The organism is Wolbachia endosymbiont (group A) of Udea olivalis, assembly GCF_964028365.1.
In the GTDB taxonomy this organism is placed as follows: domain Bacteria; phylum Pseudomonadota; class Alphaproteobacteria; order Rickettsiales; family Anaplasmataceae; genus Wolbachia; species Wolbachia pipientis.
This window is the reverse complement of record NZ_OZ034773.1, coordinates 1,499,454-1,557,124: the sequence shown is the minus strand read 5'-3', so window position 1 is coordinate 1,557,124 and position 57,671 is coordinate 1,499,454. Positions and strand designations below refer to the sequence as shown.

Here is a 57,671-nt window from a genome sequence, read left to right as displayed (position 1 = left end):
AGGCGGTAAACACAATGATCTGGAAAATGTTGGCTATACAACTCGGCATCACACATTTTTTGAAATGCTCGGAAATTTTAGCTTCGGTGATTACTTTAAGGAAACTGCGATAGAATTTGCGTGGGAATTTATCACTAAAGAGTTATCTCTTGATAAAAACAGACTATCCATAACCGTCTACCATACTGATGATGAGGCGTACGAGATTTGGCGTAAGATAAGTGGCTTTTCAAGTGATAAAATCATAAGAATTACAACGGATGATAACTTTTGGAGTATGGGAAGCACTGGTCCGTGCGGTCCATGTTCTGAAATTTTTTATGACCATGGGAGTCCTAATTTACAAGAGGGCGATAGAATTGTTGAAATCTGGAATCTGGTATTCATGGAGTTTAACAAAGATGAAGAAGGTAATTTACACAAATTGCCAAAAAAATGCATCGATACTGGAATGGGTCTTGAAAGAATAGCGGCTGTTATGCAAAACGTCCATGATAACTATGATATTGATTTATTTTCTGCTTTGATAAATAAATCTCAAGAGTATTGTGGAAGAACAGAAAATAAAATAGCGCATAAGATCGTAGCAGATCATCTTCGCGCGGCTGCATTTCTCATCGCAGAAGGAGTGCTTCCTGGAAATGAGGGCAGGAATTACGTATTACGCAGATTAATTAGGAGAGCCACACGTTATATTCACCTGCTTGGATATAATGATTCCCTACTCCATCGTATTTTTCCAGTGTTGATAGATAGCACGAGTTCGGCTTATATGGGAGCTGAATTAGTCAGAGCTAAAAGCTTAATAGAAACGACGTTAAAATCAGAGGAAGAAAACTTTAAAGACACTTTGATGAAAGGCATTAGTCTATTGGAAAAATTCACTGCAGATTTAAAACCAGGTGACACTCTGCCTGGAGAATTAGCGTTTAAGCTATATGATACTTATGGATTTCCTTTGGATATTACACTTGATATTTTAAAAGAGAAAAAAATAAATTTTGACCAGAAGGGTTTTGATGATGCAATGGGAGAACAAAAAGAGAGAGCACGTGCTAAATGGGCTGGATCTGGTGAAAAATCTGTTGAGCAAGTATGGTTTGATTTGATCGATAAATTTGGCAAAACAAAATTTGTTGGTTATGAGTTCAATGAAGTAAATGATGCGAAAATACTAGCTATAGTTTCCTCTAAAAATGAAGTAATTGATTCTGCAAAGGAGGGAGAAAAGATAACCATTATACTTGATAAAACACCTTTTTATGGCGAGTCAGGTGGACAGGTGGGAGATACTGGCAGTCTGATCAAATCTGATAGAAGTATTATTATAGTCGAGAATACCAATAAGGTTAATGACCTATATTTGCACAGATGCATAGTTAAGTTCGGTTCAATTTGTAAAGGTAACACAGTTGCAGCAAGCATTGACAAGGAAAGAAGGCAAACCTTAAGAAGAAATCATTCAGCTACACACCTTTTGCACTTTGTATTGAGAAAAATCTTGGGTGACCATGTCACTCAAAAAGGTTCCCTAGTTGCACCGGATAAGTTACGATTTGACTTTAGTCATAACACTCAAGTTACTCAGGATCAGCTATTCTTAGTAGAAGATATGGTAAACTCTCTAATCAGAGAAAACCTTTCTACGTCTACAAAAATTCAGAGCATGAATCAGGCAATAGACGAAGGAGCTATGGCGTTATTCGGTGAAAAATATGGCAACCAAGTAAGAGTAGTGAAGATTGGAGATTCAAGAGAACTGTGTGGTGGCACGCACGTTGAACATACTGGAGAAATTGGTTTATTTAAGATAGTAACAGAAAGTTCTGTTGCTTTTGGAGTGAGAAGAATTGAAGCTTTAACTGGTCAGGAAGCAATCAATTATGTACGTGATAATGAAATTAACTTAAAAAAAGTTGCAGAATTCGTAAAAGCACCAGCAAGTGAAATAATAAACCGATTAAATATTTTAAATCAAGAGCGCAAAGAATCTGAAGCTAAAATAAAAAATTTATATAAAAAACTTATAAGCGCAGAGAGCATAAAAAGCACTGAAATAAATGGAATAAATTTTGTAAGTCATGCTTTTACCAATATTCCAGCGAATATAATAAGAGAGTTTGTTTTGCAGCAACAAAAACCAAAAACGATAATAGCTTTCACGGCAACAGAAAAAGATAAAACAGTCTTGATTATTAAAGTAAGTAAAGACTTAGCTAATAAAATTAGTGCAAAAGAACTAGTATCAATAGCAGTTGAAAAAAATTGTGGTGGGAACGCTGAACTTGCACAAACAGGCTGTGATAGCAATAAAATAGATGATGCCATTACAGCCATTTGTAGCAAAATAGCAGCTTCTAAGCACTCTACGTCATACCACCACGAACCGTCATACCGCCGCGGCGCTAACAAGCAGCGGGATACTTAACCATCGTCTACACCGTCATACCGCGATTCATTCGCGGTATCTCTTAGCCGCTAACAAGAGATCCCGCTAACAAGCAGCGGGATGACGAATTACTATGCCGCCGCGAACCGTCATACCGTTGCAAACCGTCATACCGCAATTCATTCGCGGTATCTCTTAGCATAGATCCCGCTAACAGGTAGCGGGATGACGGTTGTCAGGCTAGCTGTCATCCAAGTAGCTCGACTACTTGGATCCAGGAAAAAGAATGGTGTCATGAAAGTAGCTGACACTGATTCCTTTATGATGGTGTCATCCCAGTGCCCAGACACTGGGATCCAGGAAACTTAATTGCAAGTAATGCATTGGATTTGGTGAGTATGGGTTTTGCGTTATAGAATGAAGCACTTTTGGTGAATTTATAAAGAAAGCTGGATCCCAGTGTCAAGCACTGGGATGACAAGGTATAAACCTTATCGTCATGCCGCCGCGAACCTTCATACCGCGATTCATTCGCGGTATCTCAGCCGCTAACAAGTAGCGGGATGACGGTTGTCGTTTAGCCATAAACATTAAGAAATTTACCAAATAAAAAAAAAGGCAAAAGAAGCCCTGGGGTTATTATCCGCTTTAAAATATTGGCGTTTTTTATGTTTTAAACGCTTGACAAGCGAAATTCAGCTGCTTTTAATTGCAACTAACTTACGCTGCAAACGTTTAAGAAATTTACTAAGCAGAAAAAAAGACAAAGAATCCCCGAGTTAGCTAGTCTTTTACTATCTCTGTCGAGTATTGGCATTTTTTGATGTCTTGTAACGCTTTATAAGCGCGTTCAGCTTATTTAGATAAAAATCTAGATGTAGATGAAGTTTTGTAAAGACATACAGTATCTATATACTGCAAAAAATTGAACATAAGACGCCGATACATTAAGTAATCCTTACCTTTTAATCTGCAGATTGGCGAAAGCAAATACAATAGCTTCAGTTTCATGATAAGGGGCTAGCGGAGTTTGTCAAGGAATTCTTATTAAAACTAAAGAGCTCAAATGAAAGGAGGTAAACTCTAAAGTATACATTTAGTAGCGCTTTCTATGAGAGAAATCGTATTACCTATTCCGTAAAGCTTTATGAAAGATCCCATTCTTGGACCGGTTTTTTGGCCAAGTAACGTTTCATATAATAGCTGAAACCAGTCACGTAAGTTGGTGTAATCATATTTTTTTCCAATAGAAAATACCTGAGATTGAATTTCTTCAGCAGTAGCAGTTGTAGATAGAGAATGTAAAGTGTCCTTCAAATCTAGTAACGCTGCTTTTTCTTTTTCATTTGGAGTTTTATATGATTTTGTTGGCTTGATAAAATCGTGATAATACTTTACTGCGAAGTCTGAAAGTCTATCAAGCATTTTATTATTTTCTGGTGTAACGTTTGGTGCATAAGAGGATATAAAACCCCATAGGATCTCTTTGTTTTCAGCATTACAAGCTGCTGCTAGGTTTAAAAGTAGTGAGAAATTTATGCCTGAAGTTTCTATACTGGGAACATTGCCCTGGTGAATGTGCCAAGCAGGATTATTTATATCCTTTTCTTTGTTCTCATGATAACGCTTTACAAATTCTAAATATTCATCAGTTGATTTTGGTATCACATCAAAATATAAACGTTTAGCTTTTTTAGGACTCTGAAAAATGTACAATGCTAAGCTCTCTGTTGGTGCGTAAGTTAGCCACTCTTCAATTGAAATGCCATTTCCTTTTGATTTTGATATTTTCTTTCCTTCTTTATCAAGGAAAAGCTCGTAGCAAAACAGAAGTGGTGGCTTTTCTCCAAGTATTTCACATATTTGACTTGAAAGCACAGCAGATGGAGTTAAATCTTTTCCGTGAGCTTCGTAATTTACTCCAAATGCGGCCCACCTCATTCCCCAATCAGGTTTCCATTGCAGTTTACATTTTCCTTTTGTCACTGGAACTTCTATTTTTTCCCCGTTTGGGTCTTCATATGTGATTGTTCCTTTCTCTGTATTTGTTTCAATTACTGGAACTTGTAAAACTTGAGAAGTTTTTGGGCATATTGGCAAGAATGGACTATAAGTCTGCTGTCTTTCTTCCCGAAATGATGGAAGCATTACGTCCATCACTTTATCATAATTTTTCAGTAAGAGTAAAAGTTTTTCATCGTAAACGCCAGATTTATAACACTCTGTTGCACTCCTGAACTCGTATTCAAATTCAAACATATCAAGAAATTTACACAACAATGAATTCATATGATGACCATAACTCTGATGAGTGCCAAATGGATCAGGTATCATAGTCAATGGTTTATTTAAGTGCTCTCTTAGCATCTCTTGATTTGGCACATTATCTGGTATTTTTCGCAAACCATCCATATCATCTGAAACTGCAATGATTTTGGTTTTTATACCAGGAGCTATTTTTTTTAATGCATTTACAATAACTGTAGTGCGGAAAACCTCTCCAAAGGTTCCTATGTGGGGTAAACCAGAGGGTCCATAACCAGTTTCAAATATTATTTCTTTTTTATTAGGAAACTCTTGCAATATTTTTTCTGCTTCTTGAAATGGCCAACTTGTCATTATCGGGATTAAATAATGTATCTTAACTTAAAGTGCTACTAGTTTCAATGGATTTTTAATATAATGATATAGTATTAGTGTTAGAGCTATTATTAGAAGGTTAAAGATATGTCCACAGGTAGTATACAAACAGATCAATTATTTAAAGGTCTTACAAGACCTGCAATGCTCTTTGGTGTGAGTTATATGTTTGCAATATTAAACGTCCTGATTTGCATGCTAATTTTCATTAATTCAAATGATTTAAGAGTGATTCTCTTAATGTTACCAGGTATACATGGACTTGGTTATATAGCTTCTGCAAAAGAACCGTTGTTTATTGAATTATTTATGGTAAAATTGGGAAAGTGCTCGAAATGTTTAAATCGTTTTTACCATGGAGCCAATTCTTATGATATTGCTTAACGTTGTGTGATGCTGAGGTTTAGGGCTATTCAATCAAAGAATAAATCTACTCTGAACAGGGAAGTTCACGCTGCTGAATTTATTCCTTATTCTTGCTATTGGAATAGCACAACCTTGATGACAAAAGAAAATTGGTTGGTTAAGGTTATAAAATTAAGTGGTTTTGCATTTGAAACTGCCGATGACGAGGATTTAGTCATACAGAACAACATCAGGAATCAGATGCTAAGAAGCATTTCATCTCCGGCATTTAGTTTGTATTTTCATACTATCAGACGTAAGAAAAATATTTTTTCTGATGAATTTGCAAGTCAAGGTTTGCCGAATTTTTTCGCTAATCACGTAAATCTAAAATGGAGAGAAAAACACGCAACAAGGCAATCATTTATTAATGACCTATACATTACGATTATCCGTAGAGCGGACACAAAAGGAGTAGAATTTTTGTCACATCTACTAAAAAAATTCGGACATGTAACTTCAAAACATGCTTGGGAAAGTGATATACGTGCCACGTATGAAGATTTAGAGGAAACGACAAATCGTGTAGTGACAAGCCTTAGAAATTATTCGCCTAAAATTCTTGGAGTAAAAGAAACTCCAGATGGTTTGTTCTGCGAAATAATGGAGTTTCTATCTAGAATCGTAAATTGTGGCTTCGTTACAAATACGCTTTTTCCGCTAAGAACTGAAATATCAAGATACTTACCAGTACATAGGTTATTCTTTGGCCGTAAGATGATACAGGTTGTGACTCATAATGAGAGTAAATATGCTGGAATAATTAGTATCAAAGAATATGGAAATCATACTTCTGCAGGAATGCTTGATTCGTTTTTACAACTTCCTTACGAGTTTATAATTACGCAATCTTTTCAATTTATAAACAGGCAAATGGCGATTGGAAAAATGCAGATACAGCAAAATCGAATGATACAGTCTGCAGATAAAGCTATTTCTCAAATAGCAGAAATTTCTCAAGCGCTTGATGAAGCAATGAGTGGTAAGATTGCGTTTGGTCAACATCACCTGACTATTTTATGTATAGAAAAAAGTCCTAAATCATTGGATAACGCTCTGTCGTTGGTAGAATCAGAGCTTTCTAATTGCGGTGTTTACCCTATACGTGAGAGAGTTAACCTTGAACCAGCATTTTGGGCGCAAATTCCTGGTAATTTCGATTATATAGTGAGAAAAGCTACAATAAGTAGTCTTAATTTGGCTGGATTTGCATCTCAACATAATTATCCTACTGGTAATAAATTCAATAACCACTGGGGAGATGCCGTTACAGTTTTTGACACGACATCTGGTACTCCATTTTTTTTCAACTTTCATATAAGGGATGTTGGACACACTATGATAATTGGCCCAACTGGTGCTGGTAAAACTGTTTTAATGAATTTCCTGTGTGCCCAAGCGATGAAGTTTTCTCCAAGGATATTCTTTTTTGATAAAGATCGCGGTGCAGAGATTTTCTTAAGAGCACTTAGTGGTATCTATACTGTAATAGAACCAAGAACTAAAACAAATTTTAATCCTTTACAACTTGATGATACCTCTGATAATAGAACATTTTTAATGGAGTGGATAAAGTCTTTAATTTCGGTATATAATGATAAATTTACTTCAGAAGATATTGCACGAATTAATGATGCAATTGAAGGAAATTTTAAATTAAGAAAAGAAGACAGATTCTTGAGAAACCTCGTACCGTTTTTAGGGCTTGCAGGTCCTGATACTCTAGCTGGGGCAATATCTATGTGGCATGATAATGGTTCTCATGCTGCAATATTTGACAATAAAGAAGATTTGCTAGATTTTTCACGAGCAAGAGTATTTGGTTTTGAGATGGCTAGCTTGCTCAAAGATCCTGTTGCTCTTGGACCGGTCTTGATTTATTTATTTCATAGGATTAGTATATCTCTTGATGGCACTCCATCTATTATCGTTCTTGATGAGGCATGGGCGTTAATAGATAATCCAGTTTTTGCACCCAAGATAAAAGACTGGTTGAAGGTACTGAGAAAACTAAATGCTTTTGTGATTTTTGCTACTCAGAGTGTTGAGGATGCAAGTAAAAGTACTATTAGCGATACGCTTGTACAACAAACAGCGACACAGATTTTTTTACCAAATCTGAAAGCTACTAGTGTCTATCGGGATGTTTTTATGTTAACTGAACGTGAATATATATTAATTAAGCACACAGATCCGAGTACTAGATTCTTTTTGGTGAAACAAGGAGTCAATGCTGTAGTAGCTAGAATAGACTTAAAAGGCCTGGATGATATAATCAACGTATTATCCGGACGTGCAGAAAGTGTTCTATTGTTACACGATATATTAAATGAAGTTGGGGACAACCCAAAAGTATGGTTGCCTATATTTTATCAGAAGGTAAAAAATGTTTAAGACTAAGCTGTCATTGCTATTAATTGCGATATTTTTACTAAATATAGACTTTTTACTCTCATATCCAGTGCTTGCAGATGGAGTAAGTGGTACTGACAAGACAGAATTTGTTAGCAGATTTAATTCCACTGGCAGTTTTAGTCGTGCCTCTAATCCTGATTGTGGAGCGTTTAAAACAGCTGCAGCACTTGCTGGAATAGCGATTGCTGTTGGCGCAATATTTACTGGCATTGTTTTGATCGTTTCTTCTGCTGGTTTGTTTACCGCTCTTGTTATTGTTGGAATGATAGCTGCAATTGTTGGAGTCTGGAAAGCTATAGGAGGACTTGTTGTTTGTGAACATAGTTTTGTTAAACACCCAGTTGCACGTGACCATGATGGAAAATACAAAAATTTTAAATTAGAAGACACAGGTTATAGTGGCTGCACCAATGAAAATTACCAAACAGAAGAGGAATATTTTTCTTGTTTGCAAAATAAAGCTCGGGAAGACGTGAACAAAAAAGATTATGACGGGAAAAGAGCAGAAAAAGAAGCCTTAAATTCTAACGTTCAGGAGAGTACAGAGAGTTATTACTGGCCAAAAAATGGTGTGCAATACAGTGAATATATAGAAGTATGTCATCGAAACCCTTTAACTTTTGGTAATCTTTTTAATAAGGTAGACTTTAATTCCAGAGGAAAACCTGGATACATAGACTTTGATGTCAGGGAGAAAGACACTGGATACGTAGATGGGTCATGGTCCTCGAAGGTTGATGGTGGTCTGGAATGTAGAGTTCTCAAAGCAGGACAGAGCGAACCCATACATGGAGCTACATTCAAAGCAGTGAGAAAAACGGGCAGATTATGTGTGGAGTTAGCCAGTGTTAGCATGCTTGGTATCGAAATGACTCCTTGGCCGCAAGGGGTTGATATGGGGTGCACGGAATTGCCACCTGACCCACTTGCTCCTATGTGTGAAAAATCTGTGATGATATTCAAAAATAAAGATGGTACAGGAGAGGAAAAAGTTACTATTGGTAATAATGATGACTATAAAACTATTATCAGATCTAAAGAAAAAGGACTCAACGGACAAGGGGGGAAAATTTTTGTAGGTTATGATAATGCTGGCTGTTTTAGCTCGTATGTTTCTGAAGCTTGTTATAACCAGGCAGGGAGTAAATCATTAGCTCCTATTCCCGTAACTTCTATGATAGTGCAATGCATTAAGGAATCATTAGATAATTTAGTTGCAGGTAAAGGTGCACCAAATGGTGAGAGTTTTATATCTGTAGCACAGAAAAGGCTGAAAAACACTGTAACTGCTGTTTTAGTTTTAGCTTTAATACTGTTCTCTATAAAAGCCATGTCTGGTGGAGTTCAGAGGCCTCAAGAAATGTATATGTTGATCATAAAATTCGCTTTAGTGATTTACTTCACAACAGGCAGTACCATGTCTCATTATTATGGAGAATTAACTCGTCTCTCAAATGGTTTGTCAGAGATAGTGCTAAAAGCATCATCTGAAAGTAAAGGCATATGTAATTATAAAGCAGGTACAGATTATGAATATACTCGTGCAGGAAAGAGGGTATCTTACAGTTATCTTGCACCTTGGGATAGGCTTGATTGTAGAATTTTATTTTATTTAGGTGCCCCTTTAGATGGAATTGGTGGCAAAATTGGTACTGGAGGTGTTGCAACGTTAGCAGTCTTGCTTGGTGCTGCTCCTGTCTTATTAGTTGCAGGTTCGGTAATCGGTATTATTTTTGCTGGTGGACAAATTTTAGTAGCTCTTGTCTGTATATTTATGGCCGTTCTGATGATGATGGTTATTTTGTGGCTGTGCTATGTATTTATTTTATCTCTAGTTGCTTTAAGTGTAATCATCATTTTATCACCTTTGTTCATTCCTATGGTTTTATTCCAACACACCAAAGGATATTTTGAAGGCTGGGTGAAAGAGTTGATTACCTATAGCTTATACCCGGTTATCCTTTTTGCGTTTTTGTCCTTTATGTTCATAGCATGTGATAAAATCTATTTTAAAAATTTAAATTTTGAACTGGACGAGTCATATAAAAATGAACAACCGGACAAGTCATATGAAAAGAAACAAGCAGAAATCTCATATAGTAAGAAAAAACAGTGGTTTAAATTGAAAGATGGGGAATGTGATAAAAATGAAACTACTCTTGCATGTATGATGCAAAATTATAGCTTTAAAAAGAGCAGCATACTTGGTCTATTCGACTTTACATACATGGAGTTTGGCAGCTCTCTCATCGGAGAATTATTAAAATTGTGTTTAGTATTATTCCTCTTTTACCACTTTTTAAACATTCTTCCTGGCATGGCTGCTGAACTTGCTGGTAACCATAGAGCAGCACTTGGCTCAGGTCAGACACCTGGACAAATGGTGGGCAAAGCTTTATCTGCTGCCAAAGCTGCTGCTGGGGGTGTTGCTGGAGTTGCTGGTGCTGCTGCTAAGAAGTTGAGTGGTGGAGACAAGAGTAAATCTCGAGGTTCTGGTTCTAGTAGCTCCGAGAGTGTTAACAAAAGCACTGAATGAGTTGGATTTATGCTAAAATTTTTGCTGATAATACCGTTTTTTTTTCTGTCAGGCTGCGGGGAACATCACTGTATTAAGCCAGAAAATTTATCAGGTTTGCGTGAAAAACTAGATATAGTGTCAACAGAGCAGAAATGGGTTGATTCTGGTGTTAATATCTCAGATAGAATAAGAGTAACAGAGATTGATATAGTGCCTAGTAAGGTTAATTTTTGTCCTAAGCAGTATGCAGATTTTGCAATTGGGCCTGGGAGAAATGACGTTGCATTACCATTTGCACTTAAAAAAGGCGATACGATAAGCTTTAGTGTGATTGGAAGTAAAGTGTGTAAAGATAAAGAGAGTGAGACAAAAATCAGGTATTTGAAAATCGACGAAAAGTGTAGCGAGCAAGAAACGGAACATTTTGCACATGTTTTAAATCAAGAGAAATGCCAAGGTGGCAAGGATGGGATATGTCCTAATAAATATATAATAGGCGATGCGCAATGGTTGAGTGGAAGAGAGTACTGGTTTTCGAAGTTAGATCAAGATGAAAGAAAAAAGGAAATTGAAAATATTATTAACTCTATAAAACAAGGAGAGAATATAGATTGCAGCAAGCTTTCAGAGAGCAGTGCAAGTAAGATAGATACGCACATTTTAAATTCACTCTGTAGACGTATATGTAAATTTTCTTCTGGTCGTAGAGGCGAGGATTGCGTGTATATTGAATATAATAATATAGAAATTGAGCTATTCAATGCTTTAAATTCTAGTGGTGAATCTGTTGTTGCTGAAATTATTAGTAACGTATTAAAGGGAAAACAGGTAAAAACTGACATTACATTTCTAAAAGTTGGTATGGATAATGAAACTCTTGAACACATTCCAGGTGGTGGTTTATGTACTAGTTGTGATCATAAGATGGAGAATGACCATCAAATACCAAGTTTAACTTTTAGTCTATGTAGCAGAAATGACAAGAGCTGCTACAATACAAATGACAAAGGCGGGTTCAACATAAGAGTAACGAAGAACCATAGTCTGGAAAATAGCTTGTATATAAGTGTTTCCGATAAATTCCCTGAGCATAAGCCTGGTGAAAATCAAGCGGATATATCTGTAGATATCAGCAAAGTTCATGACATGGAAAACTTGAAAGGAAAATTAAAAGACAAAACAGGCACCATATATTACGGAATAAGAGACCATGGCTGCGATTACAAAAATGAAGGTCAGTTTAGCATTAACCTAACAACTCAAGAGCCACCTACAAAAACTTTTAGTGCAATATATAATTTCTTTGATGAAAAAGTGAAAACTGCATTTTTCGGCTCTAATTATAAAGACCCTAACGCAATTCACTCTGATACTAGTCCTGTAAAGTCTCTTTACGAAAGTTTTATAAAATCAAGCAGAACAAATACCATTAGATCTACTATAATATCACTATTAGTACTATATATAATCTTATATACTCTTTATTACTTTTTTGGATTAACTCATATTTCTATATATGAGTTTTTAATTATATGCGTAAAGATAGGAATCATCGCTCAGCTATTGCAGGATAATAGCTGGGACTTTTTTTATAACAACGCATTCTCTATATTTATTAACACTCCAAAACAACTAATAGAAATAGCAAATTTTAGAGGCACTACTTCAAATGTTTTTGAGTTTCTTGATTTGCCGCTCAATAGGTTCTTGTCATCGCATTCAGTATTGTTAATAGTATCTCTTATATTTTCTGGCCCTTTGGGCATTGTATCTTTTTGCTTGGTGATTTGGGGTTTAATCACAGTGAGCTTATCTATTTTTAATGCCTTATTTTCTTTTATTACATCTATAGCAATAGTTGCGTTATTACTTTCTTTAGCACCTATTTTTATTATTTGTCTTTTATTTGCGTATACTAGGCAGATGTTTCAAAACTGGGTTAAAAATTTAGCAAGATTTGCAATTCATCCAGTGGTCCTTTTAATTTTTATATCACTGATAAGTCAGGTTATGGATTATATTGTGTATTCAGTATTTGATTTTGAGGTCTGCTCTACATGTATACTTAATATTAACCTAAAGATTTTTAACCCTTGTATTTTTTATGGTTATGCTTCCAAATATACACCTAATATTACCGCTATGATGGCTTTTGTTATTTTGGGACACGCTATGAAAGCTTTAGTTGAAGCTTCTTCGGCAATATCTGACTCGTTGTTTGGTGCTTATGTAGCAAGCGAACCTGGAAGACAGTATCAACAAAGCTTAATGGGAACAGTAGGGTTAGATGAACGAAGCGTTCAAAGAAGAGAAAGAGGAGATGCCTCTCAACAGTCAGGTACGTCAAGACCTCAAATACCACAAGGGACTCAAAGGTCAACGCCTCAGATACCACAACCAGGAAGACAGCAATGATAAGTAAAAGATCACTATTATTGATACTGTGTCTTGCAATCACTGGTTGTAATATGGATTGTGTCGAGCCTGGGTTGCAGAGCAAAAACACCAGCGTTAATGTGGATGTTCCAGTTCGTAAAGCCGATAAAATTCATTGGGTTGATTCTGGTCAGGTAATTAGTCAGGGTGAGAAAATCAAATTCACCCTCGATGGATCAGTAAATTTTTGCCCTTTTAAAGAAGACAAAAATCCAAGGAAAGTACTTGTGCCAGCTAGCTTTTGTGCTGATGGCTCAGAACCAAATTATAGTAAGGCTGCGGATATTAATAGTGTACCTAACAATTATGGTGTTAATGAAAGTAAAAACGAACTATGTGGTGGCAAAGGATTTGGCAGCAATAGACGTTATGTGGACACTGGAATTAAAGTAAATCCTGGTGACAAGTTAAGCTTCAGCTTAGTTCCCAGAAAAATAACAATTGATTACGACAATCCAGAAGGGAAAGGCATCAATTTTGATGACAATTGTTATAAAGCTGTAGAAAATGACCGTAAGGAAACTGTATATAAGAAAGCTACAGTGAGTGAAGTACATCAGGGGGGAGAGTTTTTTTGTGATGGTAAAGATGGTACAAAAAATAAAATACAATTTTTACCTCTTGATAAAACAAAAGCAAAGGAAAGCAAAGTGCTAGTTGGCAATGGGTATACCCCATATGATAATAAGGTGCATTTTAATAAAGGTTATATTCAAGACAACGAACCATGGGTATATGGTTCACTACTTGATTTACGCCGCGCTAAAATAGGATTGAACGAGTTATGTGATGGAAAAAACTGTAGTCTTGATGAGAGAAAAAAGTACTCCTCCTATGAGCTTAACTGTTACCATCAAAATATATGCTATACTGAGAAGGGTATATGGAACTATGGTTTAGGTCAAGCAGGAGAACGGAACTGTGTCTCCTCTATAAGGTATAAGAAGTACGATAAAGGAAATAAATGTGATATGTATTCTTATCTAGAAAAAATGGAAGGGAATGTTAAAGCAGGTAGTTTTACTGAAGATGATAAATCTTGGGCTGAGGCTCTTGTTGCAAAAATTGGTGATCCTGATGATAAAAATATCGCTAAAGGTATTCAATGTCTTCCAAAGAAAGAGGGTGCAAAAGGGGATAATATGTGTTTGCAAATTGGCGATAACAATAAATTCGAGGATTTTTCTCTGGAATTGAACAATGATTATCCAGTAAATGACGAGGTAACGCCCGGTAGTAGTGTGATGCTCGCTATCGCAGATTATGGTCATTATTACTATAATAGAGGAGGGTACCATGTTAAGGTGACTAGATCATGTGAATATATTAATGGCGAAAAATTATATGTATATTTAGGTGATGAGCCACCTAAAGATTTGCATGGTGTGGGAACTAATGATTTTAAAGTGGTAGGAGTGAGAGAAAGAGTAAACGGAAAAGATGAGTACACCATATTAGATGTAATAAGCGGAGAACACTTTCAGAACGAAGAATCTAAGAAGATATATTTCGGCATCAATGTAAGCAACGTAGAGAGAGATGACATTACAGATAAAAATGGCAAATATTATGAAAATAATAAGTACACAGTAACTTTATTTGTTAAAAGAAAAATTAATGATTTTATTTCATCGAATGTAAACGGGGTATTTAAACTTATAAAAGAAGAAGTAATTGGGGACAGCGTTAAAGATTCATACAAAGGATATGCAAGAGGTCTTCTTCAAGGGGTAAGAGCTTTGCTTACTCTATACGTTATATTTACTGTCGTTGGCTATATGCTTGGAACAATACAGCTAAGTAAATTTGATTTCATTGTAAGAATGTTCAAGATAGCATTTATAGCTTTTGCCTTTAGCGATAGAAGCTGGGAACTTTTTGGTACAACTTTATCCAGACTTTTTATAGATGGTAGCACTTATTTAGTTGATAGTTTTTCTGGCTATGTAGGAGAAGGGGAGAGAAAATTTGCATTCTTAGACTTGACAGCAGGAGTATTATTCACAGCAGAAACTTGGCTAAAGTTTTTATCGTTGATGCTTTCTGGTCCTTTTGGCGTTATTGCATTTTTGGCAATACTCTGCGCTACTTATGCGTTTTTAAAATGCATTATTAGTGCTACATTGAAATATGTAATATCTACTGTTCTAGTAGCGTTTTTACTGTCATTAACACCTTTATTTATCGTATTTATTCTATTTCAAAAGACTAAACCCTTGTTTGATAATTGGATAAAAACGTTGGCTCATGTTTCATTAGAACCAGTCATTTTATTTTCATTTTTATCTCTTTTAAATCAGTTGATGTATTCAGTTTTATATAACCTCACAAATTTTTCTGCATGCTATCAATGTTTAATTAGCGTAAATTTCTTATCGTATGATCTGTGCTTGATGAAATCAATACTGCCTCTTGGATACAGTCCTGGCACTAGCGTTGATGTTGCACTCAGTACCGGAGAAAGGGCTGGTGGACACTTTGCAGCATTACCTATAGACCTAATCCAGGCGTTTATATACCTCATTATTGCCGGTGCAATGGAAGCTTTTGTTTCTATATCGGAAACTATGGTACAAACACTATTTAGCTCTGGTTATGGAGTTACTGGCGGTGTTGGTACAGTTGCTAAGAGCGCATCGCAAGCTATGCTGTCAACCGTTGGCCTTGATGATAAGACCCAAAGTATGATACAGAGTATCAAGCAGAAAATGAGTAAAGATCGGGGAAAAATTGAGGCTAAATTACCTAACACACCAAAGCAACCAGACAAAAAAGAAGATTCTAAAGGAAGTTCTGATAAAACAACGAGTGATAGACCTAAAACATTAAAACAATCAGATCAGCAAAAAAATTTTGATGAAACAATAAGAAGTGATCCTAGTGCTAAAGCTAAAAACAAGGAAGAAAATGGAGAGGAGTAAGATATAAATGATATTATGGAGTAACTAATTAAAAAGATATTTTAAGTAAAGTTTTAGAAATTTATTCTGTATTTGGAAAAAGTTTAGATATGCAATCACGTTTAGGCAAATGTTGGTTTAGGGTATTACTTCTTGCAGCTTATGTGCTGATCACAGGTTGTAGTAAAAACGATATGCCTTTTCCAAGGTGTATATCTGCTGACTATTTTGGTCCTAAACCTATTGCAGTAAGCGCTCATTTTTCAAGCGACCACGATGCGTTTATTCCAGGAAATGGAGAAGTTGTTGATCCTGAAACTGGTGAAATTAATTATGGTTTTCACCATAACCAAGTGGTGGAGTGGGAGGATACCGGGCTCGAAACCAATGGAGATAGTTTAAAAGTGCGAGTGAATGGTGCATGGACATCTTGGAGTAATAATAACAAGAAGGAATCTAAAAAAGGCAGTTATACCTTACAAAGCTTGGAGCAGTTAAAATATGCAACTAAATTTGAAGGCAAGTCAGGTGATAATAGTCTACCTGACTTTCACTTAGTTTGTAATGATTACAAACCTAGTGCGCCACAGAAAATTTCAAGTAAGTCTAATGCAAGTTGCACTGTAAAGTGCAAGTGCATTAATGAAGATGATAGCGCAAATACAGTATCACGTGGTGCTCCATGTTGGTTTACCAACGGTCATGGTGCTTATCTTTTGTTTCAAAGGCCTGGTGACGATAGTCCTAACAAAGATTTGAAATCTATGCGCAATCCTTCATCTCCTACTGTACATCTAGGTTACAACTCCGTGGCAGAGAATGGGAGCGGTCTTTTTGCTTTAGACAGAGATAGCACTAAATTAAAGGACAGAAATTGTGACCCGGTGAAATTAAAAAAGGGATGGAAAATATATGTAAAAATATTAGATAGATATTACTTAGATAATGTAGGTGGCTACTCTTTTGAGTTCTTAAGTGGAGTGCGGCAACCGAGTGGGGTTGAGTTTTTTGATTATATTTATAACTATCTAAAATGTGTATTATTGATTAACGAAAATTGCAAAGAACATTTTAATAGCAATGATCCTGCAGTTGCACAAGCTATGTTCGAAAATATAGCTGAAAAAAGTACGAGCTTTCACAATTTTGTTCTTTCCTTGCTTGTTCTATTTGTAATGATTTCATCGCTTCTTTATCTTTTTGGCATGATACAAGAAACTAAGCATGATATGCTCATCAGAATGATGAAAATCACTCTAGTAATAGTGCTTATATCTCCTGGAAGTTTTAGATTTTTCTATGATCATTTTCTTGTTTTATTTGTTAAAGGTCTTGAACAATTGATAAGTATAATTACTAATTTTGCTCCCAACATGAACACCGGAAGTATTGTTCAAGGAGATGAAGCTAAGTTGTTTAGCTTCATGGAGGACATGTTCAATAAGTTTTTTGCTTATTCTGTTTGGAAAAAGTTTGCAGCGTTTTTACATTACCAAATGTGGGCAAGCCTTCTTATGATACCGGCAATTTTCATAGGGATTGTGCTATACTTCTTGCTGTGCTTATATGCTTACATAATATTTCTCTCTGGTTTTATGGGTATAGCTTTTCTTATAGCCATTATGCCACTGTTTCTAATTTCTATTTTATTTTCACCGCTGAAAAGTCTATTTGAAGGTTGGATAAAATTCTGCATCAGCTTTTGTTTACAGTCGATTATGATATTTGCTCTCTTGTCATTACTGGCTTCCATTATAATGAATACCTTTTATAGGCAGTTAGGTTTTACTGTATGCTACAATAAATGGTTCGAGGTAAAGTTATGTGCTCCAAAATGGGTGTTTGGTGGTTTTTGTATCGTTGATAAGCAGTACTTTGGTTGGACCCCAGGGCAAATTTTCGTACCTTACACTCTTGGAGAAGCTTCTCCGCTGAACGTAGATAAGAACATAGAAGGTATAGAAAAGATAAGCAGAGAAGGTGGTACAATAAAATTTACTGGCGGTGCTGGGTATATCCCTCTTCCACCGGATTACATTGAAAAAGGGTTTCGTTATATAGATTATCCTTTCTTTAACCCAATTCCTGGTACTAAAGAGAATCCAGCAGACCATTATATTGCAGAAAGTGATATGGTAGTAGATAATAGCTGTAGTGTAAAAGATTTAGTGCGTTTAACAAATAGTTTATCCCATGCATCAGAAAAAGCTGATATCTTATTATTGATTAATAATATAAGTAAAAAGACAGAAATCTATTGTAAGCAGCCAGGAAATGAAAGCAGGTGTACTAATTACAAGGAAATCATAGAAAAAGTAATTCTACAGCCAAGTTTAAAAAGTGAAATAAAGTCTTTAGTGCAAGATATAATTAGACAAGATGGGAGCTGCCAATCACAGAATTTTTATAAGGTAAATAGAAACTATCAAGAAAATAGTGATTACCAAAGGGTGCAAGACATACAGAGAGGTTATTTAATCAATGCAGGGGAAATCTTTGTATTATTCCTGCTTTCATTTTTAATGTTCTCTTTACGCGAGTTCGTACAACAAATGGGCTCAAGTATCGCTGGTGGTGGATTCAGCGTTTACAATATATCTAGTATGTATCAGGCATCGCCTTTGACTGGCATAATGGAAGAATTCAAACAGCAGTGGCAAAATTTTGCTGGTAGAGGACTTGAGTCTTTAGGCAGTTGGGCTACTCATTTACCGGATAGATTAGCCGGAGGTGCAGCTAATCTGCTGGGGAGAGTACCAAGAGTTGGAGGAGTGCTGAAATACGCTATTGATGTGCCACGTAAATTTGTAGGTGCTACTATTGAAGCAACAAAATTTGCAACATCACCTAAAAATGACGTTGATAAACTTGAGGAAAAGATCTACAGGGCATTTGGAGTTGATAAGGAAGATATTACACACAGAAGGATCGGTAAATATTTAGATTATTATAAAGGATACGTAGGATCACATTTGGGCTATACAATAGAAGATGCTATGAAGTTTACTTGGGAGCATGGCCTTGATTCTATAGGAGTTAGCCGTCGTACAGGAGAAAAAGATGGTTATCCAAATAACTTACTTTTTAGAGCAAAATCGCATAGGCAAGATTTCTTGAATAAGCTTCATGATGACACCATAGGCCGTAAGAGAGAACCAGAAAAAGACAATCCTGATCAATCAAATAAGGTAGAACGAGAGTTAGGCACGGAACTAGTAAGAGATAACCATGATCAGCCACTAGAAGAAGGCGACCCTCTTCGACTACGAGGGGGAGGTCAGCCAGATAAGGTAGTACGAGAACTAAGCACAGAACAAGAAGACAAGCCTAATCAACTACAGCATGATCAGCCAACAGAAGAAGATAAGCCTGATCAATCAAATGAAGTGACACGAAATTTAGGCACGGAACCAAAAGGTTCAGATGAAATTGATGATTTTGGATCTGCTTTTGAAGGTATGGAAAAACGTGCTGAAAGAGAAGGCAGAAGAAATCAAGATAAAGTTTATAACCTCTCACCACTTTTTGAAATGAACACTCCAGAAGCTGTAGAAAAACGTGCTGAAAGAGAGGAAAAAAGAAATCGAGAAGACAGTAAAAGGAAATTACCGGAACCAATGAGGAAACCAGATGCAAAAGGAGATGAGAAGAGGATTGAAGATGAAGACTAATAAAAATTTCAAAGGCCTTGATTATTATAAATTGCAGCAAGACAAAGATGGCAACATAAAGTTAAATGACTACGACGACATTTTAAATGCGCGTAGGGCAAGGGTAGACTTGTTGCGGGATAACACATCACTTGACAAGGATGTCAATTTTGCTAAATTGAATAAAGCTTTGAGTGAGAAATTTGTAGATAATCATAGTTTATTGTCTGAATTTGATAAGGAAGACAAAGAGATTGTACAAGAAAGGATTAAGGTGTTTAGTATTTTAGAAAGTCTTGAAGACCTTAAAAGCGTGAAAAGTGAAGATCTGTTAGAGGTTAGCTTACTGCTGTCAGATCTTAGCTTCATAGAGAGAAATGTTGTACTAAATACCGATCAGAATTCTGATCTAGCAGGATTTAAAAACCTATTTATTGAAAAAAAAGCATCTGGTGAAGAGTATAGTGAAGAAGAATGTAGAGGCTTTCTTGATAATATAGATAAAATCAATACTATAATTAAGTTAGAGTTAGAAAGCAGAATTGAAGGGCTAAATCATGATGAAAAAAATGATCATGATGATTTACAAGATGAGATTGGTCAAGCAATTAATGCAGCAGGCAAATCAGAAAAAGATAACTGATGAGTCTTGTGTTTGTGTTTTTCTTACAAGCGACTCGATAGCTTCTCTCTATTAAACTGCTAAAGCCATATTGACATTAATCATATAGTATAAATAATTAATTATTTTGGAGCTTATTTAATATGCTACGCATCATTGCAGGCAAATATCGCGGAAGAAAAATAACTACAGGTAAGCATTTAGCTGCACGGCCAACTATGAGTATTGTCCGAGAAGCAATATTTAATATGCTTTCCTCAAGAAAACCTATTTATAACTTGAATGTACTTGATTTATTCTGTGGTAGTGGTTCTTTTTCATTTGAAGCGCTTTCTCGCGGCGCTAAACATGCATTTATGGTAGATTCAGATTATTACAATTTGCAATTGCCTAAAAAAACAGCAGAAGATTTTGGAATTACGGACAATGTTACGCTAATTTGCTGCAGTGCTAACTGCTTACCACAACCTATTTCAAAATGTGACATAGTTTTTATAGACCCACCTTACAATAGCAATCTAGTTGAATCAACGTTGAATGGACTAGCTCACTCAGGCTGGTTAAGTGATGATGCATTGATAATTCTAGAGATTAGGAAAAACGAAGATTTTGAGTGCAATAAAAACTTCAGTATAATCTTGGAACGCACCTACGGTATAGCGAGAATAATTTTTCTTTCTCTATTAACTTGAACTTGCATATACTTTTCATTGATGAGTTCCAGTTCTATTTTCGTCAAGTTTCCGGAGAAATTACTTATTCTGTACTGCCCTAGATCAAAATTTTTATTAAATTCAGAGTCTATTAAATATTCATGTGCTTCTTCAATAAATTTATTTTCTTTTTCTTCGTAACTGGTGTATTTTGTTGTACCATTATTATCCTCACGATAAACTAAATGTTCTTTATGATCAGCATGAATATTTTTATTTTCACAAACCTTTTCAGGATCGTGCTCAAGTACTTTTCTACCAACAATCAATAGCTTATAAGAAATTTCCTATGATTCCTTTTAAGCGAGTTTTGAATTTTTGAAATGTCATGACATTGTTGATACGGTTATCAAGAAACGATAAAGTATCCACAAAATCTTCTGAATAATCATTGATAAAAAAAAGTATCGTACTTAAGTACACTCCAGCTAATATTGCTCTTTTTGTATAGTAGTTAAAATCTGTTGATTGGTCATGAATGCCATACCAAATCGCACTAATAGTTCTGTATAAAAGTTTACTAGAAAAATATGTATTTTTTGGTGATACGGAGAATGATAAAACATTTTTTAAAAGTTCTCTATAATTCGGTAGCTTAGCATAGTTTGAAAGGTGTATTTGAATAGCTAACTTTACTCGCTCTCGCACTTTCATATCTTCTAAATTAGAATTTCTTAATTCAGCTTCCATTGAGCTATTTAAGTCCTCTGCTATGTGCTCCAAAGCGCTATATATTCCATTCTGAAATTTGCAAAAGCTATTAGCTAGATTAAGGTCAGTGCACACCTTTAATAGGGTTTCATCGCTTATCCCTTCAAATGGAATAACCCTAATTAGCTTATCTATTATTAACTTTTGTTCCACGCAACATCATACTAAACAGCATGTGTGATTGTACCTGAGATTTTCAAACATTCTACAAAATGCTTCACCACGTTCCTCGAAATTTTTCCATTGATCAAAAGAAGCACACGCGGGAGAAAGTAATATTGTTACTTCTTCTGCGCTATTTAAGGCCTCTTCAAAAGCCAATCTGAATGCATCTTCTAGATTGCAACATTTAACATAATCTACTTTATTCTCCATAACATTTGCAAAAGCTTCGGTTGATTCTCCAATAAGAAAAGCTTTTCTAACCCTTGTAAAATGCTTGCTTAATGATTCTATTCCACCTTTTTTGCTTCTTCCACCAGCGATCCAATTTATGTTTTCATAAGATAAGATCGCCTTTTCGCTCGATTTTGCATTAGTTGCTTTGCTATCGTTCACGAAAAACACATTTCTTATTTTGCCAAGCAGTTCATTCCTATGCCTCAGTCCTGAAAAGGACTTGATTCCATTGATAATAGTGTTGCTATCTACTCCAAGTACCTTACATACGGCATATGTGGCTGCTATGTTTTCTGCGTTGGATATTAGGTTTATTTTCACGTCGCTTACTGATAAGCTATGATTCTCTAGTTTTAACGAGATCTTCTGGATCCCAGTGCCCCTTTTGTCATCGAAGTAGCTGACACTGGGATCCAGATAATTTCGATCTATACCAGTAATCTGTTCACTATAATCAAGCAAATTGTTACCTGCCAATGATATTAGATCTCTTGCACCACCCTCTGTCATCTGAGTAGTTGGCAATGGTTTTTCTTTTCTGGATTCCAGCGTCACGCGCTGGAATGACATCGGGGAATATGTTACTGAGATTGGAATTTTGTCTCCAGTGAATTTGTTGAATATATCAGCAGTAATCTCATTGTCACATCCTATTACGGCAACCTCACTACCGTTTATCAGTTTTAATTTAGTTGCTATGTAGTTCTCCATACTTCCATGCCTATCTATGTGATCTGGTGTAATATTGAGCAGTGCTGAAATGTCCACGTTAATTTCATTCATCAACTCCAATTGAAAAGAGGAGAGTTCGATTACATAAATTTCTGCATCTCTTTCTAGATCCAAAACAGGAACGCCTAAATTTCCACCAATAGCTACTTTTTTCCCTGCAGATTTTAATATGTGCCCTATTAGTGATGTAGTGGTTGATTTACCATTTGTTCCTGTGACGCCTATTACCTTCTGGTTCGTAGTTTTAGCTTCAAGAAATAGCTCAATGTCTGATTTTATTTTGCAATCAAATCTCCTTGCAAGTTTTACTATCCAATGTGGCTCTGTTGGCACTCCAGGGCTTAAAACCAATGCACTGATCTCATGCCAATTGTATTCCTTGGGATGAATAAAATTACATTTTTTATACATCATTTTTGTATTTGCTATTTGCTCTTCATGATCATCCCATGCATATATTCTTGCACCACTCTTTGTTAGAGCGTTAATGGCGGATAAACCAGTTTTACCAAGACCAAAAACCGCGACGTTTTGATTTTTGTATTTGTTTAGTTGCACTGCTAGATAACTTATGCGAACCATTTTATAAAGATATCGTACAAATTACAACAGACTTCTTTCGTAGGTTACAACTGTCATTCAATAGAAACAAAAAACTTCCTTGACAAACTCCGCCAGCCCCCTTATCATGAAACTGAAGCTATTTATTTATCTTCGCAATCTGTGCAGGTTAATGACAAAAAACTTAGGGTATTTGGCGTCTCATGTTTAATTTTTCGCACTACGTGCATCGCATGTCTTTAAAAATCTCTGGGTTTTTACCTATATAAGCCGAAACGCGCTTACAAAGCGTTTAAGACAGCAAAAAACGTCAAATTGACAAGGGAGAATTTGAATGCTAGCTACTACGGGGTTTCTTTGCCTTTTTTCCTGCTTAGTAAATTTCTTAAACACTTGCGGTGTAGGTTAGTTGCAGTTAAAAGCAGCTAAATCGCTCTTAATCAAGCGTTTTAGAATAAAAAAAACGCCGATATTTTAGTACATGGTAAATAGCCAACCACCACGGGGTTTCTTTTGCCTTTTTTTTCATTTGGTAAATTTCTTAATGTTTATGGCTAAAGATTACACGAATGTTGCAATTACAAAAGCGTTTCTACTAGGAGGATGTCATCCCAGTGCTTGACACTGGGATGGCTTTGTTGCATAGCAACTGAAAAAATCTGGTGGCTACTGACAAAATTCATTATAAAATAGCCATTTAACCTTGAAAGAAAAAATATGCCACAAAAAATGAGGGTCAGTAACCATAGCGAATATAACAAATTTCTAGAAAAAAGAGGAAATATTTTTCATTATATCAACGAAGCCATAGAAAAGTGGTACGAGAATGGTCCAAAAATACCAGGTGGCAACAATATTTATAGCGATAAAGTTGTAATTTTGGTGCACATAATAACTTGTTTATTTAGAATAGGCCTGAGGCAAACAGTTGGGTTTATAGCAGGATACCTTGAGCAAATTGGGAAAAATTTGCAAGTTATCAGCTATTCACAATCATCAAGAAGGTTTAAGAAACTCAATATTAAGATCAATGATTGCAGAAAATAATATGGAAGATATCGAAATTGCTATAGACAGTACAGGAATTAGTATATACAACAACACTCCTGGTCATAGCAAAGAAAATAGCGAAGATAGAAAGTATCGCAGCTATGAACAGACAAGAAAATTGCATGTAATGTTGAATACAAACAGCAAAAAAGCCATAGCTGTAAAATACAGTAACGGCTGATCACTATGGAGCTTGTGATTTGCTAAAAGAAGTCGATTTTCAGTATGTCATAAAAGTACTATATGCAGATAGGGCATATGACAGAGAAAAGCTCTATAAGCTGTGTAATCAATATGGTATAAAAACGAAAATTCCTCCGAAAAACAACGCAGCAGAGCATCCAAAGTTAGACTATATGGCTGAGAGAAATTCTGCAGTCAAGCTCATAAAGTCATATGATGAAGATGGTATAAAGAAGTGGAAAAAAGAGATGAGTTATGGAAAAAGATCTTATATAGAAAGTTTTTTCTCGCGACTGAAACAAACATTCGGGTTTAGTTTTAGGAATAAATCTGAGACAAATAGAGAGAAGGAACTACTTGTTAAATGCTATTTGCTCAATAAGTTCACTGATATTGGTATGGCTAAATTTGAGATAGCTTCATAAATTTATTGTGCGTTACCTACTATCCGAAGAGCGATGCAACAAAGCCATCCCAGTGTCAAGCACTGGGATGACATCGGAGAGTAAGTTGTTGTGGTTTTTTTAGTAAGTTGCTCAATTGTCACTGATTCATTTTCTCTAAAGTCACCTACCATAGTTCTTCTTAATTTTGTAATGTGTCCAAAACAATTTAATGCAATTCCAAGATCACGAGCAATTGATCTTACATATACACCACTACCGCATATCATAGAAAAATTTGCACTATTATTTATCTTACTATTACCCACAAATATAAATGTACTTATAAATAAAGTATTACAATATTAAAGTTTGCAAATATTGAGGGTATAAAAATGGCAAACGAGAGTAATGAATGGGCTAAAAATGAATTTGGAGATGCTGTACTTGTAGATAAAAGATTAACTGACCGATTAGTAAAGATTGCTGATAGTTTGATAAGTTTACCTGAAAGCTCAATTAATGAGGCATGCGGAAGTTGGTCAGAAGCAAAAGCAGCATAACGTTTTTTTCAAAATGAGAACGTAAAAGAAGTCGATATTCTAGCTTCACACATTGATAAAACAGTTGAAAGAACAAAAGCTCATAAAAGAATTCTTGTGATTCAAGATACAACTTATATTTCATACTCAAGCCATAAGCGGATTGGGAACTATTGCTGGAAAAGGAGCAGTAATGCATACAGCCCTTGCTGTTAGTACGGAAGCTGGGAATACTGGATCAAAAGATTTACTCGAGGCAACTCATTTCTGAAGAAGAAAAAAGACTAAAGAGCCATCGTAACAACGTTCATATTGAGGATAAAGAAAGTATGAAATGGCTAGAAAGTTTAAAGAAAACAAATAATATTATAGATCTGGCCCAAACCGAAGCTATAACTGTATGTGACAGAGAAGCAGATATGCATGATTTTTTTGAACTTGCACATAATCTTAACTCAGCAATTTTAGTAAGAGCTCGCCACAACAGAAATGTAAATAAAAAATTCATGCATACCAGGAACAAGCAAAAATTATGGTCATTTATCCAAGGCCTCCCTTGCGCTGGAAAAGTAGAAGTTGAAATCCCTGCTAGAGATAACAAGCAAAAAAGGACAGCGTTTTTAGAAATTAGATTCGGAAAATTTATCACATGAAGGCCATATAAAATGTAAAGAAGGTCACATAAAATATAAACCGACAGAGTCTACAACTTCACGCAATTCATGTTGTTGAAAAAAACTCTCCTCCCGAAGCAAGTCCTCTAGAGTGGATGCTTTTTTCCGGTCAGTACTTTTGAAGAAGCTGTTGAAAAAGTTAGTTGGTATTGTTTGAGATGGAAAATAGAGATATTGCATAAGATTTTAAAATCTGGTCTCAAAGTTGAGGAATGTAGACTTGGAACAGCAGAAAGATTAATGAGGTATTTAACAGTCATGAGCATTATTGCTTGGAGAATTTTCTTTATTACATCAATTGCAAGAACTAACCCAACATTACCATGTACTGCCTTATTAGCTGAGGAAGAATGGAAAGTTTTATATGTTAAAATACACAGGAAACCATGTCCAAATATAGCCCCTACTATAAAAGAAGCCGTTTCGTGAACTTGGAGGTCATTTAGCAAGAAAAAGCGACCCAAAACCAGGACCAATTACTCTTTGGAAAGGGTGGAGACGTCTCTTTGATCTAGCAGAAGGATGGCGACTTGCTCACGAACCTCATATTTGTGGGTAATAGTAAGATTTGATATGCTGCCAACACTTATGTTCAAATTAAAAATGTCATTTATGATACTAGCCACTTCACGCTTTGAGTTTTTGTAAAATCCGCTGAGTGCTGCAATTATAGACTTAACCCTTGGACCAAATGTATCTGGCGTAACACCTTCTGGTAACTTGCTACTTTTTCTTTTTCTGCATCTCCAACAACGACCATGTTCCAATTACTACATAAGGCCTAATTTCCGGAAGATCAACTTTTTGGTGAACATAAGGTTTTTCGCATATTACAAGCTCTCCTCCGCATTCGCAAATATTAGGCAACTCTATTTTTACTACTTTATCCGCTTCCATTGTGGCATGAAAATTTCCTTTATACCCAACCTGATCGCCAACATTCCTTTCGCTTTTTGGCTTGTCCTTTTTTGTTTTGTACAATTCTTTAGAGCTCGGTAGAGATGAATTTTTCGAGTTTAAACCAAGCCTTTCCTTTAATTCAGCGTTCTCTATCTTTAAAGCTTTATTTTCTGCTTTTAAGTTTTCTATCTCTGCTTCCAGTTTTTCTATTTTTTGCTGTAAATTTTTGCAAAGTTCTAAAAGGTTTACCACATTACCTCACTTTTGCTCTATGATTATCTTTTTAGATCACTTTGTCTACCTTATTCTACCACTCCGCTGAACGGATACAATTTACTAAACAGAAAAAAAGGCAAAAGAAACCCTAGGGTAGCTAGTTATTCACTATCCATTTTTTAAGTTGGCGTTTTTTAATGTTTTAAATAGCGCATTTCAGCTTATATTAGGTAAAAACCTAGAAATTTTATAAAGACATAAGGTGCACATAATGCAAAAAATTAAGCATGATTTACGCCAAATACATTAAGTTTTTTGTCATTAATCCACTGCAGAGATTGCGAAGATAAATAAATAGCTTCAGTGTTATAATAAGGGGGCTGGCGAAGCTTGTCAAGGAAGTTTTTATGATTTATCTAACGAACTTTACACTTGCTAAAGTTGTACCATCTTGGTAACTTTAACTGAAAGAAGTTATTTTTTATCCAATATGAAAAAAGCCTTTATATTCACATCCTTAATAGCAATTATATTGATAGTTATTACTTATTTATACAGAAACGACGGAACTAATGACTCACAAGTGGTAAATGTTTATTCATCGCGCAAAGAAGAATTAGTACGTACTTTGTTTGATGAATTCACGAAAAATACAGGTATTAAAGTACGTTACATCATTGATGATTATTCTCAGCTACTTTCACGAATGGAAAACGGTGGTGAAGCTGACTTATTTTTGACTGCTGATGCAATCAACTTAATTCTAGCAAAAAAAAGAGGACTTTTATCTCAAGTAGATTCAGAGGTTTTAAAAAGTGTTATACCTGCAAGATTTAGAGACAGTGAAGATTATTGGTTTGGTCTTACAAAAAGAGCTAGGATATTGGTTTACAATAAAGAGTCAGTAGACCCTAAGGACTTAAGTACTTATGAAGATTTAGCAAATGAAAAATGGAAAGGAAAAATATTAGTGCGTTCTTCTACAAGTCCATATAACAGATCGTTAATTGCTTTTATGATTGCAAATAATGGTTTTGAAAAGACGAAAGAATGGGTAAGCGGAATTGTGAGCAATATGGCAAGAAAACCAAGTGGTGGTGATACTGATCAAATTTACGCCGTAGCAGCGGGTGAGGGAGATGTTGCAATAGTAAACAGCTACTACTTTGCGAGAATTCTTTCATCAGAAAATAAAAAGAATGTTGCAGACAAGCTAGGGGCTTTTTCTCCTAATCGCAACGATCACGGTGTAATGGTAAACATCAGTGGTGCAGCAGTAACAAAAAACGCAAAAAACAGGGAAAATGCTATAGTCTTATTGGAATTTTTAGTAAGCAAGCAGGCTCAAGAGTTATACGCTAAAAAAAACCAAGAATATCCTATTATTGAAGGCGTTGAAACTTCCGATATACTAAAATCTTGGGGAAATTATTCACAAAGTGATTTGCCTCTAAGTGAACTTGAGAAGCATCTTTTTGAGGCTGTTATGATAGCAGATGAGTGTAAGTGGAAGTAATCTCCAGTGCCACTAAACATTGGGATGAAAGATTTATGCTAATGTACCTTACTCTTAACTTGCTGAACTTTTTCTTCCTTCTAACTTAATTTTGACTTTACTATCTTTTTCCGTTCTTCCACCAAAACAATTGCTGCACAAGAGGTCTATTGAAAAACGATAATAAGAAAGTAGAATTGGTTCAAGTAGTTGGATAACAATTGCATGTTAAAAGGAAATTATGAACAAGAGAAGGAATTTGTTAAACATCTCAGACCTTACAGTCGATGATGTAGAAAATATAACTAAGTTGGCCAACCAGTACCTTAAAAAAGAAGTTGCAAATAGTCATATCTTGGAAAATAAGACAGTAATAAATTTATTCTTTGAAGATTCAACGCGTACACTTGCGTCTTTTGAAATAGCAGCAAAAAGCCTTGGAGCAAATGTTGTAACTTTGCCAATAAGATCTTCTTCTATTAACAAGGGAGAAGATCTAAAAGACATGATCAAAACATTAAATGCAATGAATCCTGATTACATAATAATCAGGCATAAAAGTAGTGGTATCATTAATACACTGGCAAAGTATGTTAACTGCTCGCTAATCAATGCAGGCGATGGAAGTAGTGAACATCCAACTCAAGCTCTTGCAGACTATCTTGTAATCAGCAATCACAAAAAGCAAATAAAGGACCTCAAAGTTGTGATATGTGGAGATATTCTGCACAGTAGAGTTGCAAGATCAAATATAAGATTGCTAAAAATGTTTGGAGCAGAGATAAACTTGGTCGCACCACCAACTTTGATTTGTAAGCATTTTCCTGAAGTAGATTCAGTCCATTATTCATTAATTGAAGGTATAAAGGATGCTGACGTAATTATGCTTTTGAGATTGCAGAAAGAGCGCATGAATAATAGTTCTTCAGAGAAAGAATATTTTCATTTGTATGGACTTGATTTACAAAAGCTATCATACGCAAAACCAGATGCGATTGTTATGCACCCAGGGCCAATAAATAGAGGGATTGAGATTAGCAGCGATGTAGCAGATTGTGTTATTTTACAGCAAGTAGAATTTGGATTGGCAATACGTAAGGCAGTGTTGCACTATTATAGGCCTTGCTAATATTAAAAGATGCTACACAACTAATGCAAAAGGGGGGGCATGAAATGACAAGGCTTGTAAATGGTTTGAGAATGGCCATTAAGATGTTAAGGCCGAGGATATGGTGTGGAAGTTTTTACGAAAGCCTGAAGTCAATCAACAACCTTGCAGAACGGCAAATTAGACGGCTATCGTAAAAACAGCTTTTTCACCTGGTCGGAACATGGAGAAAGATTTGTGGAAAGAATGTTGTCGATATTTTTGACATCACGTCTCAATGGCCAAAATCCCTTCCAAAAGTTACGACTGCTTAGTTCTTTATTCATTCTCACAATCCGTGAACGGTTACAACCTGGATTCCAGTGGGCTTTGTTGCATCGCTAGCTATGATGGATTAAAGATAAAAAAGATAGGGAATATCATTAGCTTATTATTCTGGTATTTATAACAAGAACGGTCAATGAATACCTAAATTTGAGTAAAAGAAATTTCACTACCATTTACCAATCCGGCTAAAATTCAAGAATTTCAATGCTTTAGCTATTTTCAATAGAATTAAATTTATTAATATAAATAACAAATTACTATTCTTAAATTTGATCAGATTGATTGCAAAAAAACAAGATTTTCAATAAGTTGCTTATAATCCTAACTATAGTTAGCCTTTCATAAGTAGCGATGCAACAAAGCCATTCCAGTGTCAGCTACTTTCATAACACCATATTACCTTAACAAAAGCAAATGTTCGTACAGATGTGCATCAGCTACTTTCATCTGCCACCTGCAAATTGCAATGTTCGTACAGTTATGTGTCACGCTACTTGGATGACACCGTTGAAAGAAATGAACCGCCTTTTCAAAATCGTTTTGAATAGAGGAATAACATTCACAAGTAAAATTTCATATTACCATTTTTTAATTTATGTATTATAATAAGCTTAATCTATAAGAAAAACAAAGTTGGAAGAACTAAGCAAAAACTGGGTGATAAGAACGGGAAGATTTTTATCTTCATTGTTTTTTTTACTGTTGATTGCGCTGTCAATACGTAGTTTTTTATTCGAGCCATTTCATATACCTTCTGGTTCAATGAAAAGCACCCTACTTGAAGGGGATTACATTTTTACTAGTAAATATTCATACGGTTACAGTAAACACTCATTTCCATTTTCTCCAAACATTTTTAGCGGCAGGATTTTTTATACCCCTCCAAAGCGTGGCGACATAGTAGTTTTCAAACCCACAAGAAATGACAGCATCAGGTTTGTTAAGCGAGTAATAGGAACACCAGGTGACAAAGTGCAAATGATAGAGGGAGAATTATACCTAAATGATCAGAAAGTAGAGCGAAGGCAAATTGAAAGTTTTTTTGATTATGAGTCAAATCGTAACATACCAAGATATATAGAAACGCTTTTAAGTGGCAAGGAACATGAGATTTTGGTAGATGACATTTCTAATAAGCTATCATATAACACTCCGGTTTATTATGTACCTAACGATCAATTTTTCGTTATGGGAGACAATAGAAATAATTCTTTGGATAGCAGGTTTCCTGAAGTTGGTTTTGTACCAATGGAAAATATCATTGGGCGTGTAAGTATAGTTGGTTTATCGTTTAAACTGGGGAAGGTCGATTGGTTACCATTTAATTTCAGGTTACCTGTTGCTTTGAGATTAAATAGGGTATTGCACAAGGTTGTGTAAGCTTTTTCTACCTATTTGTTAATTCACACAACTCTAAAGAAGAATTTTCTAACTCGGCGATAGTCTTGTTAATTTCATTCAAGTCATTGCCTTGTAAAGCGTTTTTTGCATTTTGTAATAGGTTTTTCAACTTTTGATCAGTGGAAAGGTTATTATTGTTTTCAACCAAGTGTATGAGTTTATTTCCATTAATTTTAGCGCCTGCAAGGGAACGAGCCTTCATATCTTCATCAAAGCTGTTTATTGACTGGTTAACCATATTTTGAACATCAGCTTCACTCAAGCCAAAACTTGAATTTACTTCAACTGTCTGCTCGATTCCAGTAGTTTTTTCTCTTGCAGTAACAGTCAAGATTCCGTCAACGTTAACTGTAAATTCTATTTCAACTCTTGCAGAACCTGCAGGTAGTGGCGGTATACCTTTTAGTTCAAACTGCGCTAGAGATTTGTTATCCTCTATCATTTCACGTTCTCCCTGACAAACGTGAATTTTCATTGCTGTTTGCCCATCAAAATAAGTTGTAAACTCTTTTGTTTCTGAAACTGGTAGTGGCGTATTTCTTGGTATGATTTTTTCAACTATGCCTCCCATAGTTTCTATGCCAAGTGATAAAGGTAGAACATCCAGGAGAATATTCCTATCTTTTGAGCTCGAAGTTAAATCATGAGCTTGCAGAGCTGCCCCAATGGCAACTGCTTTATCTGGATCCACGTCATTCAGCACTTTATTTCCAAAGAGTTTGACTAGTGAATTTTGAACCAATGGTGTTCTAGTTGCACCACCAACTAAAATTACTCCTTTTATATTATCAATTTTAAGATCTATGTCGCTTATAGTACGAGTGACTATATTGATAGTCTTATTGACCAAAGAACTGATTGCCTGCTCGAATTCTTCTCTGGTAATTTCACATTCAAATGGCTTGCCGTTAATGCTGAATTCAAAAATGCCTGAGGTGTTTTTGCTCAGATATTCCTTCACAGAGCGTGATTCGATAAGTAAGGAATTTAGTTGCTTGGCCGTCTTTTCTCTATACTTATCAATCACAATTGAACTCAGCAAATGATCAAAATCATCACCGCCGAGTTTGGTGTCACCACCAACTGCAAGAACTTGAAACACTCCTTGATGCAATTTCAATATCGAAATATCGAACGTTCCGCCACCAAGGTCATACACTGCATATATTCCACTGCTATTGTTCTTTTCAATGGAGTAAGAAAGCGCTGCAGCGGTTGGCTCGTTAACGAGGCGAAGAACTTCTATTCCAGCTAATTTTGCCGCATATTTAGTTGCGTTACGTGCTGAATCGTCAAAGTAAGCTGGCACAGTAATCACTGCTTTTTTTACTTCCAGTCCCTTAGACTTTTTTACCCTCTCACATAAAGCTTTTAATATCTCAGCAGAAATCTCAACAGGAGTAAGATACTTTTCCTCTGCGCATTTTATTCTAATAACTTTTTCGCTTTCATGATCTATTTCAAAATTGACGCCTTCTTTATTTAATTCTTCAACACTTTTACCCATTAAACGCTTTATTGAGTAGATTGCATTTTGACCGACATCGTAGCCAGTTTTTAATGTATTATTTTCATATGAAAGAGCAGAAGGCAGCAGTTCTCTTCCTTGTTCATCTTCAAATATCTCCACGTTACCAGCTTTATTTACCATAGCAATCAAAGAATTGGTAGTACCAAGATCTATACCAAAAATTACTTCACTTGAATTTGGTTCAGAAATTTGAATTGGTTGCATTCTTTTTCACCTCCTCAAATGACTTATATAAATATTTCAATCTTAAGACTTGTGTAGCAGCTCCATCAAAATTCTTTATAGCAAAAGTGTTAATTAGGTTTTTAACGCAATCTTTTATTTTTTCATCAATCATCCTGCTTGCAAATTGTAAATCATCGCAGTCCAGCAAATATTCTCTTATTTCCATTGATTCACTTAATATTTCAGAATTTAAGTGGTCCTTTTGGCTTTTCACATCAAAAAAATCTAGCAAATGCTCGGCACGTTTTAGCGGTGACTTTAGTATCTGATAAGCTCTGTTAATATTTTCCATGTTTTGGGACTGTCTTTCATTTATATCAGTTTTGCTTAGCTCAATATATTTTTTCTCTAACTCATCAAAGCTGATATTGAAAGTTGGTTCAATTTCAAACAATGTAAAATAGCTGCTAGACATGAAAACTCTCTCCACAACCACATTTTCCTTTCTCATTAGGATTTTTGAAAACAAAACCCGATGAAAATTTTTCTTCTACATAATCCATTTCAGAGCCAAGAATAAACATGACGGATTTTGGATCGATCAACACTTTAACTTTTTGGTCATCACTGCAGTTTTCCTCAATTATCGACTCTAAAGGACGAGTATCATACGCATATTCAATATCATATTTTAAACCAGAACATCCTTTTTGCTTAATTAGCACTCTTATTCCTATTGCTTCTTCCGGTTTCTCAAGGTTAGTATGCTTCTTTTGGTCCAATAAATACCTTATCCTTTCTACTGCTTCCGCAGTTATAGTGATAAGTTTTCTATTCTTTTTTACAGTTTCACCTCCGCCTACTTCTTGATATTCACTCATGCTTCTTAATTCTTTTGCTTACTTTGATAATCATGAATAGCAGCCTTTATAGCATCTTCAGCAAGTACCGAACAGTGTATCTTCACTGGAGGTAAAGACAACTCTTCCACTATTTGAGTATTCTTTATCTGTGTAACGTCACTGATGGTTCTTCCCTTTATCATCTCTGTTAACAAGGAACTTGAAGCAATGGCAGAACCACAACCAAAAGTTTTAAATTTTGCATCTTCAATAACACCTTTGTCATTGACCTTTATCTGCAATTTCATTACATCACCGCACGATGGTGCACCAACTAAACCAGTACCAACATTTGGATCATTTTTATCCAGAGAGCCAACATTCCTTGGATTTTCATAATGATCTAAAATTTTCTCATTATAACTCATAAAATTACCTATAAACTGCTATTTTACATTATAACATATTTAGGTTAAAAACTAAAGGAAAACAATCGTTTTACGTGATTTTTACTTTCAAAATTCCCGTAAAACGATTGTTTAACTTTACAAATACACATAATACGTGTATTTCTTTACAATCAGCGTCTCTATGTTGTCATTAAGTTTATAATTTAAAAAGGAGTATTCCCTTGAGTTTGTTTAGTAACCTTTATAAAGGCTTGTTAAAAACTTCTTCTCGCTTTAGCGACGGGGTGAAAAGTATTTTTTCTGGCAAAAAAAAATTAGATCAGTCGCTTTTAGATGAATTAGAGGAATTGCTAATTAGCATGGACATTGGTCATAAAACTTCTAAGTTGATTATCGATAGGCTCACAAGCATCAAGTTTGACAAGGAAGTTGAACATAATATTATCTCGCAGCAGTTAATGAACGAAATAGAAGCTATATTGAGCCCAGTTGTACAGCCGTTAATTTTAAATAAAAAACCACATATAATAATGGTATGCGGAGTAAACGGTAATGGTAAAACCACGACTATAGGTAAGCTTGCATATAAATATAAGGAGATGGGAAAATCCGTTATGCTTGTTGCGTGTGACACATTTAGAGCTGCTGCTAGTGAGCAGTTAAACATTTGGGCAGAACGTTCTGATTGCTTGATTGTTACTGGAGAGTACGGTAGCGACTCTGCAAGTGTGGCATATAGAGCTGTAAGTCAAGCTATAAAAGATAACGTTGATGTTGTTCTAATTGACACAGCAGGAAGGCTGCAAAATAATGTGAACCTTATGGAGGAGTTATCAAAAATATATAGAACGATAAAGAAATTGGATGATACTGCCCCTCATGACGTTATTTTAGTTCTTGACGCAACTACCGGCCAAAATGCTTATAGCCAATTAGAGGCATTTAGTAAGATGGTCCATGTTACCGGGCTAATCGTAACAAAGCTAGATGGCACCGCTAAGGGCGGAGTAGTAATTGGACTTGCAGAAGCTTATAAGGTAAAGTTACATGCTATAGGAATTGGCGAAAATATAGAGGACTTAAGGGAGTTTACTAGTAAAGAATTTGCTGAAGCATTATTTAATTGTAATTAAAGACTTCTCTTAATTCCCTTACATGACCAAGCTTAATTATCTCAATATCATGAGAAGAATAATTGCCATTTTTAGGCATAATTGCTTTTTTGAATCCTAACTTTTGTGCTTCTTTTAGTCTGAGATCAGCATGCGAGACATTCCTAATTTCTCCTGAAAGTGCAACTTCACCGCAGATTATTGAAGAAGTTGGCAGCGGTAAATTTACTACACTTGAAATAAGGGAAGCAGCAACAGCAAGATCAGCCGATGGTTCCTGTATTTTGAGTCCCCCTGCAATGTTTAGGTATACCTCTTTATCATGCAAAAACATTTTGCAACGAGCATTTAGCACCGCAATGATCATAGCCAATCGATTAATATCCCACCCAACTACTGCCCTTCTTGGGGTTGCCATATTAGTCCCTGCTATTAATGCTTGCACTTCCATTAAAATTGGTCTTGAACCTTCAATTCCTGCAAATACGGCGCTGCCAACTACTTCTCTGTCATGGGCCATCAGAAACAATGATGATGGATTATCAACAGGCACAAGTCCTGCTTCAGACATCTCAAAAACACCAATTTCATTTGCAGGGCCAAATCTATTTTTAATAGTACGCAAAATGCGATATTGATTGCTATTTTCACCTTCAAAATATAATACCGTATCCACCATATGCTCCAGAGTTTTGGGTCCAGCTATTTGTCCATCCTTAGTTATATGACCAACTATTAAAAGAGAAACACCATATTGTTTCGCAAGAATAGTTAATTCATGTGCGCAAGTACGAACCTGAGTTACAGTTCCTGGTGCCGATGTAATTCTGCTATCATACATTGTTTGTATAGAGTCAATTACTAAGAATTTAATACTTTTGTTTTCCTTTATTGTTGCTACTACATCAGTTAAAGACACTGTAGATAAAAGCTTAATTTTAGGTTCATTTATCTTAAGACGCTTTGCTCTGAGACTCACCTGCTCTAAAGACTCCTCGCCGGATACATAAAGACATTCAAAAGAGGAAAGTTGCACAACATTAGCTGCAATTCTAAGCAAAAGGGTGGATTTTCCAATACCAGGTTCGCCACCAATTAAAATGCTAGCACCTTGAACGATACCCCCACCAAAAACTCTATCTAATTCTTCTATTCCTGTTAAAAAACGACTTGGAGTGATAATTTCGCTACCCGATAACGTCTTTATTAAAATTGGTGCAGATATACTTCTTTTGCCCGTTTTTACTGCTATTTCCTCAACAATTGTATCCCAATTGTCACATGCGATGCACTTCCCTACCCACCTACCAGTGCTGTGACCACAGGATTGACATACATATACAGTTTTCATCAAAGCCAAAATTATTTTGTTGTAATTGTAATAAAAATTAGCTGAATATGCGAAGTAAATCTATAGCTAACCCAAGAAAGGGTTCCCTATGTCATACCGCGATTCATTCGCGGTATCTCTAGATCCCGCTAACAAGTAGCGGGATGACGAGCTTATCGTCACGCCGCCGCGAACCGTCATACCGCGATTCATTCGCGGTATCTCAAAGCATAGATCCCGCTAACACGTAGCGGGATGGCGAGGTCATGCCACCGCGCGAACCGTCATACCGTCACGGTATCTCTAGATCCCGCTAACACGTAGGGGAATGACGAGGTCATGCCGCCGCAAACCGTCATACCGCCGCGGTATCTCTTAGCCGCTAACACGTAGCGGGATGACGGTTGTCGTTTAGCCATAAACATTAAGAAATTTACCAAATGAAAAAAAAGGCAAAAGAAACCCTGGGGTTATTATCCGCTTTAAAATATTGGCGTTTTTTATGTTTTAAACGCTTGACAAGCGAGATTCAGCCGCTTTTAATTGCAACTAACTTACGCTGCAAATGTTTAAGAAATTTACTAAGCAGAAAAAAAGACAAAGAATCCCCGAGTTAGCTAGTCTTTTACTATCTCTGTCGAGTATTGGCATTTTTTGATGTCTTGTAACGCTTTATAAGCGCGTTCAGCTTATTTAGATAAAAATCTAGATGTAGATGAAGTTTTGTAAAGATATACAGTATCTATATACTGCAAAAAATTGAACATAAGACGCCGATACATTAAGTAATCCTTACCTTTTAATCTGCAGATCGGCGAAAGCAAATACAATAGCTTCAGTTTTATGATAAGGGGGCTGGCGAAGGGTGTCAAGCAAGTTTTTTGTTTCTATTCCCAATGTTATATGGTTATGTAATACCAATTCTCATTACTAGTGAATCAAATAAGCGGCATTGCAGAGTTTTTTAATTGTGGAGTGAGAAAGAGAGGTAATAAATTTGCACAAAGCGCTCTCAAGCAAAGCAATTGTGTCGTAGATTTTGTTACGCAAAATGTTCTGTTTTATATATAACCAAAACCTCTCAACAGGATTGAGGTCAGGTGAGTATGGTGGTAGGTATATAATGTCGATATTTTTAGGTACTTTTAAATTTTTTGACTTATGCCAACTAGCACAATCCATGATAAGAAATGCCTCCCTTGTTCCTAAATATTGTGACATCTGCTCAAGGAATATATTCATACAATCAGTATTGACGTTTGAGCTAGAACTTTCTCCATTTCTGGGATTAACTGCACTATAGAGATAAAAATTTTGCCTACCTAGTTTTACCTTAACCTGTGTCCTAATGCCTTTTTTAAACCACCCGTGTCCAATCTTTGAATGTGTGCCAAACCGCGATTCATCGAAGAAAAATAGCTCTTTTTCAGGATACATGACAATAGTTTCATTAAGATTTTTTTTTAAATTCCTCTTGTTTACTTTTATCTTGTCCGTTATGCACTGGTCTTGGTGTGATATATGAGAATTTCATTCTTTGCATATTACGGTGTACTGTAGATTTGCTGATATTCAAACCAAACTTTTCTTGAATTCTTATTTTCATTTCTTTTATAGTAATATTGGGGTTTTCCTCTATCCACACCTCAACTTGTTCACGTTGACTTTGATTCAATATAGTTTTTCTACGGCGTTGAGGCGGAGCAAATAATTTTTCTTCTCTGCCAAATTTTAGGTCATGCAGTAAGTGCCTTTCTTGAAATGCAGCATATCTTTGCTACGGCTGTTATACTGTGCTTTTTTGCTGCAATTACAGCATTTAGTTTTTTTGCAACATATGCGTTATTTCTTACTTTCTTCAGCATTTCTTTTGCTGATTCCACCACTTTTTCATCCAATAATTTTGATCTTAATGCCATTTAAACCTCGCTACTTTACTTACTTCAGTATGGCTTTTTTTCTATTATTGTCTATCCGTTACTTGTGTAGCAGGAATTGGTATAAGAAGTCTAATAGCAAATTTTTAAGTTCCTCTTTAACTCTTTAACCAGCGGGCTCGCATGAGGAGAGGAGAGTAAAGGTCCTCTTCCATAGATATCTTCACACTTTTTTCTTCTTCTGTAGTTGGCAGACGAGTAAGAAAGTGAATCTTTGGTGCGCCACTAATTATTGCCATTGGTGTTTGCTCCGCCCCTTCTCCCATAACTAAAACAGCAGACGTTGCCAGCGCATCAAGAAGATTGACTTGTGTTACTTGCAGTGGTTGATCATAAAGATCTGGCTTGCCTATATAGGAATAAAATGGTTCAAATCCACACCAACCAAGAGCAACGCCCGTAACCCCAAGGCGCATAGGTGTTATGTTACTATCTGTAATCAAAATACCAAGATGTTTTATGCAGTGTTTTGTCTTGAGATAGTTCCATATTGATAGAGCTGTTTTCTGAACATCCTTTGGGTATAAAATATACATTTCATTACCATTTGATTCATCAATACCAGCAGATGGAATTAAGATATTGTCTTTGATTGTTAAATAGATGCCGTAAGAATTATGGTCTACATCAACAATTGCATCAGCTTCTCTTTTGATTAGCTCTTCTTTAGAACAAGCAGTTTTGCAAACCACTTGTTTTTGACAAATAGAAATGATTTTTGATGTGATAGCAAGAACAACTTCCTCTCCTAGCAACTCTGAAACATAGCGATCAAGAACCTGCTCTAATACTTCCCCACATTCAATGCGGTGGGTATAAATTGCTTTAACATGCATATTAACGTATTAGCCTACATATAGTATAATCTTTCGTTTTGGTGAGAATAGTTTTATGCCATCCATCAAGAAGTGTTAAGTTGAAATATACATCACCTTTATAGGGTTTGTGAATTTCTGTTATGATAAATTCTGAGATTAGATCATACTCCAAAAAAAGATGCGCTATTTGTGCTCCACCAATCATGAAGACTTTAGAATTACTTTGGATTGACAAAAACTCTTGCATAGAAGAAATAATAGTGCATTTTACTCCTCTGTTAAAACAAGAATTTAATTTGTCACGAGAAAAAACAACAGGGATACGATCCTTTAATATGTTTTGAGACATAGTTTCAAATGTTTTTCTTCCCATAACAATAACTTGTTTGTCAGTCACCTGACGAAAATGATCTAACTCACTTGGATAATGCCAGGGCAATCCATTATTTATTCCAATTACCCCCTTGGGATCAACAGCCATAATTCCGATAACTATCATCCCTGTAAAGCAGCTTGAGCTACAAAGAATCGCATGTGATCACGCACATTATGCACTCGAAGGAAATCAACCTTGTTGTGCAATGCAGATGATAAAGCAATTGTTTCTAAATCTCGGTTAAAGACAGGTTCTGTAGAAAAAGAAGAAATAAATGACTTTCTAGAATGGCCAACCAGAACTTTGCAGCCAAAACTTTGCAATGCTTCTATATTGCATAAAAGCCAGATATTCTGATATAGAGATTTTCCAAAACCAATACCAGGATCAATAATTATCGAGCTTTGATCAAAACCTAGGGTAAGTAACCTGCTAATGCTCTTCTCTGCCCAATTATTTATGATATCAATTGGGTCAGTGTCGTCTGGAATAATGTTGTCTCTATGTGGTGGTATTGAAAGTGAATGCATAATAACGATGCTGCAACCATTACTAGCAACTGCTTTTAAGGTATTATCATCTAGATCTCCCTTCTGATTGTTTATCCAGGCAATGTTGTAGTGTTCCAAAACATTTAAAATAACGTCTGGCCAGAAACTATCAATGCTGACTTTAATATCACCAACTTTCATATACTGATTGAGATTATCAAGCACTGGTTTTAAGCGTGCATATTCTGCTTTTGGAGTTTGTATTGAGGAGCCAGGTCTTGTTGATTGAGCACCAAGATCAACTATACTTGCACCGTCTGATACCAGTTGCAGTGCTTGCTTGGTTGCTTGATCTGCATCATAATAAAGACCACCATCTGAAAATGAATCAGGAGTAATATTAACAATACCTACAAGCTCTGGTGAAAGCGTAAAACTCCTTAAAAAGCAATCCTTAATGTTAGGGTTAATAGTACCAAACGTTTTGTTAACTACTGCCATGGGACTCAGCATTGCCATCAAGTGAAGCAAAAATGGTCTGTTTATCAATTCTGGGTGAGGAATCTTAAGGTAGGATGTATCAAGTGTCAGGTTATCCCATAACAAAATATCCAAATCAATAACGCGAGGTGCCCATTTTTCATAGACCTGCGGGCGGCCAATGTCACACTCAATTTGTTTAAGGCCCTTTAACAGCTCTTCAGGAGAAGAAGAACAACTTCCATACACAACCATATTTAGAAATGGCCTGTCCCACCCAGGTGGAGCATCATTTGGTAAAATAGCCTTAGTTTCCAGAATAATTGAAGATTTTAAATTTTTAAAATAGCGTTCCTGCAGTAACTGAGCAGCCTTTTGTAAATGGGAAAAGCGATTCCCCATATTTGAGCCAATAGAAATGTAAATCATTCTTGCAACGCATTACGATAAGTAAAGAAAACACCTCCATGCACACTGGGGACAGGTGGTGCAACTTTGTGAATAGTTACGCCTATAGAAGAAATAATAAGCTTTTTTTGCATCACAAGGTTATTAATGGTCCTGTATATATCATGAGTTAAATGCTCGATTAAGTTGAATTGCTTGCTTTGAACGAGAGATTGAATACTCTGAACTACCTCCAAGTAGCATATAGTATCCTCAAGCCGGTCAGTTGTAAGTCCTAAAGGGGGGGATTTAAAGGTAAAATCAATATTAACACTAACTAATTGAGAATGATACTTCTCTTCTGCACTATAGCCTAAATGAACCCAAAGCCGTAAGTCAGATATAAGAAGATTACATGCAGACATTGCATTCCAACATCACTGAGTTTAAGCTACTTACAACTACTAACACACACTGGCATTTATCATCCCATCAAGAAAACCCCACAAGAGCTTTGCTCCCTTTTGAGCACCCTGCATAACTTTATCTTGCTCTTTTTCATCTAGATCTTCAATAAGATTTGCACACTCCTCAGAATGCCACTCATCAGCTTCCATATGAACCGTAAAAAATTGAAGAGAACACTCATCACTTATTGAATAGTGTTTTTTTAAACCTTCAATTTTAGACTTAGAAACCTCTGGAGTTTGACGTTCGTAAGCGTATAAGGCTCCAAGACCTGCCGCAAAACCTGATCTTACAATATCAAAGTAACCATCAACTAACTCCTGTGTCTCTTTAATCTGTGCACTTTCACGAAGATCAGATCGCGCAACGCCAAGCCCTTCAGCAAAACGTTGCCATAATTCTGGATGATTTTCATCACCTTGTTCCTCTTCTATTAAATTACCAAGTAAAACCTGTCGCATTTTTAGATCTGGGCACAAAAAATGTATACCACTGATGTAACGAGGAAACGCAGCAACGTGGTGATAATATTCTTTAGCATAGGTTTGTAAAGCTTGCAAGCTTAAGCTTCCTGTATTCCATGACTGGTAAAATGGATGATTTAGTAAGTGCAATTCATCTAACTTGTTATTTAGAGACTTAGTAAATTTCATTATTTCCTTCATTATATCAACATATAGTTCATATACTACAGCTTTCTCATTGTTACGATCATGCTAACAATGGTGGGATTGGTAGGACTCGAACCTACGGCCAATTCGTTATGAGCGAACTGCTCTAACCGACTGAGCTACAATCCCTTTTATCAATATTTATAATACACACAAAAGCAAATTTGTCTATTAGCTTATTTCACTATCAACCCAACTTGACAAATCATTTGTTGCACCAATTTTGCGTGCAATTTCCTTACCATCTTGAAATATGATTAAAGTGGGTATAGATTGCACTCCATACTTACTTGGCACTTCAGTCCCTTCATCTATGTCGAATTTGCAGATCTTAATCTTGCCTTTTCTGTCTTTAGCCAATTGTTCGATACGTGGCATTAGACTTTTACATGGCCCACACCATTCTGCCCAAAAGTCTATCAGAACAAACCCTTTATAGTCAGTGACTTCAGATTTGAAATTTTGATCATTTACCGATGTAATATCATCACTCATAAAATACCTAAATTTTTGTAAAATATAGCATATCTATTAGCAGTTAATCAACTAAATTCTTACCGCAGAGCTTGAAAAATTGCCCTAAAGTGTTTTGCACAAACAAAAAACTTCTATTACATCTGGTGGTTAAAGATATCCACGTTTTCCCAACCCATTAAGTCTAACTCAATACGAGTAGGAAGAAATTCAAAGCACTTTTGGGCCAATTCTTTTCTATTTTCACGTTCCAGCATTAAGTCTAGCTTTTCCTTTATCCTGTGGAGATACAAAACATCAGATGCAGCATAACTTTTTTGTTTGTCTGTTAAATTTTCATTTCCCCAATCAGAAGATTGCTGCTGCTTATTTAGTTTGGTATCAAGCAGCTCTAAGCACAACTCTTTTAAGCTATGATTATCTGTGTAAGTGCGAACTAAACGTGAAGCTATTTTTGTGCAATAGCACGGAAGTGCCCAAGTTTCCAAGTAATAACGTATTATGCTCACATCAAATCGCGCGAAGTGAAATATTTTAGTTATATTTTTATCCTCTAATATTTTTCTCAAATTTGGCGCTGTATAATCGTTCTTGAGTTGAACTAAGTGAGCGTTGCCATCATTAAAAGAGAGCTGCACAAGGCATAATCTATCTCTGCTATGAAGTAGCCCCATTGCCTCGGTATCAACAGCTATAGACCTTACATCATCTGGTATTGAACTAGCTGGCAAGTCGTCTTTATATAAAAATATTCCCATAAAGCTTTGTGGAATAATTAAAAACTTATGATAATCAAAAATAAGCCTTAAGTATACGAAAAGATCATAGAAGGAACCACACAAGTTTATGGGCTCTCACATTTTTCGTGTACACGGGGGTTTACAAATTGCTGTATATGCCTATAATTAAGTAAATTTAGGTTAATTTAATTGCGGGAGTAGCTCAGTTGGTAGAGCGCAACCTTGCCAAGGTTGAGGTCGAGGGTTCGAACCCCTTCTCCCGCTCTTTACTTTCAAAATCATTTCGTCAAAAATCCCTTGACAAACTCCGCTAGCCCCCTTATCATGAAACTGAAGCTATTGTATTTGCTTTCGCCAATCTGCAGATTAAAAGGTAAGGATTACTTAATGTATCGGCGTCTTATGTTCAATTTTTTGCAGTATATAGATACTGTATGTCTTTACAAAACTTCATCTACATCTAGATTTTTATCTAAATAAGCTGAACGCGCTTATAAAGCGTTACAAGACATCAAAAAATGCCAATACTCGACAGAGATAGTAAAAGACTAGCTAACTCGGGGATTCTTTGTCTTTTTTTCTGCTTAGTAAATTTCTTAAACATTTGCAGCGTAGGTTAGTTGCAATTAAAAGCAGCTAAATCTTGCTTGTCAAGCGTTTAAAACATAAAAAACGCCAATATTTTAAAGCAGATAATAACCCCAGGGCTTCTTTTGCCTTTTTTTTTATTTGGTAAATTTCTTAATATTTATGGCTAAACGACAACCGTCATCCCGCTACGTGTTAGCGGGATCTATTGCCGAGATACCGCGAATGAATCGCGGTATGACGGTTCGTGGCGGCGTGACGATAAGCTCGTCATCCCGCTACGTGTTAGCGGCTAAGAGATACCGCGGCGGCTGTAAGTTAAAAATATGTTATAAAAGAAACAAGAGGGAACTACTCACTATAGGAATAGCGGGCGTGTGCGACCGACGCGGCGTTGACAACCGTTTATATCAAGGCTATCCCTCGATACGTTTGAATAGTTGCATGGGACATATGTATGCACCCGTTTACAATCTTAAATCAATAAACTATCGAGGTTATTAATATGGTTACATCTTATCAAAATTTTATTGGTATTGACATCGGAAAATTTAAAAATGTTATTGCGGTTCACACACAGAAGAGTGTTGTCGAATTTGATAATAATGCTTCTGGTTGGCAACAATTGTTTAAAAAGTTTTCAGATATCTTACCTAATTCTTTAGTAACTTTAGAAAATACAGGAAATTGGTTTATCGCATTTTCTTATTGACAAGAATATCGCTGTACATCGAGCTAATACCCGTAAAGTAAAAAGCTTCATCTTGTCACACGGAACTTTAGCAAAGTCCGATAAATCAGATGCAAGGGCTCTTGCTCAATATGCGTCATGGAACTCTCTCTCCCCACTTCTGAAAAACAATCAACCTTGGTTGCACTTTGTCAACGTCGTGATGACATTACGCAAATGAGAACTCAGGAAAAATGTAGACTGGAAGCACCTGAAAACGACCATATAAAAGAAAGTTGTCAAAAAACTATCGGATTCTTTAATAGTCAAATAGATGAACTCAATAATACTATACAAAAAATTATTGATGAAAGCCGTGAGTTACAACAACGTCAAAAAATCCTTAAAACAGTTCCTGGAAAAGTTATCTCAAGACTTTCTGTGTTTAATGCCAGAGCTTGGCTACTTAAACAGAAAAGAAGTAGCAAGTCTTGCTGGCGCATCCAAAAGAAAGTGGAAAAGCTATTGGTTATCGAAGAATAACAGGCGGTAGAAGCAATGTTCGTACTAACGGCTGCAATGGCTGCTCAAATCTGCACTTGGTGCATTTTATTCCAAGCTCATTGAAAGTGGTAAGAAGAAGATGGTAAGCTCTAATGCGTAAAATTATGGTTATTGCTAATGCCAGGCTTAAAGAAGCAGTTAATATGAATTAAAAAAATCTGCATAGGAAATAAGTTAACGAATATGTGCGTCCACACACACTTAAAGCACAAACCATAAAATCTAAGCAGTAACTGTTGTTTGATATAAAATTTTTCTATGATAAATTAGGGTGTTTATTGTCAAAAATGCATTTTCTAATTGAATAAAAATACAAAATTATAAACAAGAGTTGTAATAAAACTAAATTCAAAAAATTTAAAAAAAACATAGTTGATATGACGGTTCGTGGCGGTATGACGGTTCGCGGTGATCCCAGTGTCAGCTACTCGGATGACACCATTTACAACCACTCTCCTACCCTTTCTAGCTGTTTATAGCTGTTAAATCTCAGGAATTTATCAAAATATGGAGAGGCAATAAAGGGTGTGGAATTACTTAAATAATTAGATAAAAAACCAGGCAGATCATTTTTTAATTCTTGCATTTTGTATCTATAATTTTGTATAGAAATAACTTTTATTTTATCATAATCAAGTTTCCAATAAGCAAGTTCTGAGACTTCTCTTTTTGTTATATGTTCTACCGCTAAGGCTTGTAAAATTAATTGCGGAAAAAATCCCGACATTACTTCTTCATTGGAAGGTGGTGTACCAAGCTTATAGTCTATAATTGCCACTTGCCCACTTGGTAGATACTCAACTCTATCACATCTTGCTGTCAGTGAAATTTCTTGTGGCCTATTTGTCATCCCAGCAGTTTCATACTGATCACAAGAACCAGCATCACGCACTGGAATATGAAATATCGGACAGGAAAAGCTCTTTTCCAACTCAACATAGTTGCTTCGAGTTTCATCAAGTTCGACAAAAGATTGAATTACCCTCTGTAGTCTTATCCACCACATATTTGAAAAATTAAACTGACTAGTCGAGAATGTTTCTCGTGCAATGCTCATTGGCGACTTTTTGTTGCGTAAATATCTTGCAAGAATGTTGTGCACCATAGTGCCAAATTCCAACATCGATGGCTTAAAATTCAAGTCTCTTAATTGTTTAAGGCCCAGTATATATTCAACGTAAAATGAATAAGGATTACGAATTAGCTTTTCTATTGCACTGCAAGACATCACCTGCATTTTTTCTTTTCTAACTTCGGTTTGAGGTTTTGGCATAGGCTGAGTACATGGAACAGTACATTCAGGCGTATTTAATATCCTTAGCCAATCACGATAAGGATATTTTGACCCCTGTAACATAATTTCCAAACGCTGCAATAGAATTGGTTTTCTATGGCTTAGCGATCTTGTAATATAAACCTTACTTGCACAAAACAAATTGTGTAAAGTATAAAAAAAATACCCCTGCTCTTCTTGCGCAGAAGGAAGACTAAATTTTTCTCTCGTAAGTGCATTCAAAAGCGGACTTTGAAAGCTTGGCGCTTCATTAAACCCAGCGAGTATTACAACCTTGTTGTGATATAAGCTGAATTTATTTAAGTCATTTGCTACAGAGAAAAACTCTTTCTCTAAAAATAAGGTCAGAATTTGGTTATATAACTCTAAGGAGCACTTAATTTCTACACCCTCACATGCATTCAAGAAATTACAGGTGAAATTACCTATTTCACCATTTAGCTCTGAAAAATTTATACCAGATAGCATATTAACACACTGCAAATGAGTTGCCACCACATCAGAAATAGGGCAATTTATAATGTTAAGCAAAGGATTAAATACAACCTCTAACTTACTGATAATAAGTAATATATCTTCTTTGTGTTTTAGCTTTTTATGGGCATTGATAGCATTTATAATATCGCTCAGGCCATTTGTACTAAAGTTGCGTAATACCTCTATTTCAAATTCAGATAAAATCCGAGTGTACTCTTCTTGAGTGTAACCAAAAGTCACTAGCCTATGTTTAAGGAGCGAAAGTAATGACACACTGCTCCAATTTGAGGTCAAAACTTCGATACTATAAAGCAGAAGCGTTATATAAGGGTAATTTTCCGGTATGGCACTGTGTTGCCTTGATAAACATGCTATACGAGCTGCAAGTAATTTATCAAAGACGACCAAAGAAATGTTTTCATAACCTTCATTTTCTATAATTAATGATGTCACTTGTGCTTCTTCCTCTCTGGAATCACAAGTGATGACTTCAATATTGCCAACATGTCCACTACTAACTTTGCTTAGATCGGCAGTTGTATCAAAGACATAGTCAGTTATTTCATTCTCTATAGTGTTCAAGCAGCTAACATCCCTTCTATCTACATTTAAATAATCGAGCAGATCTTTCAGACAATATTGATAGTGTTTTTTATCAAGCAATTTCCAGTCTTTCTCTTTAATTTTCAAATTCAGGTTAGGCAAAATTATTTTTCCAAATGGCAGGTCATATATAGCCTTAATTAACGACTTATCCTTTCCAATTCCAACAAAGATTATATATTGGTCTTTTTGTAAAGAGATTATCATATTGTTTATGTAATCACTCTTATGTTTTAATATATCTACTACTTCTAAACCTTTTAAAGTTTTACTCCAAGTCTCAGTGAGTAAGCTTATGAAATTCTCTATTTTTTTTGAATGCTCATTAAATTGATCATAATCCGTTGTTTGGGTAGATTGAATTTTATCAAGCAGTGATGGCAGGCTATAAGCTAAATCAACTGGGAAATTGTCGTTATTTTTTCTATTCCATTCCAATATGAATTGAATGAGTAGCAGCGTCCTTTTTATTGGACTTATAACTTTAACTCTATCAAGATTTAATATTAAATCTTCCTCATCAATGTTCTCTAGCGAAACTATCTCTGGCAAAATTATGCATTTTTCAGCGTTATAATTCTTGAATGCATTGAGTAACGCTATCACATCCCTCTTGCAAGGAAGTATGACCTTTATCTCGGGAATTTTTTCTCTTTCATATTCAGAAAATATGTGCTGAACCAGCACATCAAAAAGGGATTCATCCACATTAACGGTAAAAACTCTTCCCACTAACAGTAACAATTAATACAATATTTTATTGTATAGAAATTATTCAAAATATAAACGTGCTTGTATGCTATTATATATTAAAATTTTTTATAACATTACATGGCAAACATTAGAATAGAAGTTTTAAATAAATGCGAGCAAATTGGATGCAGATGGTTAGTCAACGTTTACTCGATTTACATACGCAAAGGATTACCATCCAAATTATATGAAGAAATTTGCGGGCTATTTTATAATAAAGTCATACAAGACTGCCGTTATTATTCCTACAATGAAAACCTTGAAGAAGTTCCGTATGATTTCATAGAACCAGAAGCAAAGTGGGGCTTGGAAATAAGCTTCTTACCTGGCATGACCGATAATGTAGGCAACACAGCGAAACAAATTGTTAGAGAATATTTAATAAACAAGGACTACATTGATGAAAATGTTTGTATAAAAGCAAGAAGTTCAAAATTGATTCTAAGTCAAGCAACTGAAGATGATATAAAGCAAGAATTCAACCCTATCACTGAGTATTGCACGCTTGTTTATAAAGAAAACGGCAATTACTATTGGAGGCATTACGGTAAGTTAAAAGGCGTCATCCCAGTGCTTGACTACTTGGATCCAGAAAATTTCAAGCAATTGTATAATGAAAACTGGATTCCAGTGTCAAGCACTGGAATGACAGAGGGGGAAACAGGAATGACAAAAGAGAGCACTGGAGTGATATCAAGTAGTAATGGGGCTAAGTCTGTTAACCTAAATGTAAGTGACCAAGAACTTGAGAAAATCAGCAGAGATGGAATCGATGGTAATGGCACTTTAGGGCTCTCTCTGGCAGCAATGAAAGCTATAAAGGATTACTTTAAAAAACTTAATAGAAATCCATATGATATTGAACTTGAGTCTCTGGCACAGACTTGGTCTGAACATTGTAAGCACAATATCTTTTGCTCTCCCATTGATGAAATAAAAGATGGCCTATACGCACATTATATCAAGCGTGCAACGCGTGAGATAAATTCTGACATATGTGTGTCAGTTTTCTCTGACAACGCAGGAGGAATAATTTTTGATGACGATTACTTGATTGTAGATAAAGTTGAAACCCACAATAGCCCTTCAGCTCTTGATCCATTTGGTGGAGCAATGACCGGAGTGCTTGGAGTTAATCGTGATGTAGTTGGTTTCGGGAAAGGCGCGGAGCCTATAATGAATACCTATTACTTTTGCTTTGCCAAAGAAGCAAAAGGCAAATTTTATAGGGATAAAGAGCGCACTGATGAGATCTTACCGCCAAAATATATAATGAAAAAAGTGATCCATGGTGTTAATGTTGCTGGTAATTGCTCTGGTATTCCAACACAACTTGGATCGGTATATTTTGACGATAGATTTTGTGGCAAGCCGCTGGTTTTTGTTGGCAGTGTCGGAATTATTCCGCGCAACATAAATAACGCACCTTCACACATTAAAGGACCAAAAAATGGCGATAAAATCGTAATTATTGGTGGAAGAGTTGGAAGGGACGGAATTCACGGCGCAACGTTTTCCTCAGAGGCTTTGTCGGGAAACAGCCCTTCAACAATTGTGCAAATTGGTGACCCCATAACACAAAAAAAACTATCCAATGCCGTCATAAGAGCAAGAGATCTTGGTCTTTATAATGCAATAACGGATAACGGAGCAGGTGGTCTATCATCGTCTATTGGTGAAATGGGAAAAGACGGATTTGAAGTTGATTTGAGCAAGGTTCTCCTTAAAAACGATGGTATGGCTTCGTGGGAAATATGGATATCAGAATCACAAGAGAGAATGACCTTAGCAGTGCCAGAAGAAAATCTTCCTATGTTTAAGCAAATTATGAAAAAACATGATGTGGAGGTTTGTGTGATTGGAGAGTTCAATGAGAGTGGTAAAGCTGTTGTTAAATGTCCTGAAGGGAAAGTAATAATGGACATCGAAACTGAATTTCTGCATGACGGTAATCCTAAAATGCATTTACAGACAAAGCCGTGGACTGGAGAGTGGATAGCTACTTGCATGACACCAGACCGAGCTTCTGAGCTCCCACTTAGTTCAATAGATGTTGAACTAAAAGAAATGCTGAGCAGACCAAACATATGCAGTAAAGAGTTCATAGTGGTGCAATATGACCATGAGGTTCAAGGGTCGTCAGTGCTGAAACCACTGCAGGGCAAGGGAAGAGTGTGCAGTGAAGCTATTGTTTCAAGGCCAATCCTTTCTTCAAATAAAGGTGTTGTAAAATCGCAAGGGTTTGGCTCGAGTTATGGGGAAATTGACACTTACCATATGGCAGCATGTGCGATCGACACTGCCATACGTAACTATGTAGCCGCAGGAGGAAATATAGACCATCTAGCGTTGCTCGATAACTTTTGCTGGTGTGACGCTTATAATCCAGAAAGGCTATGGCAGCTAAAGAGAGCTGCAGAGGCTTGTTATGATTACGCAACCGCATTTAAAGCACCATTCATATCCGGAAAAGATAGTATGTTTAACGACTTTAAGGGATATGATGAAAATGGCGAGAAAGTGATGATATCTGCACCACCTTCATTACTCATTTCAGCAATTGGAATTATAGAAAATATTGAAAATGCGGTATCGCTTGATGTGAAAATGCCGGGAGACTTAATATACGTGCTTGGAGAAACACTTGATGAACTTGGTAGATCTGAATATCAGTTATATAGTGGAATAGGTAATAACAACGTACCAAAAGTTGATGCAAAGAGCGCTAGGAAGTTGTATGAGCGTTACAACCAAGCAATAAAAGATGGCATAATTGCCTCTGCAATTGCACCAAACTTAGGCGGATTAGTTATTGCTCTGGCAAAATCGCTAATTGCAGGAGACCTTGGTGCTGAAATCGATCTTTCACTAGTGCCAATAGGAAAAATACAAAATACAGACATAATAAACAAGATAATAATGTTTTCTGAATCGCAAAGTAGAATTTTGGTTACTATTGCACCACAAAATCAGAAGAGGTTTGAAGAATTGTTTGAAGGTGCAGTTTATTCATGTATTGGCAAAGTAACAGAGAAAAAGGTGCTAAACATAAAGGATGTTTTAAAAGTAGATCTGAAAGATGTGGCATGCTAATATAAAATATTTTTCTTATTATGCTAAATAACTCTTTTACTATATGTAATGTTTATTTAGAATGAATGTATGTTATTAATTTTGGGTAGGTAATTATGTCTATTTTATCGATACTCCTGTTTATCAGTCTTTCTTTACTCAACACTTCAAATAAATTGATGATATGTGCTGCCTTATTTGTGGGAGCTGCTTTAGTTGTAAATTCAATGGTTGAATTTTATGGCAGAAGCAAAGCTACGTACAACTTAATAGTGTGTATAGCGCTATGTTGTGTTTTTAAATGGCAAAGTTTTAATTTGATGATATTGATTTCATATACTGCAATTTTAGTATCTCTTCTCTCAAGCATAATTATTTTTGAAAAATTGAAGTCCAAGTTGAATTTTCATATGGCAAATTTCATTACTTTAATTATAGCATCAGTGGTTGATAGTGCCGTTGTATGTGTTGGATTACTATACAAATTTTCTGCAGGTAAATGCTTATCAATATACATTAGAGATTTAATTTTTAAGTTTTCTTATGTGTCAGTATTGAGCATCTGCTTGTTTGTAGGAATGTATTTATTTTGCTTGGCGAACAAGAAGTATTTTAAGATTTCCACATAACCTGTTTTCTGATATAGCTAAACTGACTTTGGGTCCTGGGGGTGTATTTGGTGGTCCTAATACGTAACAACAGTTTAGAATTTATAGGTAGCCTAAACCCACAACTGTACAAACACTATGATTTGAGCCTATCAGGGGGGTGTCATTCCAGTGCCCAGACACTGGAATCCAGAAAAAAGAATGGTGTCATCCCAGTGCTTGACACATAGCTGTACGAACATTCATTTTTGAAGGTAAATTGCACAGCAAATGGTGTCATTCCAGTCTGGAATCCAGAAATTTTGCTTATAACTGAGCTGATGAGCTAAAGGTAGTTGTCTTACGCTAAAACAAACGTTTTTAATTAAGTTGCATAGAACCAGTGTCTGGGCACTGGCCCACTGGTGGGAATTGCTCCTAAACTACAACGTTCGTACAGCTATGTGCTTGACACTGGGATGACATCATAGGGGCACTGGCCTACTTAACCGTCATACCGTCGCGGTATCTCAGCCGCTAACAAGTAGCGGAATGACGATTTATCAAACGCTGCTTAATTCTCCGTAACAGTTGAAAAAATCAATAGAAAATCAATATATCACTATAAATTCACGTATTTTGAGGCTATAATGGTTAATACGCTATATGGTATAATATGGACGATTTTATCAGAGTTAAGGGCGCAAGGGAACATAATCTGCAAGGTGTAGACGTCAATATACCGAAAAATAAGCTAGTTGTTATAACTGGGCTAAGTGGTTCTGGCAAGTCTAGCCTTGCATTTGATACGATTTATGCAGAAGGCCAACGCCGGTACGTTGAAAGCCTGTCAGCTTACGCGCGTCAATTTCTCAACATTCAGGATAAACCAGATGTTGAGTCGATTACAGGTCTCTCTCCTGCAATATCTATCAACCAGAAATCGATCTCAAAAAATCCAAGGTCAACAGTTGGAACTGTTACCGAAATTTACGATTACTTGCGCTTAGTATATGCACGAATAGGAGTTCCTTATTCACCTGCAACTGGATTACCAATAACAAAACAAACGGTGTCTCAAATTGTAGATACTATAATTGCGTTACCTTTAGAAACTAAGATATATATACTTGCCCCTGTTGTGCGTGGTAGAAAGGGAGAACATCTTAAAGAGATATTGGAAATTAAAAGACAAGGTTACGTAAGGTTCAAAATAGATGGTGAAGTGTACAATGTAGATGACTTGCCTAAACTCGATAAGAACAAGAAACACGACATTTTTGTGGTTGCAGATAGAATATCAATATTGGGCGATATAGGAAATCGACTGCCAAGTAGTATAGAATCCGCACTAAAACTTGGTAATGGTCTAATGTATGTAGAAATAGTAAACCTACCTGACAACCATCATTCCGAGTATAAAAATGGTCAAATTCTGACTTTTTCAGAGAATTTTGCATGCCCCGAGTCTGGTTTCACTCTTGAGGAAATAGAACCAAGATTATTTTCTTTTAACAGCCCTTACGGTGCATGTGGTTCGTGTAATGGGCTTGGTAAAAAGCTGGCTATTGATGTGAAGCTGATAGTGCCAGATGAAACTCTTTCAATATCTGAAGGCGCTTTAAAGCCAGTGGGATCAATGTTCCGTCAAGTGCACACAGGTTATGGATTTTTAAAAAGTGCAATTCTATCACTGGCTGAAAATTGTAAATTTAGCCTTGATGTTCCGTGGAAGAACATAGATCAAGAAGTAAAAGATATGATACTCTTTGGCTTCGGTAAATTTCAAGGTTTGGTCAGTATCTTAGAAAACCAGATGGATTATGATGAAACGCTTGTTGAGCGATATTGCTCTGTTACTCACTGCAGAGAATGCACTGGCTATAGATTGAGAAAAGAAGCGCTTACAGTAAAAATTGATAGCAAACATATAGGTGAAATATCAGGGCTTAGTATCGATGAATCCCTTAAGTGGTTTGAAAATTTGCCAGACAAGCTCACAGAACAACAGAAGCAAATCTCAAATAAAATACTAAGTGAAATAATCAAGAGGCTAACATTTTTAAAGAATGTAGGGTTGAATTACCTAACGCTTGATCGAGAATCTAGCACTCTCTCTGGCGGCGAGAGTCAGAGGATCAGACTTGCTTCGCAAATTGGCTCAGGATTAACGGGGGTTTTATATGTTCTTGATGAACCCTCGATTGGCCTTCATCAATGTGATAATGATCGGTTAATTGCCACACTAAAAAACTTAAGAGACATGGGTAACACTGTAATCGTTGTTGAGCATGATGAAGATACAATAATGGCTGCTGATTATGCGATTGATATTGGTCCTGGAGCTGGCGTAAATGGTGGAAAAGTTGTTGCAGAAGGAACACCAGACCAGGTGCAAAGAAATTCGGGGAGCATAACAGGGCAATATTTGAGTGGAGAGAAAAAAATTTTAATTCCAAGGAGAAGAAAGCAAGCAACTCAGTTCATAAAAGTAATAAATGCATGTGAAAATAACTTAAAAAATGTGAACGTTAAATTTCCTATAGGGAATCTTATTTGTGTTACTGGAATATCAGGAGGGGGAAAATCAAGTTTAGTCATAGAAACGTTATATAAATATTCAGCACATAAGATACATCATTCGTCTGCAAGGTATGGTCAGTGTGATAGAATAGAAGGCCTTGAATATATAGATAAAGTTATAGAAGTTGATCAGTCGCCAATTGGTAGAACTCCTGCGTCAAATCCAGCAACATATGTTGGTATGTTCACTCATATAAGAAATTGGTTTGCAGGTCTTTCGGAGTCAAAAGCAAGGGGATATAATATAGGCCGGTTTTCATTTAATACCAGAGGGGGAAGGTGTGAGGCTTGTAAAGGTGATGGGCACTTAAAGATAGAGATGCATTTTCTACCGGACGTTTATGTGAAGTGTGAGCAATGTAAAGGGCGAAGGTATAATCGGGAAACATTGGAAGTTACTTATAAAGAAAAATCAATCTCTGATGTGCTTGATATGACGATAGATCAAGCTTGTGTTTTTTTTGAAAACCTTCCAATGGTAAAAGAAAAGTTGGTTTCTTTGCAGGAAGTGGGACTTGGCTATATAAAACTCGGACAGTCGTCAACAACGTTGTCTGGGGGGGAAGCACAACGAATAAAGCTATCTAAAGAGCTATCAAAACGATTTACCGGAAGAACATTGTATATTCTTGATGAACCAACAACTGGATTACACTTTGAAGATATAAATAACTTACTAAAAATACTCCATAGATTAGTCGATCTGGGAAACACTGTTATAGTTATCGAGCACAATTTGCACGTTATAAAAACTGCAGATTATATAATAGACATCGGACCAGAGGGCGGAATAAAAGGCGGAGAAGTGATTGCTACTGGAACTCCAGAAGAAGTGGTAAAAATTCCAGAAAGTGTTACAGGCAGGTATCTTAAAACATATTTATTATAAACTATTTCTTAATCATTATTGACTATGTTGCATATTTATGATTTGGAGAGGGTAATGTCAGTATATCGATACTTTAAAAGGTACGTTGAATATGGAGTTGTACCTGCTAAGAGAGCAGAAGATTGCACACTAGTTCCAGAAAGTAGTTTCTATAAGTCCGTACATTACGTTGATAATGTGCTAGGACCTGTGAAAGATGTAATTTGTGGAGTTGAGAGTAAAGATGATTATAACAAGTATTATAAAAACAATGATAATTGTGAATACGTGGGTTACAGAGCAGAGAAAGTGTATTCATTGTGTGCACTGAGTGCTATTTTAGCAGCCAACATAATATTGCAACCTTTATTTTTGATAGTGGCATGTTTGTCATACTTTCCAGTCAAGTTATTGTCAAAAATAACAGGGGACTATTGTTTTAAAACGGATACAAAATCATTCGTTAATTATTCAAACATATTTTTAGAAATGGGGCAAGATTGTGCTAATGCAGTAGCTAGAGTATTTAACAAGATTGTAAGTTATGCTTGCGCTGCTATCATTTGGGCTGCCGCGTCAATCATAACGCCACTTGTGTGGGCTTGTGACAAAGTGCAAAGTAAGTTGAGTGAAGTACAGAAGCCAGAAAAACATCAATTTTTATCTAAGGATAATTCAAAGACTACTTCAGTCAATGGTATACCACAAACTGAGTTATAAGTTCTGCTTTTCAGCAGCATGAACTATATTGAAATGGAATAAAAAGTGAAAGAGTGTAAGCTTAAGTTACTTTAGCTATACTATATAAATTATTTTATAATATATTTAATGAGTTGTGAACCTTCTCTTACTAAAAAAAGCTACAAATCTCATATTTCCAAGCGTATGCGTAAGTTGCGAATGTATCATTGATGAAAATCTTAATCTGTGTAGTGAATGCAACAAAAAAATCAATTTTCTAACTAAGCATTACTGCAATGTTTGTGGCGTAGTAATCTCAGACAATATTTATACGTGTGGTAAGTGCATCATCAATCCTCCACCGTTTAAAGTATTAAGATCAGTTTTTGCTTATGATCAACATAGTAAAAACATGATTATAAATTTCAAATTTTTTGATAATTTGAATTACGTAAAAATCTATGCAAAGTGGATACACCAAGCTAATCAGGATACGTTTCAGAACGCAGAGGTCGTAATTCCTATACCGTTACATAAAATGCGTTTGTTTAAACGTAAATATAATCAAGCAGCACTGCTTGCAAAAGAGTTGACTAAGTTATCCAATTTATCCTATACGCCATTTGCAATAAAACGTCCTCGCCATACTATCCCTCAGGCTGGTCTTTCACTTAAGCAGCGTGAAAAAAATTTAAAGAAGGCTTTTAGCATAAGCAACAAGAAAATTATCGAAAATAAAATCGTGATATTAGTTGACGACGTAGTAACAACTGGAGCAACTGTAAGGTCCTGCTCTCAAGAAATTTTAAATTCTGGTGCAAGAGAAGTGAGAGTGCTATCGCTTGCAAGAACGGTAGCATGTTAAAACGTGATTTTTAATAACCTCAACATCACTGAATTCAAAAGTTTGGCCGCTCACGATTTGGTATCCTTCATGCCCCTTTCCTGCAACTAGCAGAATCATACCCTCATTATAGGCAATATCTACTCCTTTCTCTATAGCTTCTCTTCTATCTTCTATCTCTAGCGCATCAGGGCAATGTAGTAAAATACCACGACGAATTTCTGCAGGATTCTCATCACGCGGATTGTCATCCGTGATTATCACTTTGTCTGCATATATTTGTGCTACTTTACCCATTTCTGCGCGTTTTGTTTGATCACGATTGCCACCGCATCCAAAAACTAGAACTATTTTTTTATTGAAGTGCCATTTTAAAGACAATAGGGCTTGTTTAAGCGCACTTGGAGTATGAGCGTAATCCACGAATGCAAAAGGTTTCACTTTCTCCATTCTTCCTGACGGGAAAATGAGTTTATCCACACATA

Annotated in this window: 40 protein-coding genes, 2 tRNA genes and 5 pseudogenes (2 of these 47 cut by a window edge); 25 read left to right on the top strand and 22 right to left on the bottom strand. The window is 35.9% G+C overall.

Annotation, left to right across the window (positions count from 1 at the left end):
* Window positions 1-2,428, top strand: partial view of an alanine--tRNA ligase gene (gene alaS, locus ABWU32_RS07305; RefSeq protein WP_141457239.1) — the 3' portion only. It extends 206 nt beyond the left edge of the window; only the last 2,428 of its 2,634 coding nucleotides appear in the window; its start codon lies off the left edge, out of view; its stop codon occupies window positions 2,426-2,428.
* Between the two features lie 1,044 nt (window positions 2,429-3,472).
* On the opposite strand, the gene ABWU32_RS07295 is transcribed toward alaS, so the two are convergent.
* The gene (locus ABWU32_RS07295) at window positions 3,473-5,008 is read right to left on the bottom strand and encodes a lysine--tRNA ligase (RefSeq protein ID WP_015589250.1); all 1,536 of its coding nucleotides are present in this window, start codon (window positions 5,006-5,008) and stop codon (window positions 3,473-3,475) included.
* Window positions 5,009-5,116: 108 nt separating this feature from the next.
* Between ABWU32_RS07295 and ABWU32_RS07290 the strand changes: the two genes are divergently transcribed.
* The 8 genes from ABWU32_RS07290 to rsmD all read left to right on the top strand — a co-directional run bounded on the left by ABWU32_RS07290 (window position 5,117) and on the right by rsmD (window position 20,667).
* Window positions 5,117-5,413, top strand: coding sequence for a type IV secretion system protein VirB3 (locus ABWU32_RS07290; protein WP_007548615.1), 297 nt, complete (start codon window positions 5,117-5,119; stop codon window positions 5,411-5,413).
* Window positions 5,414-5,422: 9 nt separating this feature from the next.
* The gene (locus tag ABWU32_RS07285) at window positions 5,423-7,828 is read left to right on the top strand and encodes a VirB4 family type IV secretion/conjugal transfer ATPase (protein WP_265028067.1); all 2,406 of its coding nucleotides are present in this window, start codon (window positions 5,423-5,425) and stop codon (window positions 7,826-7,828) included.
* Window positions 7,821-10,385 (top strand): type IV secretion system protein, encoded by a 2,565-nt coding sequence (locus ABWU32_RS07280; protein ID WP_015589248.1) that lies wholly within the window; start codon window positions 7,821-7,823, stop codon window positions 10,383-10,385. The genes ABWU32_RS07285 and ABWU32_RS07280 overlap by 8 nt, the downstream gene beginning before the upstream one ends.
* Before the next feature lie 9 nt (window positions 10,386-10,394).
* Entirely contained in the window at window positions 10,395-12,782 is a 2,388-nt protein-coding gene (locus tag ABWU32_RS07275; protein ID WP_174516845.1) for a type IV secretion system protein, read from the top strand.
* Complete coding sequence (locus tag ABWU32_RS07270) at window positions 12,779-15,724, top strand: type IV secretion system protein (protein WP_174516844.1); 2,946 nt, start codon at window positions 12,779-12,781, stop codon at window positions 15,722-15,724. The genes ABWU32_RS07275 and ABWU32_RS07270 overlap by 4 nt, the downstream gene beginning before the upstream one ends.
* Before the next feature lie 89 nt (window positions 15,725-15,813).
* Window positions 15,814-19,374, top strand: a complete 3,561-nt coding sequence (locus tag ABWU32_RS07265) for a type IV secretion system protein (protein WP_353278628.1) — start codon at window positions 15,814-15,816, stop codon at window positions 19,372-19,374.
* Window positions 19,364-19,996, top strand: coding sequence for a hypothetical protein (locus ABWU32_RS07260; RefSeq protein WP_010082417.1), 633 nt, complete (start codon window positions 19,364-19,366; stop codon window positions 19,994-19,996). Before ABWU32_RS07265 ends, ABWU32_RS07260 begins: the two co-directional genes overlap by 11 nt.
* A 122-nt stretch (window positions 19,997-20,118) precedes the next feature.
* Window positions 20,119-20,667, top strand: coding sequence for a 16S rRNA (guanine(966)-N(2))-methyltransferase RsmD (gene rsmD, locus ABWU32_RS07255; RefSeq protein ID WP_141457227.1), 549 nt, complete (start codon window positions 20,119-20,121; stop codon window positions 20,665-20,667).
* Here rsmD and ABWU32_RS07250 read toward each other — a convergent pair.
* Genes ABWU32_RS07250 through ABWU32_RS07240 form a run of 3 tightly spaced genes read right to left on the bottom strand, consistent with a single transcriptional unit; the run spans window position 20,625 to window position 23,112 of the window.
* Window positions 20,625-20,957, bottom strand: coding sequence for a hypothetical protein (locus tag ABWU32_RS07250; RefSeq protein ID WP_006279274.1), 333 nt, complete (start codon window positions 20,955-20,957; stop codon window positions 20,625-20,627). The genes rsmD and ABWU32_RS07250 overlap by 43 nt on opposite strands.
* A gap of 4 nt (window positions 20,958-20,961) precedes the next feature.
* Complete coding sequence (locus tag ABWU32_RS07245; protein ID WP_010082414.1) at window positions 20,962-21,552, bottom strand: COQ9 family protein; 591 nt, start codon at window positions 21,550-21,552, stop codon at window positions 20,962-20,964.
* A 6-nt stretch (window positions 21,553-21,558) separates the two neighbouring features.
* Window positions 21,559-23,112, bottom strand: coding sequence for a Mur ligase family protein (locus ABWU32_RS07240; protein ID WP_353278627.1), 1,554 nt, complete (start codon window positions 23,110-23,112; stop codon window positions 21,559-21,561).
* Between the two features lie 696 nt (window positions 23,113-23,808).
* Between ABWU32_RS07240 and ABWU32_RS07235 the strand changes: the two genes are divergently transcribed.
* The 3 genes from ABWU32_RS07235 to ABWU32_RS07225 are packed head-to-tail and all read left to right on the top strand — an operon-like array spanning window position 23,809 to window position 24,749.
* Complete coding sequence (locus tag ABWU32_RS07235; RefSeq protein WP_007548762.1) at window positions 23,809-24,138, top strand: transposase; 330 nt, start codon at window positions 23,809-23,811, stop codon at window positions 24,136-24,138.
* A complete protein-coding gene (locus tag ABWU32_RS07230; RefSeq protein ID WP_010082383.1) occupies window positions 24,122-24,322 on the top strand; it encodes a hypothetical protein in 201 nt (66 codons plus the stop codon). Before ABWU32_RS07235 ends, ABWU32_RS07230 begins: the two co-directional genes overlap by 17 nt.
* Before the next feature lie 19 nt (window positions 24,323-24,341).
* Window positions 24,342-24,749, top strand: a complete 408-nt coding sequence (locus ABWU32_RS07225) for a transposase (RefSeq protein WP_007548764.1) — start codon at window positions 24,342-24,344, stop codon at window positions 24,747-24,749.
* A gap of 47 nt (window positions 24,750-24,796) precedes the next feature.
* Here ABWU32_RS07225 and ABWU32_RS07220 read toward each other — a convergent pair.
* A pseudogene (locus ABWU32_RS07220) lies at window positions 24,797-25,021 on the bottom strand (tRNA pseudouridine(55) synthase TruB); the annotation flags it as partial.
* Window positions 25,022-25,102: 81 nt separating this feature from the next.
* Between ABWU32_RS07220 and ABWU32_RS07215 the strand changes: the two are divergent.
* Window positions 25,103-26,482 (top strand): annotated as a pseudogene (locus ABWU32_RS07215) (IS4 family transposase).
* Between the two features lie 7 nt (window positions 26,483-26,489).
* Here the strand turns inward: ABWU32_RS07215 and ABWU32_RS07210 are convergent.
* Window positions 26,490-27,075, bottom strand: a pseudogene (locus tag ABWU32_RS07210) (DUF6444 domain-containing protein); the annotation flags it as partial.
* A gap of 454 nt (window positions 27,076-27,529) precedes the next feature.
* On the opposite strand from ABWU32_RS07210, the gene ABWU32_RS07205 reads away from it, so the two are divergent.
* The 4 genes from ABWU32_RS07205 to lepB all read left to right on the top strand — a co-directional run bounded on the left by ABWU32_RS07205 (window position 27,530) and on the right by lepB (window position 31,349).
* Window positions 27,530-28,555, top strand: a complete 1,026-nt coding sequence (locus ABWU32_RS07205) for an extracellular solute-binding protein (RefSeq protein ID WP_353278625.1) — start codon at window positions 27,530-27,532, stop codon at window positions 28,553-28,555.
* A gap of 220 nt (window positions 28,556-28,775) precedes the next feature.
* A complete protein-coding gene (locus ABWU32_RS07200) occupies window positions 28,776-29,663 on the top strand; it encodes an aspartate carbamoyltransferase catalytic subunit (RefSeq protein WP_015589239.1) in 888 nt (295 codons plus the stop codon).
* A gap of 44 nt (window positions 29,664-29,707) precedes the next feature.
* Window positions 29,708-29,839, top strand: a complete 132-nt coding sequence (locus tag ABWU32_RS07195) for a hypothetical protein (protein WP_255317428.1) — start codon at window positions 29,708-29,710, stop codon at window positions 29,837-29,839.
* 763 nt (window positions 29,840-30,602) lie between these two features.
* On the top strand, window positions 30,603-31,349 hold the full coding sequence (gene lepB / locus ABWU32_RS07190; RefSeq protein ID WP_010962911.1) for a signal peptidase I: 747 nt from the start codon (window positions 30,603-30,605) through the stop codon (window positions 31,347-31,349).
* A 7-nt stretch (window positions 31,350-31,356) separates the two neighbouring features.
* Here the strand turns inward: lepB and hscA are convergent, their stop codons facing one another.
* The 4 genes from hscA to iscU are packed head-to-tail and all read right to left on the bottom strand — an operon-like array spanning window position 31,357 to window position 34,336.
* Window positions 31,357-33,105, bottom strand: coding sequence for a Fe-S protein assembly chaperone HscA (hscA, locus tag ABWU32_RS07185; protein ID WP_353278623.1), 1,749 nt, complete (start codon window positions 33,103-33,105; stop codon window positions 31,357-31,359).
* A complete protein-coding gene (locus ABWU32_RS07180) occupies window positions 33,083-33,541 on the bottom strand; it encodes an iron-sulfur cluster co-chaperone HscB C-terminal domain-containing protein (protein WP_015589237.1) in 459 nt (152 codons plus the stop codon). The genes hscA and ABWU32_RS07180 overlap by 23 nt, the downstream gene beginning before the upstream one ends.
* Window positions 33,534-33,947, bottom strand: coding sequence for a HesB/IscA family protein (locus tag ABWU32_RS07175; protein WP_015589236.1), 414 nt, complete (start codon window positions 33,945-33,947; stop codon window positions 33,534-33,536). The genes ABWU32_RS07180 and ABWU32_RS07175 overlap by 8 nt, the downstream gene beginning before the upstream one ends.
* 5 nt (window positions 33,948-33,952) lie before the next feature.
* Window positions 33,953-34,336 carry a Fe-S cluster assembly scaffold IscU gene (gene iscU, locus ABWU32_RS07170; protein ID WP_007548853.1) on the bottom strand — a complete coding sequence of 128 codons (384 nt, stop codon included), beginning with the start codon at window positions 34,334-34,336 and terminating at the stop codon, window positions 33,953-33,955.
* A gap of 203 nt (window positions 34,337-34,539) precedes the next feature.
* On the opposite strand from iscU, the gene ftsY reads away from it, so the two are divergent.
* Entirely contained in the window at window positions 34,540-35,451 is a 912-nt protein-coding gene (ftsY, locus tag ABWU32_RS07165; protein ID WP_015589234.1) for a signal recognition particle-docking protein FtsY, read from the top strand.
* On the opposite strand, the gene radA is transcribed toward ftsY, so the two are convergent.
* The 10 genes and pseudogenes from radA to ABWU32_RS07115 form a co-directional block, all read right to left on the bottom strand.
* A complete protein-coding gene (gene radA, locus ABWU32_RS07160; protein ID WP_141457221.1) occupies window positions 35,438-36,781 on the bottom strand; it encodes a DNA repair protein RadA in 1,344 nt (447 codons plus the stop codon). The genes ftsY and radA overlap by 14 nt on opposite strands.
* Window positions 36,782-37,690: 909 nt before the next feature.
* Window positions 37,691-38,679, bottom strand: a pseudogene (locus ABWU32_RS07155) (IS630 family transposase).
* 116 nt (window positions 38,680-38,795) lie between these two features.
* Entirely contained in the window at window positions 38,796-39,533 is a 738-nt protein-coding gene (locus tag ABWU32_RS07150) for a putative folate metabolism gamma-glutamate ligase (RefSeq protein WP_015589264.1), read from the bottom strand.
* A 1-nt stretch (window position 39,534) separates the two neighbouring features.
* Window positions 39,535-40,014, bottom strand: coding sequence for a dihydrofolate reductase (locus tag ABWU32_RS07145; RefSeq protein WP_015589265.1), 480 nt, complete (start codon window positions 40,012-40,014; stop codon window positions 39,535-39,537).
* A complete protein-coding gene (folP, locus tag ABWU32_RS07140) occupies window positions 40,011-41,291 on the bottom strand; it encodes a dihydropteroate synthase (protein WP_141457249.1) in 1,281 nt (426 codons plus the stop codon). The genes ABWU32_RS07145 and folP overlap by 4 nt, the downstream gene beginning before the upstream one ends.
* On the bottom strand, window positions 41,288-41,674 hold the full coding sequence (locus ABWU32_RS07135) for a dihydroneopterin aldolase (protein WP_007548841.1): 387 nt from the start codon (window positions 41,672-41,674) through the stop codon (window positions 41,288-41,290). The genes folP and ABWU32_RS07135 overlap by 4 nt, the downstream gene beginning before the upstream one ends.
* Before the next feature lie 39 nt (window positions 41,675-41,713).
* Window positions 41,714-42,370 (bottom strand): CADD family putative folate metabolism protein, encoded by a 657-nt coding sequence (locus tag ABWU32_RS07130; RefSeq protein ID WP_141457380.1) that lies wholly within the window; start codon window positions 42,368-42,370, stop codon window positions 41,714-41,716.
* Window positions 42,371-42,440: 70 nt separating this feature from the next.
* Window positions 42,441-42,517: transfer RNA gene (locus tag ABWU32_RS07125), tRNA-Ile, on the bottom strand.
* Between the two features lie 42 nt (window positions 42,518-42,559).
* Window positions 42,560-42,883: a thioredoxin gene (trxA, locus tag ABWU32_RS07120; protein WP_006279168.1), complete on the bottom strand. Its 324-nt coding sequence runs from the start codon at window positions 42,881-42,883 to the stop codon at window positions 42,560-42,562.
* Window positions 42,884-42,999: 116 nt separating this feature from the next.
* Window positions 43,000-43,620, bottom strand: coding sequence for a ribonuclease D (locus ABWU32_RS07115; RefSeq protein ID WP_015589270.1), 621 nt, complete (start codon window positions 43,618-43,620; stop codon window positions 43,000-43,002).
* 173 nt (window positions 43,621-43,793) lie between these two features.
* Here ABWU32_RS07115 and ABWU32_RS07110 point away from each other — a divergent pair.
* Window positions 43,794-43,866, top strand: a tRNA-Gly gene (locus ABWU32_RS07110).
* An 829-nt stretch (window positions 43,867-44,695) separates the two neighbouring features.
* Window positions 44,696-45,576 (top strand): annotated as a pseudogene (locus ABWU32_RS07105) (IS110 family transposase).
* A gap of 290 nt (window positions 45,577-45,866) precedes the next feature.
* Here ABWU32_RS07105 and ABWU32_RS07100 read toward each other — a convergent pair.
* Window positions 45,867-48,530, bottom strand: a complete 2,664-nt coding sequence (locus ABWU32_RS07100; protein WP_174516936.1) for a PD-(D/E)XK nuclease family protein — start codon at window positions 48,528-48,530, stop codon at window positions 45,867-45,869.
* Between the two features lie 99 nt (window positions 48,531-48,629).
* Here ABWU32_RS07100 and ABWU32_RS07095 point away from each other — a divergent pair, with 99 nt between their 5' ends.
* From ABWU32_RS07095 to ABWU32_RS07075, 5 genes are all read left to right on the top strand, one after another.
* On the top strand, window positions 48,630-51,644 hold the full coding sequence (locus ABWU32_RS07095; protein ID WP_353278621.1) for an AIR synthase-related protein: 3,015 nt from the start codon (window positions 48,630-48,632) through the stop codon (window positions 51,642-51,644).
* A gap of 95 nt (window positions 51,645-51,739) precedes the next feature.
* Window positions 51,740-52,252 (top strand): hypothetical protein, encoded by a 513-nt coding sequence (locus tag ABWU32_RS07090; RefSeq protein ID WP_015589273.1) that lies wholly within the window; start codon window positions 51,740-51,742, stop codon window positions 52,250-52,252.
* A gap of 634 nt (window positions 52,253-52,886) precedes the next feature.
* Entirely contained in the window at window positions 52,887-55,682 is a 2,796-nt protein-coding gene (gene uvrA, locus ABWU32_RS07085; protein ID WP_141457255.1) for an excinuclease ABC subunit UvrA, read from the top strand.
* A 54-nt stretch (window positions 55,683-55,736) separates the two neighbouring features.
* Window positions 55,737-56,381, top strand: coding sequence for a hypothetical protein (locus ABWU32_RS07080; protein WP_141457257.1), 645 nt, complete (start codon window positions 55,737-55,739; stop codon window positions 56,379-56,381).
* 115 nt (window positions 56,382-56,496) lie between these two features.
* Complete coding sequence (locus ABWU32_RS07075; protein WP_015589276.1) at window positions 56,497-57,207, top strand: ComF family protein; 711 nt, start codon at window positions 56,497-56,499, stop codon at window positions 57,205-57,207.
* On the opposite strand, the gene ABWU32_RS07070 is transcribed toward ABWU32_RS07075, so the two are convergent.
* Window positions 57,178-57,671: the 3' portion of a Mur ligase family protein gene (locus tag ABWU32_RS07070; protein WP_265027887.1), read on the bottom strand. It continues 952 nt past the right edge of the window; only the last 494 of its 1,446 coding nucleotides appear in the window; the start codon falls outside the window, past its right edge; the stop codon is at window positions 57,178-57,180. The genes ABWU32_RS07075 and ABWU32_RS07070 overlap by 30 nt on opposite strands.

Bases quoted from the DNA above. Each gene is read 5' to 3' on its own strand.
- ABWU32_RS07295 (WP_015589250.1), bottom strand. From the start codon at position 5,008: ATGACAAGTTGGCCATTTCAAGAAGCAGAAAAAATATTGCAAGAGTTT.
- ABWU32_RS07290 (WP_007548615.1), top strand. From the start codon at position 5,117: ATGTCCACAGGTAGTATACAAACAGATCAATTATTTAAAGGTCTTACA.
- ABWU32_RS07285 (WP_265028067.1), top strand. From the start codon at position 5,423: ATGCTGAGGTTTAGGGCTATTCAATCAAAGAATAAATCTACTCTGAAC.
- ABWU32_RS07280 (WP_015589248.1), top strand. From the start codon at position 7,821: ATGTTTAAGACTAAGCTGTCATTGCTATTAATTGCGATATTTTTACTA.
- ABWU32_RS07275 (WP_174516845.1), top strand. From the start codon at position 10,395: ATGCTAAAATTTTTGCTGATAATACCGTTTTTTTTTCTGTCAGGCTGC.
- ABWU32_RS07270 (WP_174516844.1), top strand. From the start codon at position 12,779: ATGATAAGTAAAAGATCACTATTATTGATACTGTGTCTTGCAATCACT.
- ABWU32_RS07265 (WP_353278628.1), top strand. From the start codon at position 15,814: ATGCAATCACGTTTAGGCAAATGTTGGTTTAGGGTATTACTTCTTGCA.
- ABWU32_RS07260 (WP_010082417.1), top strand. From the start codon at position 19,364: ATGAAGACTAATAAAAATTTCAAAGGCCTTGATTATTATAAATTGCAG.
- rsmD (WP_141457227.1), top strand. From the start codon at position 20,119: ATGCTACGCATCATTGCAGGCAAATATCGCGGAAGAAAAATAACTACA.
- ABWU32_RS07240 (WP_353278627.1), bottom strand. From the start codon at position 23,112: ATGGTTCGCATAAGTTATCTAGCAGTGCAACTAAACAAATACAAAAAT.
- ABWU32_RS07235 (WP_007548762.1), top strand. From the start codon at position 23,809: ATGCCACAAAAAATGAGGGTCAGTAACCATAGCGAATATAACAAATTT.
- ABWU32_RS07230 (WP_010082383.1), top strand. From the start codon at position 24,122: ATGATTGCAGAAAATAATATGGAAGATATCGAAATTGCTATAGACAGT.
- ABWU32_RS07205 (WP_353278625.1), top strand. From the start codon at position 27,530: ATGAAAAAAGCCTTTATATTCACATCCTTAATAGCAATTATATTGATA.
- ABWU32_RS07200 (WP_015589239.1), top strand. From the start codon at position 28,776: ATGAACAAGAGAAGGAATTTGTTAAACATCTCAGACCTTACAGTCGAT.
- ABWU32_RS07195 (WP_255317428.1), top strand. From the start codon at position 29,708: ATGACAAGGCTTGTAAATGGTTTGAGAATGGCCATTAAGATGTTAAGG.
- hscA (WP_353278623.1), bottom strand. From the start codon at position 33,105: ATGCAACCAATTCAAATTTCTGAACCAAATTCAAGTGAAGTAATTTTT.
- ABWU32_RS07180 (WP_015589237.1), bottom strand. From the start codon at position 33,541: ATGTCTAGCAGCTATTTTACATTGTTTGAAATTGAACCAACTTTCAAT.
- ABWU32_RS07175 (WP_015589236.1), bottom strand. From the start codon at position 33,947: ATGAGTGAATATCAAGAAGTAGGCGGAGGTGAAACTGTAAAAAAGAAT.
- iscU (WP_007548853.1), bottom strand. From the start codon at position 34,336: ATGAGTTATAATGAGAAAATTTTAGATCATTATGAAAATCCAAGGAAT.
- radA (WP_141457221.1), bottom strand. From the start codon at position 36,781: ATGAAAACTGTATATGTATGTCAATCCTGTGGTCACAGCACTGGTAGG.
- ABWU32_RS07150 (WP_015589264.1), bottom strand. From the start codon at position 39,533: ATGCATGTTAAAGCAATTTATACCCACCGCATTGAATGTGGGGAAGTA.
- ABWU32_RS07145 (WP_015589265.1), bottom strand. From the start codon at position 40,014: ATGATAGTTATCGGAATTATGGCTGTTGATCCCAAGGGGGTAATTGGA.
- folP (WP_141457249.1), bottom strand. From the start codon at position 41,291: ATGATTTACATTTCTATTGGCTCAAATATGGGGAATCGCTTTTCCCAT.
- ABWU32_RS07135 (WP_007548841.1), bottom strand. From the start codon at position 41,674: ATGTCTGCATGTAATCTTCTTATATCTGACTTACGGCTTTGGGTTCAT.
- ABWU32_RS07130 (WP_141457380.1), bottom strand. From the start codon at position 42,370: ATGAAATTTACTAAGTCTCTAAATAACAAGTTAGATGAATTGCACTTA.
- trxA (WP_006279168.1), bottom strand. From the start codon at position 42,883: ATGAGTGATGATATTACATCGGTAAATGATCAAAATTTCAAATCTGAA.
- ABWU32_RS07115 (WP_015589270.1), bottom strand. From the start codon at position 43,620: ATGGGAATATTTTTATATAAAGACGACTTGCCAGCTAGTTCAATACCA.
- ABWU32_RS07095 (WP_353278621.1), top strand. From the start codon at position 48,630: ATGGCAAACATTAGAATAGAAGTTTTAAATAAATGCGAGCAAATTGGA.
- ABWU32_RS07090 (WP_015589273.1), top strand. From the start codon at position 51,740: ATGTCTATTTTATCGATACTCCTGTTTATCAGTCTTTCTTTACTCAAC.
- uvrA (WP_141457255.1), top strand. From the start codon at position 52,887: ATGGACGATTTTATCAGAGTTAAGGGCGCAAGGGAACATAATCTGCAA.
- ABWU32_RS07080 (WP_141457257.1), top strand. From the start codon at position 55,737: ATGTCAGTATATCGATACTTTAAAAGGTACGTTGAATATGGAGTTGTA.